The following is a 57,671-nucleotide window of genomic DNA, read 5'->3' as shown; positions in this document are numbered from 1 at the left end:
TCAAACGTTTTACCCGTCGCTGCTGAGTAAAGGCCCATTAGGTTAGAGATACCCGCTTTGTTTTCCCAATCGTGAGCAATACGTGGCGGTGTTTCTGCATCGGTTTGCGCTTTGTTGATCTTCTTGATGATCGACTTAGGCTCTTCTAGCAGAGTAATCACGTTCTTACGGTTGTCGTCTGACTTAGACATCTTCTTGGTCGCATCTTGTAGGCTCATTACACGTGCATTCACTGTTGGGATGTACGGTTCTGGCACTTCGAAGATTGGCTGTTCTGGCGAGTAGATGTTGTTGAAGCGAGTTGCGATATCACGCGCTAACTCTAGGTGTTGTTTCTGGTCGCTACCTACAGGTACTTGGTGAGCACCGTAAAGCAGGATATCCGCAGCCATCAATACAGGGTAATCAAACAGACCTACGTTTACGTCGTTTGAGTGACGCGCAGACTTGTCTTTAAACTGAGTCATACGGCTCAGTTCACCCATTTGTGTGTAACAGTTAAGAAGCCAACCAAGTTGAGCATGCTCTGGTACGTGAGACTGAACAAATAGCGTGCTCTTCTTTGGATCAACACCGACAGCAAGACAGATTGCTAGTGCGTCTAGAGTCGCTTCATGCAGTGCTTTCGGATCTTGACGAACCGTAATTGCGTGAAGGTCTACCACACAGTATTGGCAATCATAGTCATCTTGCATCTGTTGCCATTGACGTAGAGCACCCAAGTAGTTACCGATACTTAGTTCACCAGATGGTTGAACACCACTCAATACGATGGGCTTGCTCATGGTTTTAATTCCTTTGCTTATTCGCTAAGTCAATTGATGGCTTAGCTTCTTAACTTAAATATAGAAAAGCCGCACAGCTCTTTCTGCGCGGCTCATCCAGTGTACTCATTGATAAGTATTTTGCTAGTGGGTTAGCTAACTTTTGTCCGCTTTATGCAGAAACTAGAACGACATCGAGCAATTGCGCGACATTATCTGCCACGTAGTCAGGGTTTGATGCTGAAATAGGCTCACCGTGGTTGTAGCCGTAAGTCAGGCCAAACGAATGACAACCCGCATTCTTTGCCGCTTTAATGTCATTACTTGAATCGCCAACCATTAGCATCTCTTCTGCTTTCACATTGTGCTTTTCTAGCAACCAGTTTAGCGCTACTGGGTTCGGTTTTTTCTCTGGGAAAGAATCACCGCCAAGTACATCTACAAAGTACTTATCGATACCGTGTTGCGCTAGCACGTCTGGCACAAACTTCGATGGCTTGTTCGTTACCAATGCCATAGTAAAGCCCGCTTGGTGCAGCTCTGCCAAGGTCTCTTTTACTAATGGGTAAAGGTGGCTTAGCTTATGACCGCCCTGCTCGTAGAAGTCATCAAACAAGATACGTGCTTTCTTCAGAAGATCTGGATCTAAGTTTGGGTCAACGGTTAGGTTACGGCTTAGTGAACGACCGATAAGTACGTCAGCACCGTTACCTACGTAATCACGAACTTGTTCTTCACTCACTGAAGGGAAGCCTAGCTCCTGGCAAGCTTGGTCAGCAGCTACTGCCAAATCAGGCACGCTGTCTAACAAGGTTCCATCCAAATCAAAGGCGATCAGTTTTATTGAGCTTAATGACATCTTACTTTCCTATTAATTATATTCGTCTCATGTGTTGAGCAATAAGACGTAAAAAAGGGGCTAATCAGCCCCCTTAATCTAAATTTTTTGATTTTAGGTCAACTGACCCTAGTTCTACTTTTATGCGTTTACTTTTGCAAGCTCTGCACGCATCTCATCAATCACTTCTTTGTAATCTGGTTGATTGAAGATCGCTGAGCCAGCAACGAACATATCTGCACCCGCTTCTGCGATTTCACGAATGTTATCCACCTTTACACCACCGTCGATCTCTAGGCGAATATCACGACCGGATTCGTCAATCAACTTACGAACCGCACGTAGCTTATCTAAAGTGTGAGGAATGAAAGATTGACCGCCGAAACCTGGGTTCACAGACATCAATAGGATCATGTCTACTTTATCCATGATGTAATCTAGGCAAGATAGTGGTGTCGCTGGGTTAAGAACCACGCCCGCTTTACAGCCGTGCTCTTTGATCAGTTGTAGAGTGCGATCGATGTGCTCTGATGCTTCTACGTGGAAGGTAATCATCGATGCGCCAGCCTTTGCAAACTCAGGCACGATGTTGTCAACCGGCTTCACCATTAGGTGAACATCGATTGGAGCAGTAATACCGTAGTCACGTAGTGCTTTACAGATAGGCGCGCCAAAAGTCAGGTTAGGTACGTAGTGGTTATCCATCACATCAAAGTGCACAACATCGGCACCGGCTGCGAGTACTTTTTCAACGTCTTCACCAAGACGAGCAAAATCTGCAGACAAAATTGATGGAGCGATTAGAAAATCTTTCATACCAAACCTCTTAAGAGTAAGTAAATTGCGAGTTCACCGCCTTGGTGGCACCTCATACGCATACAAGATTCAACCCCAAGACTATTTGGTGTGCAATTCTACCTAAGCACCTAGGCAGATCCTAGCAGTTCGAAAGATTAGTTTAAGAAAGTACCTGTTGGTCACTCAATTTGAGGGGATCGAGGTTATTCTGCTGCAGCGTGTTGCTGGTTTTTATCTTGATGGAACAGCGCGAGTAGCTCATCCACTTTGTTACGACCAGCGCCATTACGGCTGATGGTGCGTTTCACCTTCACCACGTTCAACTCTGCACCATGATACAAGCGGCGCGTTAATGTCGTGTCGTGATTAGAAATCAAAACAGGGATGCCGCGTTCTGTCGCCGCTTTTTCAGCAACGTCAGCCAGTGCTGCTTGATCATCTAAGCTAAAGCCATTACCTGCGTAAGAGGTAAAGTTAGCGGTATTTGACAGCGGTGCGTACGGAGGATCGCAGTAAACCACGCAACCTTTACGGGCACGGCTAAAAGTCTCATGGTATCCCTCACACACGAAGGTAGCCTTTTTCGCTTTCTCAGCAAAAAACTCCAGCTCGGCTTCTGGGAAGTAAGGTTTTTTGTAAGAACCAAACGGAACGTTAAAACCGCCTTTCTTGTTGTAGCGACACAGGCCATTGAAGCCAAATCGGTTCATGTACAAGAAAGCAAGTGAGCGATACATAACATTGTCAGTATCGTTGAACTGAGCTCGGATATCTAAGAAGGCTTCTTTGCGATTGTTCTCAGGGCAGAACCAGCGTTTTGCTTCCGCAATGTAGGTCTCAGGGTCGGTTTTAAGTAGGTTGTACAGGTTGATAAGATCGGGATTGATATCAGCCAGCAGGTACTGTTCATAGTCCGTGTTCAAAAACACAGAACCAGCACCAACAAATGGTTCTACCAATTTACGAGCAGGTGGCAGGTGACGTTGGATGTCTTCAACTAGGCCATATTTACCACCAGCCCATTTTAGAAAGGCACGCTGCTTTTTCATTTACTGCTCTATCTATCAACACAAAAATACGGCTGCGGAATGTAACATATTTTGAGACTAAGCTCAGGGTTATTTCGCACGTTCTATCTCTCGATGCACCTGATTCATCGATTTTGCCCAAGGTTCTAACTGTTGAAGTGGTTTCGAGAGTGTACTTACCGCATCTCGTGCCACCTGAATCGTTGGGTAATCTTGGTAAGTGATGATAAACCACTTGGTATCGCTACGCAGAGTTGGGTAAATACGAACCTTGTTCTCTAGGTCGTATTCTTCAATGAAAGATTGCACATCCTCCAGTGAAGTCATCGCACTCAACTGTAAGGTGTACGCTCGCGGTGAGATAGCTTGTAGCTCCTCACGAGAAAACGAGAAGGTGATCTTCTTAGTCGGAGGCGTTGATTCAGTTAAGTCAGATTCTTCATCAGCTGGAGCAACCGCTTCAGCGTCAGCCTGTGAATTAGCCTCTACTTGAGTGTTCTCTTCAACCGCAGCATCAATGGCACTGGTATCAGCACTCTGAGCTTTATCATCCAGTAGAGCATCAACCACATCCGAAGTAATCACGACACGCTGTTGGTCTTGCTCAACCTCACCCACGCTAGCCGTCTCTTCCACCACAACCGGTGGCAAAGATGAACTGTCATCATCAGCGCCTTGATAACTGATATCAGTTGACGTTTCAGTGTCTACCACTCCCTCAACACCAGCTTGTTCTGAGCCACTGTCCACTTCAAACGTTGGAATAGCAGTCTGCTCGATTGGTGCGATCAGAGATTGCGCTTTGTCATCCGGGGTCGGTTGGCTGAACATCCACCAATAACCACCACCAATTAACAACAGCAACAGGGCTACCACAATCGCGATATTGATTGGTGAGCCAATGATTGAGCGAATAATAATCCTTTTTTCCACTTTCAATTCTCCTAAAGCCATTAACTCGCCAGGCAGAGGTTGCGCTTTGTTAAACGCACGTCGCACACGAGTTTCAGACTCATCATCCACATATCGAATCACCAGTGATTCAAAGAAATGTTCAGCTTCTGGTTGCGAAAGGTCATCGATCTCAAGATCGATAGGCTTGTGTTGTTGGCCGTAACTTAGACGTGTGAGTAAGGTGTCTAGGTGACCAATTTCTGAGAAAAGAACGACATTGATCGTCCATTGGGGATTAGCTTGAGCTTCCAGTACCAACATCCATAGTTCGGAGACCAATAGCTCAGAGAGTCGGTGGGCATCATCGACAACGATAACCACGCTGCACGGCTCACCATCCAGCAACCTTGCTAGGCTATCAGATAAGGAGTCATGTTGATTAAATAGCGGATCAGAAACAATTTGGCTAAGAATAAGCGCGCGGCGTTGTTGGTCGTCTTGGCTTGGATGACAAAGCAGTAAACACTGATTTTTTTCTGTCGCCCAAGCTTCGAGATAACGCTGTGCTAACCAAGAACGGCCAGAGCCAGGTTTACCAGCCACCGTTACTAGATTTGAACCAAAGTTAGTCAAAAGCTGTAAGCGCTCTAGCAGCTCAACTTGAGACTCTAACTCTAATACTCTTAATTCATGAGCCAAACTCATTGCGGATCCCTACTGATTAGATCGATCAGTAAAACGCTTCAGTTGCCTAGAATTTAACTAGGCAACCTCACAACCAAATTTAAAGAGTACGGCAGAAATCAATCGCTTGTTTAATGATGTCCTGAGGCACATCAGCAACCACTTCAGCAGTACCAATACTTGTTGGCAATACCAGACGTAATTGACCAGACAGCACTTTCTTATCACGCATCATGTGCGTCATAAAGTCTTCAAAACACATGCTTTCTGGCGTATGAACTGGCAGTTTCGCATTCTTGAGTATAGAAATAATTCGCTCAAGCTGCTGCTGAGTGATCAGTCCCTGCAACTGAGCAGTTTTCGCTGCCATTACAGTACCTGAAGACACAGCTTCACCATGTAGCCAATTACCATAGCCTAGTTCTGCTTCGATCGCATGACCAAATGTATGACCTAGGTTCAATAACGCTCTGATTCCTGACTCTTTTTCATCTAGAGCAACCACTTCAGCCTTAATTGCACAACAACGAGCAATTGCAGTAATCAGTGCTTGTTCATCAAGTTGATAAAGTTTCTCTAGATTCTGCTCCAACCAATCAAAGAAGGCTTCATCGTAAATGATGCCGTATTTGATGACTTCAGCAATGCCCGCTGCAAACTCACGCTCAGGAAGCGTTGATAAACAGTTGGTATCGATGATCACAGATTTTGGTTGGTAGAATGCACCGATCATATTCTTACCAAGAGGATGGTTTACTGCGGTTTTACCACCAACAGAAGAGTCCACTTGAGAAAGAAGCGTTGTCGGGATTTGAATGAAATCAATACCACGCTGGTAACAAGATGCAGCAAAGCCGACCAAGTCACCGATAACACCACCACCTAAAGCAATCACCACCACATCGCGGCTGTAATTTCCTTCAAGCATGTAGCTCATCACTGAATTGAACGTTTCAAGCGTTTTGTATTGCTCACCATCAGGTAACTCGAGAAGAGATGTCTGACAGCCAACTTGATCCAGTAAAGATAGAATTTTATCAGCGTAAAGAGGCGCTACTGTCACATTACTGATAACAACGACTTTCTGCTTGCCTGATAAAAAAGAAAGGTACGCCGGGTCGTCAAATAACCCGGCGCCAATAGAGATAGGGTAGCTACGCTCAGCTAGATTGACCGTAATCCGTTCCATGGGTTTGCTCTCCGAAAAAAATGAACTTAACGTTCTTCTAGCATTTTTACGATCTGGTTGGCTACCACTTTTGCACTTTGGTCGTCAGTACGAACTGTGTAGTCCGCCACTTCTTCGTATAGTGCGTTGCGAGATACAGCTAGATCTTCTAGCACATCACGCGGGTTGTCTGTTTGAAGTAGAGGGCGTTTCTTGTCGCGATTTGTGCGAGCAAGTTGCTTTTCAATTGTTGTCTCTAGGTATACAACAATGCCTCGTGCAGATAGACGGTTACGGTTTTCTTTGCTCATCACTGAACCACCGCCTGTCGCTAGAACAATACCTTGCTCTTCAGTCAGATCGTTGATTACAGATTCTTCGCGCTTACGGAAACCTTCTTCGCCCTCAACATCAAAAACCCATGCGATGTCTGCGCCAGTGCGCTCTTCAATCACAGTGTCAGAGTCTAGAAACTCCATATGAAGTTGGGAAGCTAGGTGTCTACCAATTGTACTTTTGCCGGCGCCCATTGGGCCAACAAGAAAAATATTGCGTTTCTCAGCCATGTTTTTAGCAGTAATTTACAACGTTAATTCAATGACATCGCCACAAGGTAGGTCAGTACAAGTACTGAAATTAAAAGGCCCGTGGCACCGATTCCTCACAGATAATTCGTGATAAGACCCGAAATTATCAAGGTTAGGTGCCACTAATGCAACTTTATTTTTAATCTAATTGTACGTTACTGAATCACAACTTTAGGTGTAACAAAGATAAGCAGTTCACTTTTACCCACATTTTCGTAGCTGCGACGGAACAATGCACCCAATAAAGGAAGGTCTCCCAACAGAGGAACTTTATCGACTGTACTTCTGACACTGTGTTGAAATATTCCACCAAGAACAACAGTTTCACCATTATTAACAAGCACTTGCGTACCTATTCTTTGGGTATCTATAGCAACCGCTTCCCCAGTTCCTGTTTTCACCACTTGTCCAGGCCTATCTTGAGTCACACTCAAATCCAGAACCAAGCGATTGTCTGGTGTGATTTGAGGGGTAACTTTCAAACTCAACACAGCTTTCTTAAATGCGACGGACGTTGCACCGCTCGAAGAGGACTCTAAGTAAGGAATTTCAGTACCTTGCTCAATATAAGCCGGCTTTTTATTGGTGGTGATTAAGCGTGGGCTAGAGATGATCTCCGCCTTAGACTCTTGTTGCAGTGCAGATAACTCAAGATCGAGCAGCGTATCTGAGCCAAGCTTGGCTACCTGAAACGCAATACTCGATGCATTTGGCGATGTTGCCGCCAAATTCACGTTAAGGTAGTCATCAATAACACTACTGCTGCTATCGTCATAAGGTGTAATGGCTGAGGGGTGGTTGCCTTCAATTGAACCACCAACAGTGAAGCTTCCGTTGGTCGATGAAACGCCCCAGCGCACGCCGAGTTCATCAAGGTTACCTTCGGTGACGGTAACAATACGCGCCTCTATCTGTACTTGCTTCACAGGGATATCTAACGACTCAATAATGCCGCGGATCACCGCAATGTTCTCTTCCAGCTCGCGAATCAGTAGAGAGTTCGTACGTTCATCTATGGTAATTGAACCGCGATCAGACAGCATACTCACCGCCCCTTCACCACCAATCATGTCAGCTATATCGGTGGCTTTAGCAAAGTTAATCTTGATGATTTCTGATTTAAGTTCCCCAAGCTCTTCTTCTAAACGGGACTTTTCGAGCGCTTGCTGTTCTCTCAGATCCAGTTCTGCTTTGGGAGCGACCAAGATAACGTTGCCATCGACGCGCTTATCCAAGCCCTTAACTTGCAAGATAATGTCGAGAACTTGCTGCCAAGGAACACCATCCAAACGTAACGTCAGGTTACCCGCGACCGAGTCTGATACCACCAAGTTGAACTCATTGTAGTCAGCAATCAACTGAAGGACATTTCGAACTGGGATATCTTGGAAGTTAATCGATATCAGCTTACCCTCTTTCTCAAGTACGCTTTTCTCTGTCGTCACTTCTTCAATCGTGGGCTTGCTGATCACCACCTCGATGAAGCGCCCCTTGAGGTCATATTCGTATTGGTAGTCACTGTTAATCGTTGCCAGCAAGCGAGTGCTTGGCGTCTCTTTGTATACCTCAATCCCCTCAACCAGAGTCGCGAAATCTTTAACGTCCAAAAGGTAGAGCTTGTCATCATCCACTTCTGTATTGATAAGTTCGATGCTCAAGCCTTCTTGTGCTCGCTGAACATCAACCACCGCGCTACTGGTTGCTAACTCAATGATAATGACAGCGTCTTTATCCTTGTTAACTCTAAAATCAATGTTCTCTAATTTATTAGACGAGCTCTCTGCGTAGCCGAAGGCGCTAAAAACCAACATCACAGACACAGCAAAACCTTGTAGAGCTTTGCTCACTAATCCACTTATTCCTTTATTCATATTTACATCTCATATCCACATCATGTGACATTGGTTTATTTCAGAGCCAGCCTAACGTTGCGCTTATGCCAACAACCTAAGCCATCTGGAAGAGTTTCATTAATCAGAACGTACTGGCTCGTTACCTTAGTAACTCGGCCGTTGTTTAAGCCGATAAGCTGGCCTTTTTTCACATTGACGACATTGCCCTTAGGCGTTTGTACAAGCCCAAACACACTCGTTCCACTGCCCATCACACCTTTCAAGCGCAATTTACTGAGTGGGTATTTCTCTAACTTGCCACTGCGAGCACGAGCGCTAGGTTGCCAGCAATCTTTCTTCAACAAGGGCTGGTTTTGCACGATCGCTTCTTTGGGTAGTTCAAAGGGAGGACGAAAAGCACGTCGTTGATAGGTAGCGGCTGAGAACTCAGTCGCAGGAACAAGCTGCTCAACTTCTTTTTTCGCTTTGAGCTCAACCTGCACCACGAAGTCTTCTAGTGAGTCTTGATTGGCTTTGCAGCCCGACAACATCAGCAGTAACAACGTTGAATAGAGCGCGCTATTGGGCCTCATCGTTGACCTCCGATTTAAACTGGTAGGTATAAGCTCGAACCCTGAAGTGAAGTGTGCTGCTTTCTTGGCTCACTCTCTGCCAATTCACATCATCAAAGCTGATGATTCGCGGGAGCTTGGCGATAGCTGCAGAGAAGTCGCCTATCTCGTGGTAATCACCAGTCAGTTCGATGTTAAGAGGCAAGCGGTATAGGAAGGCTTTGTTCTGTTTTTCACCCCAGTCAATTCGGGTAAAGGTTAGTGAGTTATCTAAACCGAGCTCATTGACTGATGCCAACATGCTCGCCAACTCTTTTTGCACGGGCAGCTGTTCTAACAGGTAATCATAGCGACTAGTCAGTTCATCCAGTTGGCCCTGAAGCTTAGGTAAAGCGGCAACCTTATTGGCTTTGATGCGCAGTGTTGCTTTCAAGGTCTGCTCTTGCTGCTTCATCTGTTGTAGCTCGTCATCCAAGGGCAAAATATAGAACCAGGTTCCCAGCCCTTGAATAAGCGCCACCAGCAATAGAATCACCAATAACTGAGGCAACAGTGGCCACTCGGTGATCTCATCGATATCAAGCTCTTGCAGGCTCATCATGTTTTGAAAGCTAGCCATGGTTCGCCCCCTTACCCTTTCGATGTGCAGTTGTACTCTCTAATGACACAGGGCTGAACACGAAAGACACCTTGAAGGTCTGAAACTCTTTATTGAAGCGCTTACGGTTATGGACAATAGAGTGCATCTCGACCCCTTTGAGGGATTCAGAGCGTTCTAAGTTATCCAGCATGGTGGCGAGACGAGCGGTACTGTCACTGATGCCGGCCATTTCAATCTCTTGGCCGTTCATCTTTATCTTGTCGACATACACGCCCTCAGGAATCAACTCCGGCATCAAGTTCATAAAGTCGGTGGTTTTATTGCGACCGAGCTGCAAAGATTCAACGACATCAAGTCGAGTCAAAATAGCTTTGTGCTCTTGCTCCGCGACTTTTAGTGACTGAATCTGCCGGTCGAGCCCTGCAATGTATTGGCTAAGATAATCTAGGCGAGCTTGCTGTTTGGCTTGTTGATCATGGAAGTAGCTTCCGACTGCCCATTGCCCTGCCCCAGCCACAATCACGCCAAGGATAACTAAATGAATAAAACGCTTTCGGTGTTGAGCACGAATCTCATCTCGCCAAGGTAGCAGGTTAATTTGATGCAACATGCTTCTCTCCCTGCCATTTAAGTCCGCTCATCGCCATGCCCGCAGCAATACCAAAATGTTGCCAATCCATTTGCAGGCGGCGTTTCCTCGCGACCTTATTCTCAAACAGGGATAAAGGATTCAATGATTCACAGCTCAACTGAAAATGTCGTTCAAGCTCTTCAGCCACCATTGGTGTGCTGGCGCCCTCGCCCATTAACCAGATGCCTGAGATAGGTTGGTGAACATTCACCGAGGAATAGAGCTGCAACTGACGTTTGAGCTTTTCAATTAAGTTAACGATAAATTGATGAGTATCCTGAGCACTGCCAAACGCAGCCTCGATATCATTGGGGTTTTCGATACTGCAAAGGTCTTGAGTGCCAAAGGCGATGTCTTTATAGAAAGGGGCTGCTCCCTGAGGAATGATGCCCAGCGAGGTTTGATCAACGCCAATGTCCACCAACAGCCAATTACTTTTCTCTGGGTATAAACGTGAGGCAAGCTGCCAAACATGAAGTAAACCATGCGCCTGCGTATCAACGACAACAGGTTTAAAGCCAGCCTTAGTTAATGCCTCTGCTCGGCTATCGACCACTTCTTTACGAGTAGCATAAACCTGATAACTGCTCGTCGAACCTTTACCAAATCGTTTGTCTTCCAGCTTCACAAAATCTAAACTCAGCTCCTCGATGGGAAAAGGAGATTGATGGGCGAAGGTTTGGTAGATCGAAAACTCTTTCTCTCTATCTTCGAGTTCACTCTCAATTTGCAGTACCTTGCTGATCACCGTGTTATCAGGTACCGAAATGGCGACGTTACGACAGCCGAAAGGCAGCCCTTTCCTAAGTTCTTTGAGTTTCTTAACAGTTTTCTGATACTCCAAAGTATGGTTAGCTGTAAAAATGTCGTCCGAAATCGGCAGCTCTTTGTATCCCACTAGGGCGTACAATTCCCCCACGGGTTTTAGCACCACAGCTTTGATGCTGTGGTGATTTATATCTATACCTGTAATTAATGATGAACCCATGTGACCTAGCTCCTGAAGTGCCAAGCATTTCGTTGATTATCTAGGGGTTGTGATTATTAGTTAAATAAGCGTTAATAAACGAAAGCTAGTTTTTTAGCCTAGAGTACAAGGGTTTGCTGCTTATCAGCCTTAACTAATCAGGGATTATCCGGTGAAGTTCATAAAGCGATTATTCATATTTACATTGATTTGCATGATTCTTGGAGTCAGTACAATTTTTGGGTTTTATTACTACGTAAAACCAGAGTTGCCTGATGTTGCCACTTTGCGCGACGTAGAACTCCAAACTCCAATGCAGATCTTCAGCCAAGACGGTAAGTTGATCTCCCAATTTGGTGAAAAACGTCGTATTCCAGTGACTTATGACGAGATCCCTCGCCACTTAGTTGAGGCTTTGATTGCTACCGAGGATAGCCGTTTCTACGAACACCCTGGTATTGACCCAATCGGCATTACTCGTGCAGCTATCGTAGTAGCGATGTCAGGTTCGGCAAAACAAGGTGCAAGTACCATTACTCAGCAGCTTGCGCGTAACTTCTTCTTATCCAATGAGAAAAAGATCATGCGTAAGATTAAAGAGATCTTCATTGCGATCCATATTGAGCAACTGCTTAGCAAAGAAGAGATCATGGAGCTTTACGTCAACAAGATCTTCCTTGGTCACCGTTCGTATGGTTTCGGCGCTGCAGCACGCGTTTACTTTGGTAAAGATCTTCCGGATCTAACCCTGAGTGAACTAGCGACCCTAGCAGGTATGCCAAAAGCACCTTCAACCATGAACCCTATCTACTCTATTGAACGCGCGACCAACCGTCGTAACGTTGTATTGCGTCGTATGCTCGACGAGAAATACATCACTCAAGCCGAGTTTGATGAAGCAAGCAATGAACAGCTTGTATCAAAGTACCACGGTGCAGAGATCGAACTGAGCGCACCATACGTGGCAGAAGTGGCACGTGCTTGGATGGTTGAACGCTACGGTGAAGACGCATACACCTCTGGTATGAAAGTCTACACAACCGTTGATTCGAAGCTGCAAAAAGCGGCAAACCAAGCTGCGATTAAGAACCTGCTTGGCTACGATGAGCGTCACGGCTACCGTGGTGCTGAAAAAGTCTTATGGCAAACCGCTCAATCGGCTTGGGACCACGACAAGATCGTGAAACACCTTAAGTCTCAACCAACCTACGGTGACCTAGTTCCTGCAGTAGTGACTGCTGTTGATTCAAAAAGCGCTCAAGTATGGGTGAAGAATCAAGGCGAAGGCACTATCGAATGGCAAGGTATGAACTGGGCTCGTAAGTTCCTAACAGACGACCGTCAAGGCCCAGCTCCATCTCAAGCAAAAGAGATTCTTGCGGTTGGTGAACAAGTTTGGGTTCGTCATGAAGCGATCACAGGTGACGAAGTCTCTGAGGAAGCAACAGAAGAGTCAGCAACTGCAGAATCTGATACTCCGGTAGTTTGGCGCCTAAGCCAAGTGCCGAATGCCAACACTGCATTCGTAGCAATGAATCCGAACAACGGCGCTGTGTTGTCGATGGTCGGTGGCTTTAACTTCGTACACAACAAATTCAACCGTGCGACGCAATCTATTCGTCAAGTGGGTTCTGGTATCAAGCCTTTCATTTACTCAGCAGCGATTGAGAAAGGTTTAACACTGGCTTCTCTTATCAACGATGCGCCAATCAACCAATGGGATAAGAGCCAAGGTACGGCATGGCGACCAAAGAACTCGCCACCAACTTACGTCGGCCCTACTCGTTTACGTATTGGCTTAGCTCAGTCGAAAAACGTAATGGCGGTACGTGTACTGCGTGAAGTAGGCTTAGATGACACACGTAACTACCTAACTCGCTTTGGTTTTGATATCGATGAAGTGCCTCGTTCTGAAACTATTGCGCTAGGTGCTGGTAGCTTAACGCCAATGAAAGTAGCGCAAGGTTACTCAGTATTCGCTAACGGTGGTTACTACGTTGAACCTTTCTACATCAGCCGCGTTGAGACTCCATTTGGCGAGACTGAGTTTGAAGCAACACCAAAAGTTGTCTGTAAAGAAGATTGCCAACAGACCATTACAACCGATCCAATGGCGGATGAGTTTGCCGAGCAAGATGTGGATGCGAAAGTTCAATACGCTCCTCAAGTTATCTCTGAGCAGAACGCATTCCTAGTTCGTGAAATGATGTACAGCAACATCTGGGGCGGCGGTGATTGGAGTGCGGGCACAGGTTGGAACGGTACAGGTTGGCGTGCTCAACCACTGAAACGTCGTGATATTGGCGGCAAAACCGGTACAACTAACGACTCGAAAGATACTTGGTACAGCGGCTATGGCCCAGGCATGGTTGCAACGGTATGGGTTGGTTTTGACAACCACAATCGTAACCTAGGTCGTACTAAAGCGAACTCTAACCTTGGTAAGAACCAGATTACAGGTGCGGAAGCTGGTGCTAAGACAGCAGAACCTGCATGGGTAGACTTCATGGGTACGGCATTGGCAGGCGTTCCAGCACAACGTAAAGAGATTCCAGAAAACATCGTTCGTGTTCGTATTGACCGTGATACAGGCTTACTGACCAACAAGTACGATAGCTCATCAATGTTTGAGTACTTCGAGAAAGGCACTGAGCCAACTGAGTACATCACTGAGCGTTTCAATGATGATATCTACTCCACCTCTTCAGGTGAAACGGTAGAAGAACTGTTCTAAGCAGTTCTTTAAACCTAGCAACATAAGCAAATAAAAAGGGTTGATATGAATTCATATCAACCCTTTTTTAATATCTGCTGTGCGAAGGTTAAGCTAAACGACCTTTTCCAATTGAGTGCGAATCGTCTCCGCCAGTTGCTCAAAGCGCCCTTTCAATGGAGAGCCCGGACGGTACGCAACCACAATGCGACGCGAAGGCGTTGGGTTTACCGCAGGTACGTAGCACACACCATCTTTCTGCTTTTCTTTTGGTACTGATAATTGAGGTAGCAAGGTAATCCCCGCGCCTGCCGCAACCATGTTACGCAGCGTCTCTAAGCTGGTCGCTTTAAAGCGCTCATCATCTTTTGCTCCCGCAGCAAAACAGAACCCTAGAGCTTGGTCTCTTAAACAGTGACCGTCACCAAGTGCTAAGACTGTCTGTCCATTGAGTTGAAGCATATCTACTGTGTCCTGCTGAGCCCATTCATGGTCACATGGAACCGCGACACTTAATGGCTCGTCATACACATCAATCTCTTTGAACACCGCCGTTTCATCAACCGCTGCCAGTACTAAGCAGTCCAGCTTGCCATCTTCCAATTGGCTCACTAATTGATGAGTTTGCGCTTCATGCAGGTACAGCTCTAACTCAGGAAAGCTCTCTTTAAGATGAGGGACAATCTTAGGCAGAATGTAAGGACCCACGGTTGGAATGAAGCCAATATGCATTGGTCCGGTCATCGCTTCACCGTGACCACTCGCCATATCCTTAAAAGTCTTCACTTCGTTGAGAATACGCTTGGCTTGTTCAACAAGTTGTAACCCTGATTCTGTAAATATGACCTTCCTTGGACTACGCTCGGTTAACTGAAGTCCGATTTCATCTTCTAGTTTGCGTATTTGACCGCTTAGTGTTGGCTGACTGACAAAGCACGCTTCTGCCGCTTTACGGAAGTGTTTGTGCTCTGCGAGCGCCACCAAGTATTCAAAGTCACGAATATTCATGATCAGTCTCTTACCTCAGGTTTAATAAGAACAAGGGTTTTCATAGCAACATTTAAAAGAAAAATGCTCTTGATAGAATTTACCTATCAAAACCATAACATCAAACGATTAGAGCTATCAAAGAATTTATCTAATAATGGGCTCAACAAAACGAAACAGAGCAGCGAAAAGCGTTAAGCTCTACTAGAACAAAATTAAAATATCATTTAAGGAAATCAATATGTTTGCATCTAAAGAAGGTCAATCAATCCCTCAAGTAACATTCCCAACTCGCCAAGGTGATGCATGGGTTAACGTAACGACTGAAGAGCTATTCAAAGACAAAACAGTTATCGTATTTAGCCTACCAGGCGCGTTTACGCCAACTTGTTCGTCAAGCCACCTTCCTCGCTACAACGAACTACATTCAGTGTTCAAAGAGAACGGTGTTGATGACATCCTTTGTGTTTCTGTAAACGATACGTTCGTAATGAACGCATGGAAAGCAGACCAAGAAGCAGAAAACATCACATTCATCCCAGATGGTAACGGTGATTTCACAGATGGCATGGGTATGCTAGTTGAGAAAAACGACATCGGCTTCGGCAAACGTTCATGGCGCTACAGCATGCTGGTTAAGAACGGCGTGGTAGAGAAAATGTTCATCGAAGAAGATGTACCAGGCGACCCGTTCAAGGTTTCTGATGCAGACACTATGCTGAACTACATTGCTCCAGAGCACAAAGAGCAAGAGTCAATCACAGTATTCACTAAGCCTGGCTGTCCTTTCTGTATGAAAGCGAAACAGAACCTAATCGACAAAGGTCTAAACTACGAAGAAGTAGTACTAGGTAAAGACGCTACTACTGTAAGCCTACGTGCAATCTCTGGTCGCACAACGGTTCCTCAAGTATTCATCGGTGGTAAACACATCGGTGGTAGCGAAGAGCTAGAAGCTTTCCTAGGCTAATCACTGCCAAAAGGCTAACCCACTCACTTGTGGGTTGGCTAACCCTATCGGGGTGAATCAAGCTTGTGGCTCGCATTAACCACGGTCACAAGCTAAACCTAATAAAACAGAACCACAAAACTGACCCGCTATCCTGACTCACTAAAAACATCACATGAGTTGGAGGGGTTCGTTTAAACTAAATTTAGCCATTGCGAGAAAATTATTATGAAACAAGTCAATGTAGATGTAGCAGTTATCGGGGGCGGTACGGCAGGTCTAGGATCATACCGCGCTGCAAAAGCACACACTGACAGTGTCGTGATGATTGAAGGCGGCCCTTACGGTACAACCTGTGCTCGTGTTGGTTGTATGCCATCTAAACTGCTTATTGCAGCTGCGGAGAGCGTACACCAAATCGAGAAAGCTCCGGCTTTTGGCGTTCACCCACAAGGCGATATCGTAATTAACGGTCGTGAAGTCATGGACCGAGTGAAGTTTGAACGTGACCGTTTTGTTGGTTTTGTTTTAGAAGGCGTCGATGAGATCCCAGAGCAAGATAAAATCTCTGGCTACGCAAAATTCTTAGACGACAACACACTTCAAGTTGATGACCACACGGTGATCACGGCAAAGCGTATTGTTATCGCAACCGGCTCTCGCCCTGCATACCCTGCTGTTTGGAATGAACTTGGCGACCGCCTAATCATTAACGATGACGTGTTCAGCTGGGATGATTTACCAGAATCAGTTGCCGTATTTGGCCCAGGTGTAATTGGTCTAGAGCTTGGTCAGTCGCTACACCGCTTAGGTGTGAAGACCAAACTGTTCGGTTTGGGTGGTCAAGTTGGCCCAGTAACTGACCCAGAGATAATGGCTTACGCAGATAAAGCCTTCAATGAAGAGTTCTACCTCGATGCCGACGTGAAAATCGAAAGCATGAAGCGTATTACCACTGAATCGGGTGAGCCGCGTGTCGAAATTCAGTTCATCAATAAGCAAGGTGAGCTAGAAACCAACATCGTTGAATACGTATTGGCAGCAACAGGTCGTCGTCCTAACACGGATAAACTTGGTTTAGAGAATACCTCTCTAGAGCTTGATGAGCGCGGTGTGCCAGTTGCAGACCTTTACACACTGCAAACATCGTTACCATCAATCTTTATTGCAGGTGACGCTAGCAACCAACTGCCCCTGCTACATGAAGCGGCAGACCAAGCGCGCATTGCCGGTGACAACGCAGGTCGCTTCCCTGAGATTCGTGCAGGCCTACGCCGCTCTAAAATCTCAGCGGTTTTCTCTGACCCGCAAATCGCGATGGTTGGTGAAACTTACAAAGAGATCACCACACGCTTAGGTACATGTGGTTGTTTCGCAACAGGTGAAGTGTCTTTCGAGAACCAAGGCCGCTCACGAGTAATGCTACGCAACAAAGGCATTCTGCACGTTTACGGCGAGCAAGGTACTGGTCGCTTCCTTGGTGCTGAAATGATGGGACCAAATGCAGAACACTTGGCGCACTTGTTAGCATGGGCACACCAAAACAAGATGACGGTTTCTGAAATGCTAGATATGCCGTTCTATCACCCAGTAATCGAAGAAGGTGTACGAACTGCGCTACGTGACCTCAACGCGAAACTGCACTTAGGTCCAGAGATGGTGAAACACTGTCTAGACTGTGGTCCAGGTTGTTAATCTCGGTCGATTGAGACAAAACGCATAGATTAAATACTAAAAAGGAAAGCCATTGGCTTTCCTTTTTGTTTTTTGGCAACGAGCAAATAACAGATTCCCGATTACGCTCCTTCGTCCCTATAGGGAATGACGTGGATTTAGTTAAGCAACTAAGCCAAAACTTAATACGTCATTCCAGAACTGAGGGACGAAGTATCTGGAATCTCTTGTCACACATAAATAGAAACTCCGACCACACTCCTTCGTCACTATGGGGAATGACGTTGATTTAATTAAGCAACTAAGCCTAAACTTAAACCGTCATTCCAGAACTGAGGGACGAAGTATCTGGAATCTCTAAAAACCTTTACTTATCGCTAAATGCGAGAAAATTACTTCTCAGCTGCAATCACAGAGATCTCAACAAGTAGTGCTTCACGAGCCATGTCGCCAGTCACACATGCGCGAGCAGGAGCGTGACCTTCTGGAACCCATGCATCCCATACTGCGTTCATTTCCTGGAAGTCTTTCATGTCTTTCAAGTAAATCGTTGCTGACAGCATGTGCTCTTTATCACTGCCAGCTTGCTCAAGTAACGCTTCTACTTTATCTAGCATCGTCTGTGTTTGTTCTGTAATGCCTTTTGTTGCATCCGCACAAACTTGGCCACATAGGTAGATAGTACCGTTGTGTTTAACAATACGGCTCATGCGTTGCTTGGTTTCTTGGCGCTCAATCATCGATCTTCTCTCTCTATGTCACCGTGATCCAATATCTTGTGACGTGTTATTATCAGGGCAATAAGCATAACGCGAATCAAGCCCAAGATGACATGTCTTCATTGCAATAAAAATGAAAAAATCTTCAACAAACTCGGTCGTTGCCAACGTTGTATGAATCAACTCACGGTGTTGTCGATATTGAGTTGGGGAGTATGGTGGCTGTTTTTCAGGGAAGACCCAAAAACCATCAACGCCATCGCTTTGATGATGGCAGCGTTCGCATTCAGTGGTTTATTGTCGCTGCATTGGATAATGAAGCTTTTGGTACTACCTTTGAGAAGCAAAAAACGTTAGCTAAGGTATTTGTAGGACAGGCGATCATCTCACTTATCGAGATATCACCTTTCGCCAAACGGCAGATAGAAAAAAGCCCCAAAACCAATCGGTTTTGGGGCTTTCTTAGAAAATTCTAAGAAAAAGCAGTGGTACTTTAATAGACCGGGCTTTTCTTAGTTTGTTCCCCAAAAAGATCAGATTTTTGATCTTTTTTTTAGGGCCCATAAAATCAAGGTGTTATGCAACATTAACCTTAGCAATTATCTGCTCGACTAAGTTCACTTCCAACGCGACTTCATCACATGCATGTTGGCGAGGACACTGGTCACAATCTTTCAGTACCTTCTCAGGCAGCAGAGATTTCGATGTTGGTAAGAAGTCATGCTTCATAAAGAACTCAGGTGTACGGGTCAGCACAAACACTTTCTTAATCGCCATTTGTCGTGCTTTCTCAACCAAGTGCTGAACAATCGCTGTGCCCTGACCTTGACCTTGCCAGCCAGCTTCGACACCCAGTGAACGAATTTCCGCTAAACCAGAGTCATAGACATAGAGTGATGCACAACCGGTCACTTCACCATGATGTTCTGCGACGGCGAATGAGCCAATATCACGCACCAGTTCATTACGAGAGCGAGGCAGGTTTTCACCCATATTCGCCCAGTAAGCGACCATGCCTTCCAACGCTTCAATATCAGTCAAACGAGCAGGACGAACCTTAACGATAGAGGTATCACGCTGCGCCAAACGCTTCTCAGCTTGGTCAACCGCGTAAGCCACTTGCTTCGGTGATACACCACCTAGCGCACTACGTTTCTCAAGACACGATTCAATGGTCAGGATGTCGTACACATCCTCTTCTATCACCTCAGAGAACTCTTTCATCTCTGCGATGGTTAATTCTTCTAGAGCGCAGCCTTTCGCAATCGCCGCGACGACGGTTACACCAACAATATGGTGAGCTTCACGGAAAGGAATGCCTTTCGCTACTAGGTAATCAGCCAGTTCCGTAGAGTTTGCATAACCTTGCTTCGCCGCTTCAAGTGTACGCTCACCGTTCACTTTGATGCCGTCAAAACACAGCGCCGCCATTTCCATACAGTCATTCCAAGTGTCTAAAGCGTCGAACAGACCTTCTTTATCTTCTTGCATGTCTTTGTTGTAAGCCAAAGGCAGTGCTTTTACTGTCATCATCATGCCAGCAAGTGAACCGTATACACGGCCTGTTTTACCACGGATAAGCTCTAGTGCATCTGGGTTTTTCTTTTGTGGCATCAGAGATGAACCTGATGTCACAGTATCCGCTAACTCGATGAAGTTTGATTCACCTGAGTTGTAGAAAATCATATCTTCCGCAAGACGCGAAAGGTGAAGCATAGAGATAGAAGCGATCGACATCAGCTCCATCACATGGTCACGGTCAGATACTGAATCTAGAGAGTTACGCGTTGCACGACGGAAACCTAAGTTGTGAGCTAACTCTTCACGGTCCATCGGGTAAGCGGTTCCCGCAAGGGCACCAGAACCCAGAGGACATGTATCTAGACGCTTAATCGCATCATTCAAACGCGAGTAATCACGCTCAAACATTTCAACGTAAGCCAAACACCAGTGAGCAAACGTTACTGGCTGAGCACGTTGTAAGTGAGTGTAGCCAGGAAGCACAGTACCTTGATGCTGAGAAGCAACATTAACCATCTGACTCTGCAGACGATCAAGCGCTAGCAGCAGTTGGTTACCTTGCTGACGACACCATAGTTTCAGGTCTGTCGCCACTTGGTCATTACGAGAACGGCCAGTGTGAAGCTTTTTACCCAAATCACCGACTTTGCCGATAAGTTGTTGCTCAACCCAGCTGTGAATGTCTTCTGCATCAGAACGTAGAATCTGTTCAGGATCTTCCATCACCTCAAGTTTTAGCTCATTCAGCGCTAACTCAAGCTTCTGTTGCTCTTCTTCGGTTAATACGTTGACCGACAGTAGAGCTTTAGACCAGGCAATTGAGCCCACAATGTCTTGTTCAGCCAATCGGTAATCAAAACGAAGAGAATCGTTAAAATCTTTAAACCGCGTGTCTGCTGCTTGGGTAAATCTACCGCCCCATAATGCCATTGTGTATCTCCTAATTGCACAGTGCTCACTGTTTTTGCAAATGATAATTCTGATTAAGATTCAGTATTTTTCTGATGGTTTAAACTTACGGCAATTCAAAATTAAAATAAAGTATTAATTCATTTTTTTCACATATTTATTCACCAAAGGATTCATCCATTGATTCTTTACAGCGTAGAGCGCGAATTATATGCCATCCCATAGTAAAAACCGAAGCTGATTTATTAGGCGATTAGAAAGTAAAAAGCCCACTCACTAATCAATAGTGAGTGGGCTTTGCATAATCATGTCTGTTTGCCGACCTACAATATTTCAGTGAAGGCTAGCTCACTAACTCATTGTTAACATTACTTTTGGCTATTCAGAGCACGGATACGGCTTGATAGCGAGTAAAGACGGATGAAGCCTTCAGCATGACTTTGGTCGTAAACTTCATCTTCACCAAAGGTTGCAAACTCTTCTGAGTATAGGCTGTTGTCAGAACGCTTCTGAGTTACCGTTGCGTGGCCTTTGTAAAGCTTAACAACTACCTCACCGTTAACGTCTTGCGCTAGCTCTTCTGTCGCAGCAAGAATTGACTTACATAGTGGAGTGAACCAACGACCATCGTATACAAGGTGAGAAGCTTTAACGCCTAGCTCTTCACGGAATTCAAATGCTGCTTTATCAAGAACCAATTGCTCTACTGCACGCAGTGCTTCCATCATGATGGTGCCACCCGGAGTTTCGTAACAACCACGCGACTTCATACCAACAAGACGGTTCTCTACGATATCGATACGACCAACACCGTGCTTAGCACCCTTCTCGTTCAGGTAAACCAGTGCGTTGTATGGTGTCATTGTTTCACCGTCAACGGCAACCACTTCGCCTTTTTCAACTTTAAGCGTCACTGTTTCAGATTCGTTTGGCGCTTGCTCTGGGTCTACAGTCCAAGCCCAGCAATCTTCGTTTGGCGCGTTCCATGTATCTTCAAGTACGCCACCTTCTGTTGAGATGTGCCATGCGTTTGCGTCACGAGAGTAGATCTTAGTCAGAGAAGCAGTACAAGGAATGTTACGCTCAGCTAGGTAATCCAGACATTCTTCACGGCTCACTAGATCCCACTCACGCCATGGTGCAATTACGTGTAGGTCTGGTGCTAGTGCAGCGAACGCACCTTCAAAACGAACTTGGTCATTACCTTTACCCGTACAACCGTGACACAGTGCATCTGCACCTACTTTACGCGCAACTTCAACCTGTGCTTTAGCAATGATTGGACGAGCCATTGAAGTACCTAGTAGGTATTTACCTTCGTAGTAAGCACCAGTTTTTAGCGTTGGGAAGATGTAATCAGCAACCATCTCTTCTTTAAGGTCAGCGATGTAACACTCAGAAGCACCTGAAGCTTTTGCTTTTTCTTCAATACCTTCTAGCTCTTCAGCACCTTGGCCAACATCCGCGACAAACGCCACTACTTCACAGTCATAGTTCTCTTTCAACCATGGAATGATTACTGATGTGTCTAGACCGCCAGAGTAGGCTACTACAACTTTCTTTACGTTAACTTTGCTCATTTTCTTTCTCCTAGTTTCCATACTGCACATGGCGGTCAGCGTTGGAAATGACTTCATAATTATATGTTTATTTAATTTGTCTAAATTCTTTAAGTAGTGACTCGCAGTGAGACCTACTGAGGTAAAAACTGTGTTCCTATGCTTTTACCTGAAAACAGTTGTGTTAGCTTTTCTGGGTATCGCCACGTCGCGACTTCGATTGGTCGACCAAGGTCGTTAGCAGCTTCTAGTGCGGCTTGAACCTTCACGATCATGCCATCAGTAATCACTTTCCCTTCGATAAGGTCATCAGCTTGCTGCTGGTTAAGGCTTGGAATTAGGTGACCCTTGCCATCTAGTACGCCACTTACATCAGAAAGCAGTACCAGCTCAGCATCAAGTGCACCAGCAACAGCAACCGCAGCTTGGTCAGCATTCACATTCATCAGTTGCCCTTGCTCAGTTAGACCAATTGAACTGATGATTGGCAGTGCGCCCGCATTCAGAATGGCTTGTAGAACGGTTGAATCACCTGGTTCAGCTTTGCCAACTGCGCCCAATTCAGGGTTCAATTCGCTCACTTTGCATAAACCACCATCAGCTAGGCTCAAACCAACAGCATTAATACCGTCTTTAATCGCCTGACCTTGCAGTAATTTGTTCGCCGTGCCCGCTAGCGCGCCAGCAATAACAGGAATCTGATCATAAGGAGTAACGCGCAGACCTTCTTTCTTAACAGTCTCAAGGTTCAACTTATTCATTAAATCATCGACAAGGTAACCACCGCCGTGAACAATCACGATTGGTCGTTGTGCTTGTTGTTGGTAAGCAGAGATCGCACCAAATAACTTGCTAAGTGTTTCACCACAAGATAGCGCAGCGCCACCTAGCTTTATGATTAATGGTTGATTATTAAGGCTCATATCTAGATTTCCTTACACTAACGCAGTTAATGGCGCAAAACCATAACGTAAATTTAAACACTGCATCGCTTGGCTAGATGCACCCTTTAATAAGTTATCAATCGCTGAAACAACGATGATGTGTTGACCTTGAACCTTCCAACCTAAATCGCAGAAAGGTGTCTGTTCTACATCTTGAATTCTTGGCAATGTCTCTTCGAGTAACCTTACGGCTGGCTTGCCTTGGTAAGCTTGTTCAAAGGCATCTTGTACCTGTTGTTCTGTCACGCCCTGAGCCAGCTTCATAGTAATGGTCGCTAAAATGCCGCGCTTAAAGTTGCCTAGGTGCGGAGTGAAAATCACATCACATCCTAAATGTGCTGCCATTTCAGGTTGATGACGGTGGTTAAATACACCATAAGCTTGCAGGCTCACTTCGCAGAAGCTGTTGACCATGGTCGCCTTGCGCCCTGCCCCACTAACGCCGCTGGTCGCGTTAATCACAGGCCATTGATTCTCGTCCAGTAACTTAGCTTCAACTAAAGGCTTAATCGCCAGTTGTGATGCCGTTGGGTAACAACCTGCGACTGCAACAAGCTGAGCTTCTTTAATCTCTTGCTCATTCCATTCCGCTAAACCGTAAGCCGCTTTATCTAGCCACTGTTCATGTTGGTGTTCAAAGCCGTAAAACTCTTGGTAGAAGTTTTCGCCTTTAACTCTAAAAGCACCTGATAGGTCGAATACTTGGCAATCATTCTCTAGAAAGATAGGAGCCAGGTCATGACTCACTTCATGTGCTGTCGCTAGGAAAATCACATCAGACTGCTTTGCCACTTCTTCTGGATTCGTTAATGGCTGTACTGGCATATCAATCAAGCCCGCTAACTTACCGTGCAGTGCTGCAATAGGTTTACCTGCGTCTACACTATTGGCTGAGACATACAAACCTGATAGCGTGAGCTCAGGGTGTCTGTTTATCATTAGAGCCAGTTCTGCTCCTGTGTAGCCGCTTGCGCCAATGATCGTGGTTTTCAACATCTCAACACATCCATTTCTGAGGTAAGTTACATTTCAAAATTTGACTATTCATACTTAGTTTTTGGCTTTATTTGATTTCTTATGCATTAAATATGATTTAATATGTGTTTTACCGACTTATAGTTTTCCTGTCAATAGTAGAAGTGAAGATATTATGCAATTACCGAGTTTCCTTGAGGTCTATAAAGGCCTAATTTCCACCGACTCTATTAGTTCTACGGATCCAAGCTGGGATCATGGCAACGAGAAAGTGATCGAAAAAATGGCTCAATGGTTTAAAGATCTGGGCTTTAGCGTAGAAGTCGTGGAAGTTGAGCCTGGCAAGCATAATATGATCGCAAAAATGGGCTCAGGCGAAGGCGGCTTATTGCTGGCTGGACATAGTGATACCGTGCCATTTGATGAAGGGCGTTGGAATTTCGACCCTCACGCACTGACAGAACACAACAATCGCTTCTACGGATTAGGTACTGCCGACATGAAAGGCTTTTTCGCCTTTATCTATGAAGCAGTAAGAAAGATGGATTGGAGTAAACAGGCGAAGCCACTTTATGTATTGGCAACCTGTGATGAAGAGACCACCATGCTAGGTGCGCGTCATTTCACTGAAAACGCACCGTTTAAACCGGATTACTGCATCATTGGTGAACCGACCAGCCTAGTACCGATTCGCGGGCACAAAGGTCACGTGGCGAATGCAGTGCGCGTAACCGGTAAATCAGGTCACTCTTCAGATCCAGCATTAGGCGTTAACGCTATCGAAATCATGCATGAAGTGCTGTTTGCTTTGATGCAGCTGCGCGACAAATTAATTAAAGAGTACCACCACCCAGGGTTCGCAATTCCAAGCCCGACACTAAACCTAGGTCATATTCATGGTGGTGACAGCGCTAACCGTATTTGTGGTTGTTGTGAACTGCACTACGACGTGCGCCCTTTACCAAGTATCAGCTTAGACGGTTTAGATAACATGCTGCGCAGCGCACTCAAAGAAGTGGAAGCGAAGTGGCCGGGCAGAATTGAGATTACGCCACTGCACGAACCTATCCCAGGTTACGAGTGTCAGCACGACCACCCATTTATCGGCGGCATGGAATCCGTTTGCGAAACTGAATCACAAACCGTGAATTACTGTACCGAGGCACCTTTCCTCCAAGAACTTTGCCCAACCTTAGTTCTGGGGCCGGGCTCAATCGACCAAGCTCACCAACCGGATGAATTCTTAAGCTTTGATTTTATCGACCCAACGATTGACGTACTGAGTAAATCTATTCGTAAATATTGTTTCTAGTTATTGCCACCCTTGCGATACTTTTTTATAAAAGCTGCCCTAAAAGGTGGCTTTTATTCTGTTATCCCTGCCAAAGCCTGATCTTGTAATTAAATTTCACTTTATTCCGAAGTCTTGGAAAATTTACTTCTCCCGCATTTCGAAAACTAATAATTGCAAACTTAGAATGCTTTATTTGACTAGATACAGCAGTTTTCGCTAGATTGTGTACTTAACAAGGAACAATGGATGTAATTTTTTTACGAGGCAGGATGACAATGAACGAGAAATACGCCGCTCTCAAGAGTAACGTAAGCATGCTGGGACGCTTGCTAGGTAACACAATCCAAGATGCACATGGTGACGTTATCTTAGAGAAAGTGGAAACTATCCGTAAACTTTCCAAATCCGCCCGCGCAGGCAACAAAGCTGACCGTGACAGCCTAGTTGAAGAAATCAAAAACCTGCCGAACGAACAACTCACTCCTGTTGCTCGTGCATTTAACCAATTTCTCAACCTCACCAACATGGCAGAGCAATACCACACCATCTCTCGCCACTGTGAGGAGCATGTTTGCGAACCAGACGTGCTGCAATCTCTATTTTCCAAATTAAACCAAAACGACATCAGCAAGCTAGATGCAGCTCAAGCTGTTCGCGACCTGAACATTGAGCTCGTTTTGACTGCACACCCAACAGAAATCACTCGTCGCACCATGATCAACAAGCTGGTGAAGATCAACGAATGTCTGTCTAAATTAGAATTAAGCGACCTATCACACAAAGAGCGCGTGAAAACCGAACGTCGCCTAGAGCAACTTATCGCTCAAGGTTGGCACTCTGATGTGATTCGTCAGCAACGCCCAACACCACTTGATGAAGCGAAATGGGGCTTTGCGGTTGTAGAAAACTCGCTATGGGAAGCTGTGCCTGATTTCCTGCGTGAAATGGATGGTCGACTAAAAGGCTACCTTGGTGAAGGCCTGCCGATTGATGCACGTCCAGTTCACTTCTCATCTTGGATGGGCGGTGACCGCGATGGTAACCCATTCGTAACGCACACTATTACCAAAGAGGTTCTGCGCCTATCTCGCTGGAAAGCCGCTGACCTTTACCTAGGTGACGTAAACGAGCTGATTACCGAACTGTCGATGACTAAGTGTAATGATGCGGTTCGTGAACTAGCCGGTGATGAGCATGAAGCTTACCGTGCAATCCTGAAGAACCTACGCACTCTACTGAACAACACACTAGAAGTACTAGATGCAAAACTGCATGACACTGAAGTTCCGAAGAAAGAAACACTACAGAACATCGACCAACTTTGGACTCCGCTTTACGCGTGTTACCAATCGCTGCACGAGTGTGGCATGGGCGTAATCGCAGACGGTTCTCTGCTTGATACCTTGCGCCGCCTAAAAGCGTTCGGTGTACATCTAGTTCGTCTCGATGTTCGTCAAGAAAGTACCCGTCACTCAGATGTACTGTCTGAACTGACTCGCTACTTAGGCATTGGTGATTACGACCAATGGAGCGAGCAAGACAAGATTGCTTTCTTAACCAATGAATTAAGCTCTAAGCGCCCGCTGCTTCCTCGCGATTGGGAGCCATCTGAACAGGTTAAAGAGGTTTTAGACACCTGTAAGGTCATTGCTGCTCAACCTCGTGAAGCCTTCGGTGCTTACGTGATTTCTATGGCGCGTACAGCATCAGATGTACTGGCTGTTCACTTGCTACTGCAAGAATGTGGCTGCCCATACCGCATGGACGTGTGTCCACTGTTCGAAACACTGGACGACTTGAACAACTCAGAAGCGGTAATGAAGCAGCTGATGAGTATCGACTTGTACCGTGGCTTCATCCAAAACCACCAAATGGTAATGATCGGCTACTCAGACTCAGCGAAAGATGCGGGCGTAATGTCTGCAGGTTGGGCTCAATACGATGCAATGGATAAGCTAGTTAAGGTTTGTGATGAAGAAGGCATTGAACTGACTCTATTCCACGGTCGTGGCGGTACGGTTGGTCGTGGTGGTGCGCCAGCGCACGCAGCTCTTCTTTCTCAGCCACCTAAGAGCTTGAAAGGCGGTTTACGTGTAACTGAGCAAGGCGAAATGATCCGCTTTAAGCTTGGCTTGCCAGATGTTGCTGTAAACAGCTTCAACCTTTACGCAAGTGCGATTCTAGAAGCGAACCTTCTGCCGCCACCAGAGCCAAAACAAGAGTGGCGCGACCTAATGGAAGTGCTGTCTCAAGTCTCTTGTGAGGCTTACCGTAACGTGGTTCGTGGTGAAGAGAAGTTTGTTCCGTACTTCCGTCAAGCAACACCAGAACTAGAGCTAGGTAAACTGCCTCTAGGTTCTCGCCCAGCTAAACGTAACCCGAACGGTGGTGTAGAAAGCCTACGTGCAATTCCATGGATCTTCTCTTGGAGCCAAAACCGCTTGGTACTTCCTGCATGGTTAGGTGCTGGTGAAGCGATTCAATACTCAGTTGACCAAGGGCATCAAGCGCTACTTGAAGAGATGTGTCGTGAATGGCCATTCTTCTCAACTCGTTTGGGTATGTTGGAAATGGTGTACTCGAAGTGCAACATGGAAATCGCTAAGTACTACGACCAACGTCTTGTTGACGAAGAGCTATTACCGTTAGGTGAATTGCTGCGTGAACAGCTACAAAAAGATATCAAAGCCGTACTAAATGTAGAGAACAACGAGAACCTAATGCAGAGCGACCCTTGGGGGCTTGAGTCGATTCGCCTACGTAACATCTACGTAGAGCCATTGAACATGCTTCAAGCTGAGCTGCTGTACCGTACTCGTAAGTGCGAAACACCACCAGCTGAGTTAGAAGAGGCGCTAATGGTGACTATTGCAGGCATTGCTGCAGGCATGCGAAATACCGGTTAATTAGTGATTTCTACTATAAGATAGACAAAAGGTCGCCTCGTGCGACCTTTTTATTTCAACAAAATGACCATGATGAGTTTTTTATCAGTTTTTTGGGTTATTTTATCCATGTATTCTACTTTATGCTTATTATTTAGATATACTACTGCTCCACTGCGGAAACACTCAATAATCATAATCTGCAGTACTTTGACCAATAAACTGGTCGACCTAGGTGATAAACGGCTTTGTAAGGTGACATAACCAACCCATGAGTTGGTACAACTTAAACATAACCAATATAACGTGCCACTAGAAGCACACTTGATGTTTAAGTATTTGTTTACTGTTTACCATTTGGATTTCAGACATGTCATTACCACACGTAATTTTAACCGTTCTAAGTACACGCGACGCTACTGGTTACGATATCACAAAAGAATTCTCTGCAAGCATCGGTTACTTCTGGAAAGCTAGCCATCAACAAGTTTACCGTGAGCTAAATAAAATGGCTCAGAACGAACAGGTAACTTGCGTGCTTGAACCTCAAGAAGGCAAACCTGATCGTAAAGTTTACTCTATCACCGATGCTGGCCGTAGTGCTCTGGGTGAATGGTTTGAACAGCCGACTGCACACCCAACGGTTCGTGACGAATTCTCAGCTAAGCTAATGGCTTGTGCTGTACAACCTTCTGACGCGTACCGTGTACAACTTTCTGAACTTGTAGAAGAATCTCGCAAATTGGTTTCTCATTACCGTGAAATCGAAGCGGCTTACTACGCAACACCAGCAACGCTAGACAAGCAAGCTCGTCTTGAGCGTCTAACGCTTCGTCGTAACCTACTTATCCGTGAAGCATGGATTGTATGGGCTGAAGAAGTATTGCTTGAACTTGGTGCTATCGCTTAAGCAGAAGCTAGAAGCTAGAAGCTAGAAGCTGATAGAAAAATAAAAGGCTTGAACTCTTAGAGTCCAAGCCTTTTTTGTATCTGTAGGATTTGAATTAAACAGCGATGCTTTACAGGAGCTTAAGCTTTACTTAAAGCGCAGCGACTTGCGGACGAACACCTAACGTGTGGCAAAGTGCGTAAGTCATTTCTGCACGGTTTAGCGTGTAGAAGTGGAAGTCTTTCACACCTTCACGGCTCAGTGTACGAACCATATCAATCGCTTGGCTAGCACCAACAAGCTGACGAGTCGTTGGATCATCGTCCAAGCCTTCAAATTGCTTCGCCATCCAGCCTGGTACTTTTACGTTATTCATCGCAGCAAAGCGAGACGCTTGCTTAAAGTTAGAAACTGGTAAGATACCCGGTACAATCTCAACATCAACGCCAGCCGCTACACAGCGGTCACGAAAACGTAGGTAGCTCTCTACATCAAAGAAGAACTGAGTGATGGCACGGTTTGCACCGGCATCCACTTTACGTTTTAGGTTGATAAGATCTGATTGAGCGCTTTTCGCTTCAGGGTGAACCTCTGGGAATGCCGCCACTGAAATATCAAAGTCGTGACGAGACTTGAGTAGCTCAACGAGGTCAGATGCGTACATCTCAGGCGCTCCGCCACCTGGTGGAATATCACCACGCAGCGCAACGATACTCTCAATGCCATTTGCCCAGTAATCGTCAGCAATTTGAATCAGCTCTTCGCGACTCGCATCAATACACGTTAGGTGCGGCGCAGCAACTAGACCTGTTTGGTTCTTGATTTCTTTAATGATTGAGTGGGTACGGTCACGCTCACCCGAGTTTGCACCGTAGGTCACTGATACAAATTTTGGTTGAAGCGTTTTAAGACGGTGAACAGAATTCCACAGGGTCTCTTCCATCTTTTCACTGCTTGGTGGAAAAAACTCAAATGACACATTGATGTTGTCAGAAAGCTCAGCGATATTCTGATTTAAAGCGTCGATATGACTAGCGTGTGTGTATCCCATCTTACTCTCCCTGTGGCAAAAGCAACCACTAAAATCTCAAATCCTCAAACGACGTTTAGACGTCTATATGTCCACAGGATGTATTGAATACGATTTAATGTCAACAGATCCATTATGAATTTTTTTCAAGTAGATCGTGAGTAAAACTCAAGTCGTTAGATGGGTCGCAAAGCAGAAATAAGGAAGAAAAAAGGCTGAGAAACACATCGTGCTTTCAGCCTTATTTATCTTAGTGAAGAGTATGCTATTTAAGTGCCATAGCAAATGATTTGAGTATTAGAACAGGCTCGACATTCGGTTCAAATCAGACTGAATTGCACCAGCCGTCACTTCACGTCCAGCACCTGGGCCACGAATAACCAATGGGTTATCTTTGTACCATTTACTCTCAATCGCAAAGATATTGTCGCAAGGCAGCAAGTTCGCCAGAGCGTGCTCTTTCGATAACGCTTCAACACCTACGGTTGCTTTGCCGTTCTTCTCTAAACGCGCGACGTAACGTAGTACCTTTTGCTGAGAATGCGCTTTCTCCAAACGCTCAGCCAACTCCTCACTCAGCACAGAAGCTTTGTCAAAGAAGTCATCCACCGATAGGTCTTGCAGCTCTTCAGGGACCAGTGATTCCACTTTTACGTTTTCAGGTTCGATATCTAAGCCCGACTCACGAGCCAGAATCACCAACTTACGCATCACATCTGAACCATCGAGGTCAGCACGAGGGTCTGGTTCTGTCAGGCCTTGTTGCCATGCTAAATCCACCAGCTCGCTGAACGGCACCGTGCCATCAAACTGCTGGAACAACCAAGACAAAGTGCCTGAGAAGATACCCGACAGCGCAATAATATCGTCGCCACTTTCACGTAGGTCACGTACCGTGTGGTTAATTGGTAAGCCCGCACCAACGGTCGCGTTGTACAACCAGTGACGGCTGATCTTAGCAAACGCATCTTGAACCTGATGGTAATACTCGCTTGATGCGGAGCCTGCCACCTTGTTCGCCGAGATCAAGTGAATGCCTTGCTGAGCAATCTGTAGATACTTTTCTGCAAGAGCTTGGCTGGCAGTAACATCCAAAACCACAGCTTCGTCGTAGCCCTGAATAGAGCCTAAACGCTCCAGCCAGTCGTTTCCATTGTTAGCAATCGCTTCGTCATCAAAGCGCTCACCGACAGAGGTTGCATCGATACCTTGGTCGTCGAACCAATAGGTTTGGCTATCAACCACAGCAACCAATTCAAAGTTCATTCCGCGACGCTTTTCGAGCTCAGCCTTTTGCTCAGCAAACAGACTTAACCAGCTTGAACCAATGTTACCCTTACCACACAAGGCAATCGCAACACGCTTCTGCGCTTGGAATAGTTGAGAGTGAATGCCCTTCACTAGGCTCGATGTTTCACTCTTACGAATCACTGCCACTAAACTCAGACCAGAGTTCGCTTCAGAGATAAACTCAACCGATGAACTCTTTAGCTGCTGATAAAAACCGTAGCAGTGGTTAGGGTTCTTCGTTACGCCCGCACCTACAGCAGCAATAAGAGAGAAGCCCTCTTTCAGCTTAATCTCAGCTTCAATCGCGTGATCTTGTAGGTACTCTAGAGCGCCACCAGCGATCTCTTCTGTATACGCGAGACGCAAGCAGTGTTGATCCGGTTCTAGCTCATAAGCCAGCGGCTCTAGTTGAGCACGCTTAAGCCCTTCAAGCACCTCACTTTCTAGACGGTCGAAATCGTGCCCGTGACCAAACGTCAGTTGCACAATCAGCACTTCATCCAGAGAGGTAATGATTTTTGCACCACGACCCGATGCCAATACACGCTCTATCTGTGTAGAGCCCGCCTCTGGCTGATAGCTGCAACGCAAGCTCAGATCCATCGCACTTTGCGCGACTGGCTGTAGTGTGCGGCTATGAAGCACAGGTGCGGCAAGACGAGCGAGTTCACTCGCTTCATCAAGACGAAGTAGAGGCAGTAAACACGCATCCGACACCAAGCGAGGGTCAGCACTGTATACGCCTGCTACATCACTCCAAATCGTTACGCGATCCACTTCAGCTAAAGCGCCAATCACGGTTGCTGAATAGTCTGAACCATTGCGACCAAGTAATACGGTTTCACCTTCAGTATTTTGCGCCATAAAGCCGGTAATCACCACACGACAATGGGCATGTTGCGCTAACGCTTCTTTAATCAGAGGATAAGAACGAGCACGCTCCACTTCAGGCTGAGCGCCCACTTCTGCACGTAAGAAAGCACGAGCATCTTGTGCGACAGCTTGTAAATCATGTTGGCACAACAAAGCAGCTAACAGACGTGAAGACCAAACTTCACCGTGACCTAGGACTTGCGCTTTTTGTGCTTCGCTTAGAGGAGCCGTTAGCTCGCCCAAAGCGGTAAATTCTTGTTGGATAGTCGCCGTAAGTTGCTCTGCAGGCTCACCTTCAAGCAGTGCTTCAATCAGTTCAAGCTGGAACTGACGAAGGGTTTGTAGGCACTCATGAGCAATACGCCCATCTTTATCAAGCGCTTCTACAAACTCAATCAAACGGTTAGTGGTTTTGCCTGCTGCCGAAACAACCACTAAGTCTGTTGCTGATGAATACTCTCTAAGAATGTTGACCACGCGTAAGTAACACTCAGGGTCTGCTAAACTGCTACCACCAAATTTATGTAGCTGGCGAAAGGCTGCCATTGTTACCCCTCCCCTTCAGCGATAAAGCCTTGTGTTTTTTCAAACGCTTGCTTGAGGTCATCAATCAAATCTTCAGCATCTTCAAGGCCAACAGAAAGACGCAGCAACTGTTGAGAAACGCCCGCTTCTGCCAGTGCTTCTTCACCCATCGCACGGTGCGTCATCGACGCAGGGTGACAAATCAAGCTTTCAACACCGCCCAGCGACTCCGCCAAAGAGAACAGCTCTAACTTATCGACAAAGAACTTAAGCGCCTCGAATGAGCCCGCAAACTCAAAACTCAGCATTGAACCAAAGCCAGACTGCTGCTTCTTCGCGATATCATGACCTGGGTGTTCAGGAAGGCTTGGGTGGTAAATTGTACCAACGAGATCTTGCTGCTGCAGAGACGCCAGAATTTCACGTGAACTCTCTTCGTGAACTCGCATACGAGCACCTAACGTACGAATGCCACGTAGCGTCATGTAGCTATCAAATGGTGTGCCGGTCGCACCAATACAGTTACCCCACCATGCTAGCTCTTCAGCGTGCTCTTCTGTTTTAGTGATCACCACACCACCAATCACATCTGAATGTCCGTTGATGTATTTAGTCGTTGAGTGGATAACAAAATCCGCACCCAGCTCTAAAGGCTTTTGGAACACTGGTGTCAAAAATGTATTGTCGACAGCAACCAGAGCACCAACCTCTTTCGCTTTACGGCAAGTTTCTGCAATATCAACTACACGAACTAAAGGATTCGATGGTGTTTCAATTAAGATCAACTTTGGCTTAAGCGCGATCGCCGCATCCAGTGCCGCTTGATCCGATTGATCAACAAACAGAACTTTGAAGTCACCTTTTAGTGAGCGAGTGTTAAACAAACGGTAAGTACCACCATAGCAGTCGTGTGGTGCGACAATCAGATCATCACTGCCTAAGAAAGCAGAAACCCATAAGTTAAGTGCAGAAGTACCGCAGTTAGTAACCACTGCACCTTTGCCCGATTCAAGCTCAAACAGTGCCGTTTCTAATAAACCGCGGTTTGGGTTACCTGAACGGGTGTAATCGTACTTTGGCACTTCACCAAAAGCGGGAAACCCATAGTTAGTCGAAAGATAAATAGGTGGGACAACGGCATGGTGTTGCGTGTCTGACTCGATACCAGTACGTACTGCGATTGTTGCTGGCTTCCGGCTGCTCATAGGTGCTTCCTTACAAGTTTGCGTCTGAGAGTCACAGCTGCTTGTCGGCATTTTGCGGCTGTGTTAGATATATGTTATCCACTTTACTTTCATAAACGTGAGACGTCAACACTTCTAGACGTCTATATGTCTTTGCTTATGGCGGTAAATCCCGCTAAAATCACCACTATTAATTTAATCTAACAACTAAAGTGATGAAGGTACGCAATGGCCGACTGGAATGGTGAATACATAAGCCCATATGCTGAGCATGGAAAGAAAAGCGAACAAGTAAAGAAGATTACAGTTTCTATCCCTTTAAAAGTGCTAAAGGTGCTTACTGACGAGCGTACTCGCCGCCAGATCAACAACCTGCGCCATGCAACAAACAGTGAGCTACTGTGTGAAGCTTTTCTACATGCGTACACAGGCCAACCACTGCCAACAGATGAAGACCTTCGTAAAGACCGCCCAGATGATATCCCTGCTGAAGTGAAAAAACTGATGACAGAAATGGGCATCGAGTTCGAAGCGTTTGACGAAGAATAACAATAACTCAGTCACTGCCTTCAATATTGATTCGCTTTAGCTGAATGTTCACATTACTGATTCGTCTTATCAGTGTTCTGTGAATAAGAGACATAAAAAAACCGACTCCAGATGAGTCGGTTTTTTATTATTTGTGCTCTATGGAGCAACCGCTATAACAAGCGACTACTCCATCCAGTCGCTATGCCATATGCTTCTATGCCATGTAGTTAGCAGGCATCTCGATACGCGCAACGCCAGATTCAACGGCCGCTTCTGCTACTGCTTTCGCTACGCGAGGAAGTAAACGTGGGTCCATTGGCTTAGGAATGATGTAACCCTTACCGAACTCAAGTGACGTCTCACCCGCTGCTTTTAATACTTCCGCTGGCACTTCTTCTTTCGCCAGTTCACGAATGGCTTTAACCGCTGCAAGCTTCATTTCGTCATTGATTTCGCTTGCACGCACATCAAGTGCACCACGGAAAATGAATGGGAAACAAAGTACGTTGTTTACTTGGTTAGGGTAATCACTGCGGCCTGTACCCATAATAAGGTCAGAACGAACTTCGTGAGCAAGCTCAGGCTTGATCTCTGGATCTGGGTTTGAACATGCAAACACAACTGGCTTATCAGCCATTAATGTTAGTGCTTCTGCCGGTAGTAGGTTAGGGCCTGATACGCCCAAGAATAGGTCAGCACCTTCGATAACATCTTCAAGCGTACGCTTATCTGTGTTGTTTGCGAATAGTTCTTTGTATTCGTTCAGATCATCACGACGAGTGTGGATCACACCCTTACGGTCAAGCATGTAGATCTTCTCACGCTGAGCGCCACACTTAATCAGTAGCTCCATACACGCAACCGCCGCTGCGCCAGCACCTAAACAAACGATCTTACACTCTTCTAGCTTCTTACCTTGAAGCTCGATCGCGTTCAGCATACCTGCTGCTGTTACGATCGCAGTACCGTGTTGGTCATCGTGGAATACTGGTACATCACAACGCTCAATCAGGCGACGTTCAATCTCAAAACAGTCTGGTGCTTTGATGTCTTCTAGGTTGATACCGCCGAATGTATCTGCGATGTTCGCAACTGTATCGACAAACTCATCGATTGTGCGGTGTTTTACTTCAATATCGATAGAATCTAAACCAGCGAAACGCTTAAACAGTAGCGCTTTACCTTCCATTACTGGTTTAGAAGCAATTGGACCAAGGTTACCTAGGCCAAGAATCGCAGTACCGTTAGAGATAACTGCAACCATGTTGCCTTTACCTGTGTACTTATAAACGTTATCAACGTTCTGTGCGATCTCACGAACAGGCTCAGCCACGCCTGGGCTGTATGCAAGTGCTAGGTCTTCTGCAGAGTTTGCAGGCTTCGTCAGCTCAATGGCAATTTTGCCTGGAATTGGGAACTCATGATAATCAAGAGCTTGCTGACGGAATTGTTCTTGAGGTGATAATTCTTGAGAGGATTGATCTTGGCGGCTGTCTTCAGACATAGGTGTAGGTTCCTAGGATATTATTATTAGGGGGATCTTGTTCATGTTAATGGATGTACTTCAAAGTTCCTAGGTGGTAAAGGCCTCTGTCTCATTAAAAAACGAGATTTCACTACTAATAAGACCAGTGAGCAGTTGAAATTACTATCGCTTGTTGAACTTTCGAGCGGATTTGCAGTGATGAGTAATAAGCGAAGAATTACCCTTCAATATAGAGGCAAGCTGCTTGGTGTAGGAGAGAATGAAAGCTTGAGGGGAAAGTCTGTATTTTCTCAAATTTCAGGCAACAAAAAAGGACACCGAAGTGTCCTTTTTATGTCTAAATAGCGAGAATTACTTCTTGCTAGAAAGAGCACCGAAACGCTTGTTGAAGCGATCAACACGGCCGCCTGTATCTACGATACGTTGCTTACCAGTGTAGAACGGGTGACATTTGTCACATACGTCTAGGTGGATTGATTCTTTTGCTAGCGTTGAGTTGAACTCAAAAGTGTTGCCGCAAGAACAAGTAGCAGTAACTGCTTTGTATTCTGGGTGGATTCCAGCTTTCATGGGATAACCTCAAGTAGGCCGTGTCGCTATACGATTCTAAGCCGCACACCACACGTAGTTTAAAAAAGAAATAAAGACACCGCTCATCACTAAAGCGCGACGAAGCCATACCTTTAAGGCGCAGTATAGTAATGAATCTGTGAAGTAGGATCAACTGATTTGATACATTTTTCGCCAATATTGATATTATTTTCTTCATCTATTGAAATTCTTTGGCGGCAGCGACTTTCAGGCACTCACTTCCCCTTGTCAGCCAAACTGTTTCTCGAATTTAACCGCCTTATCCTTTAGACTGTTCGCTCTCGTCAACTCAGATAAAGCCGTCCCTTTATGCGTCCAATGATTGCCCGTGTGGCGCTGCCTGTCCCACTCGACAAGCAGTTCGATTACAAGATTCCAAGCCACCTATTTCCGATTATTGGTGGTCGAGTCTCTGTGCCTTTTGGACGACAAACCTTAACTGGGATTGTCACGGCTCTGGTTAACGAATCAGAATTCGAACTAGACAAACTCAAACCGATTAAAGCGTTGCTAGATAACCAGCCGGTTTGGCCGGACTCTGTCTACTCACTATTAACGTGGTGCAGTCAGTTCTATCAATACCCACTTGGCGAAACCTTTGCCAATGCCCTACCCAGAGCTTTACGCAAAGGCAAAGCGGCAGACTTCGCAACTTTGGTTGAGTGGCAGCTAACGCCGTCAGGCAGAGATCAGTTAATGCAAGGCTTTGGTCGCGCGGTCAAGCAAGCTAAAGTCATGCACATGTTGGAGCACGGTGCCGTTCCTCATCAAGAGTTCATCGACCAAGAGGTAGGCAGCGCTGTTCTCAAAACACTGGGAGAAAAAGGTTGGATTGAATCGGTTGAGAAGAAGCCGAAACGACAGCCATGGCCAGCCGACCTCGAAAACGACCAGGACAAACCTAAGCTCAACGAAGAGCAAGCCATCGCAATTGCAACGGTAAATAGTCAAAACAGCTTTGGTTGCTTCCTGTTAGAAGGTGTCACGGGTTCAGGCAAGACGGAAGTCTACCTAAATATGATTAAGCCGATTCTCGACCAGGGTAAACAAGCGTTAGTGCTGGTACCAGAGATTGGCCTAACACCACAAACCATTAACCGCTTTAAGCGACGCTTTAATGTGCCTGTTGAGGTTGTCCACTCAGGTCTAAACGATTCAGAGCGCCTAAATGCGTGGTTATCGGCTCGCGATAAAATTGCCGGCATTGTGATAGGTACTCGCTCAGCTCTGTTCACGCCGTTTGCCGATTTGGGCATTATTATTGTCGATGAAGAACACGACGCCTCATATAAGCAGCAAGATAGCCTACGCTACCATGCTCGTGATGTGGCGATCATGCGTGCGCACAAAGCGCAGATTCCAGTGGTATTAGGCTCTGCAACCCCAGCTTTCGAAACACTGCACAACGCGCAAATCGGTAAGTACAGCCACCTGACTCTGACCTCACGTGCCGGTGTCGCACTACCCACCACCAATAAAGTGTTGGATGTGAAAGGTGAATACCTAGAAAGTGGCTTGTCTGCATCATTGATCGCCGAGATGCAACGACACCTGAAATCTGGCAACCAAGTGATGCTGTTCCTCAACCGCCGAGGGTTTTCTCCGGCATTGATGTGTCACGATTGTGGTTGGACAGCCGAGTGTAAGCGCTGTGATGCCTACTACACCTATCACCAATACAGCAACGAAATGCGCTGCCACCATTGTGGCTCGCAGCAACATATTGTGCATAACTGCCAAGGCTGTGGTTCAGCAAACTTGGTCACGGTCGGAGTGGGTACCGAACAGTTGGAAGCGCAACTTGGTCAGCTATTCCCAGAATACAAAACCATTCGTATTGACCGTGACAGCACTCGCCGTAAAGGCAGCCTAGAGAGCGCACTCGAATCGATTCGCAAAGGTGAATACCAGATCCTTATCGGCACCCAGATGTTAGCTAAAGGCCACCACTTCCCTGACGTGACACTCGTGGCGTTATTAGATGTCGATGGCTCTTTATACAGCAGTGACTTCCGAGCCTCTGAGCGTCTTGCTCAGTTGTTCATTCAAGTGGCAGGTCGCGCAGGTCGTGCGAGTAAGCCTGGTGAGGTGATCTTACAAACGCACCACCCAGAGCACGGATTACTGCAAGCATTGCTGCACAAAGACTATAACCACTTTGCTCAAACGGCCTTAGCAGAGCGTAAACAAGCGATGTTGCCACCTTACACCTTTATGACGCTATTTAGAGCAGAGGCGAACGACACACGCTTGGTGGAAGAGTTCCTACGTCAGGTTCGTCATACACTGGAATCACACCCACTGTTTGACCAATATTGCATGGTGTTAGGCCCAACCCCTGCGCCACTGGCGAAGCGAGCGGGTAAATCTCGCTGGCAGTTGATTTTGCAAACCCAAACTCGCTCACTTATGCAGAAGCTATTAATGAGTGCGAAGCCGGCAATTAATATGTTACCCGCCGCGAAAAAAGTTCGTTGGTCGCTCGATATAGAGCCGCAAGACTTGAGCTAAACCCCTTCGGGTTAAAACTAATGATAAGTTTGTTCACAAATATTTCATATTTCTCGTGAGCAAGTTCACACGAGTCATGTGATTTTTGTTAATCTAGCCGTAACTTTACGCAGATGAAACGAATAAAATATTGCAATAAAAAAAGTGTTAGCAACACTTTCATAATATCTATTCGATTACATTTATTATTCACGCCTTAGATACTTAGGCAGCAAAGGAACTTAAAAGAGGGTTTAATTTATGGCGACAATGAAGGATGTTGCCCAGCTAGCAGGCGTCTCAACGGCTACCGTATCACGAGCTTTGATGAATCCTGAGAAAGTCTCAGTTTCGACTCGCAAACGAGTGGAAACAGCCGTACTTGAAGCTGGATACTCACCCAATACATTAGCTAGAAATTTACGTCGCAACGAATCAAAAACCATCATTACTATCGTTCCTGATATCTGTGACCCGTATTTCGCAGAAATCATTCGTGGTATCGAAGATGCTGCTGTCGAAAATGATTACCTCGTTCTGCTGGGTGACAGCGGCCAACAGAAAAAACGCGAGTCTTCGTTTGTTAATCTCGTCTTCACCAAACAAGCAGATGGCATGCTACTACTAGGCACCGACCACCCGTTCGATGTCAGCAAGTCTGAGCAAAAGAACCTACCTCCTATGGTAATGGCGTGTGAGTTCGCACCAGAGCTAGAACTGCCTACGGTACACATCGATAACCTGACTTCTGCATTCGAAGCCGTGAACTACCTTGCTCAATTGGGTCATAAGCGTATCGCTCAAATCTCTGGCCCAATGTCAGCAACCCTATGTAAGTTCCGTCAGCAAGGTTACCAACAAGCGCTGCGTCGTGCTGGCGTGTCAATGAACCCAGCCTACAGCACCATCGGTGATTTTACCTTCGAAGCGGGTGCTCAAGCGGTTCGTCAACTGTTAGCGCTACCAGAGCAGCCGACCGCTATTTTCTGTCACAACGATGCGATGGCAATTGGTGCGATTCAAGAAGCCAAGAAACTCGGTTTACGAGTGCCTCAAGATTTATCTGTTGTTGGCTTTGATGATATTCAATTCGCTCAGTACTGCGATCCACCGCTAACCACCATTTCTCAACCTCGTTATGAGATTGGACGCCAAGCAATGTTGATGATGCTAGACCTACTAAAAGGCAACGATGTGCAAGCAGGTTCGCGTCTGCTAGAAGCCAGCCTAGTGGTTCGAGGCAGTACTGCACCACCTCGAATGTAAATCTTCGAAATACCCATATAAATCTGCGGCACATTTTGATGTGCCGCTTCCATTTCTACACTATTATCCTCGCGCAATCTGGATTACCATGAGAGCAGAATTACCAACTACTGAATTGTCTTGTGGCTAATAGAGATTATGTGAAGCGTGGTCGTGGCACGAAAAAACCGACCAAAAAACAAGCCCCTCGCCGTAAACCATGGCGTAGTGGTCTTTTGGCGATCCTCCTTGTTGGCGGGTTTGGTTACGGACTTTACCTATTGAGTAATGACCCAGAGCCACCAGCACCGGCTCCAGTAGTGAGTAAACCAACACCGAAGCCAAAACCAGCCAAAGTGATTCCACCACCTCCAGAAGAGAAATGGGACTACGTTGAAACGCTGCCAAGTCGCGAAATCGAAGTAAAAGCCAAAGAGCAAGAGATCTCTAAGATCCCTTACATCATGCAATGTGGCGCTTACAAAACGTCAGCACAGGCAGAAGCACGTAAGTTGGATATCGCCTTCCAAGGTATCTCGAGTGAAATCCGTAAGAAAGATGGCAGCAGCTGGTACCGCGTGGTACTAGGGCCATACAAGCTTAAGCGTGATGCAGAGCGAGACCGCCACAAGCTGCAGCGTGCTAAAATCGAGCCTTGCGCCATCTGGAAAGACACCGAATAGATCCAGTAAAGCAGTCGCAAAAAAGACAAATAACGAAAGCCTCCCATTGTGGAGGCTTTCTTTTTATTTATCGCTTTTTCTATCTTCTTTCAAACTTACACCGATAAGTTGCACGACATCACTCACGGTTCCTTGAATTATCCGAGCACCATCCTCATATACTTTTTATACCCAAAGATAAGAACATTAAGAGGCCCTACTCGTGACTACCATAGTATCTGTACGTCGTAATAATAAAGTCGTCATCGCGGGTGATGGACAAGTATCTCTAGGCAACACGGTAATGAAGGGCAATGCCCGTAAAGTGCGTCGCCTATACAATGATAAAGTACTGGCTGGTTTTGCTGGCGGTACCGCTGATGCTTTCACGCTATTCGAAAAATTTGAAAGCAAGCTGCAAATGCACCAAGGCCATCTGACCAAAGCTGCCGTTGAGCTAGCGAAGGATTGGCGTAGTGACCGTGCTCTACGTAAATTAGAAGCACTACTCGCGGTAGCTGACGAAACCGCTTCACTGATCATCACAGGTAACGGTGATGTTGTTCAACCAGAGAACGACCTAATCGCTATCGGTTCAGGCGGTAACTTCGCTCAAGCAGCGGCTACGGCACTATTAGAAAATACTGATTTAGATGCACGTGAAATCGCAGAAAAGTCGCTGAATATTGCAGGCGATATCTGTGTGTTCACCAACCATCACCACACTGTTGAAGAGCTAGAAAGCACTGTTGAACTGCCAAAGCCAGAATAACAAACGCTTCTACCCAAACTTGTATCAACAGTGATTAAAGAATTAAGGAAAAACCATGTCTGAGATGACTCCTCGCGAAATTGTTCACGAACTCAATCGCCACATTATCGGTCAAGACAACGCTAAGCGTTCAGTTGCTATCGCACTGCGTAACCGCTGGCGTCGTATGCAGCTTGAAGAGAGCCTGCGTGTTGAAGTATCACCAAAAAACATTCTAATGATCGGCCCTACGGGTGTTGGTAAAACAGAGATTGCTCGCCGCCTAGCGAAGCTAGCAAATGCACCGTTCATCAAAGTAGAAGCGACTAAGTTCACCGAAGTTGGCTACGTAGGTAAAGAAGTTGAGACCATCATCCGCGACCTAACGGACGTTGCGATCAAAATGACGCACCAGCAAGCGATGAAGAAAGTGCAATTCCGCGCTGAAGAGCAAGCGGAAGAGCGCATTCTTGATGCCCTACTACCACCAGCTCGTGATGCTTGGGGTCAGAATGAGCAATCAAGCGAAGACACAACCTCTTCAAACACTCGCCAAATTTTCCGCAAAAAATTGCGCGAAGGTAAGCTAGACGACAAAGAGATCGAAGTCGATGTAGCAGCACCACAAATGGGCGTTGAAATCATGTCACCTCCAGGCATGGAAGAGATGACTAACCAGCTACAAGGTATGTTCCAAAACCTAGCTGGCGACACCAAGAAAAAGCGTAAGATGAAAATCAAAGACGCATTCAAAGCCCTAACGGAAGAAGAAGCCGCTAAGCTTGTGAACCAGGAAGAGCTGAAAGAAAACGCGATCTTCAACGCTGAAAACAACGGTATCGTATTCATCGATGAGATCGATAAAATCTGTAAGCGTGGCGACAGCTCAGGTCCAGACGTATCTCGTGAAGGCGTTCAACGTGACCTACTGCCTCTTATCGAGGGCAGCACAGTATCAACTAAGCACGGTATGGTGAAAACGGACCACATCCTATTCATCACATCGGGTGCATTCCAAGTGGCTAAGCCATCAGACCTAATCCCTGAGCTACAAGGTCGTCTACCTATTCGTGTAGAACTTGAAGCGCTTTCAGCGAATGACTTCAAACGCATTCTAACTGAGCCAAAAGCATCTCTGACAGAGCAATACATTGCCCTAATGAAGACGGAAGATGTGAACATTGAGTTTACTGAAGACGGCATCAACCAGATCGCGGATGCAGCATGGCGCGTAAACGAAACCACTGAGAACATCGGTGCACGTCGTCTACACACTGTGATGGAGCGTTTGATGGATGAGATTTCATTCGATGCAACAGACAAAGCTGGTAGCACGCTAGTGATCGATGAAGCCTACGTGAACTCGAAGCTTGGTGAATTCGTTGAAGACGAAGACCTAAGCCGCTTCATCCTGTAGCACACGAAACTCCAACTTATTGCTCTATCTCAAAGAAATAGCAGCTAATAAGCGAATTCAAGGCCCACTTTCGAGTGGGCTTTTTATTACCTGAAAAATGGGCGTATACTCAAATCACCGCATGAAACCAATACTTACAATATAGGCGCCCTGCTAATCAAGGCGTCCTTACAACGAAATAGACTTACGATGAAACAATCTCTAATGATTTGGCTTGATGCCGCACGACCAAAAACTCTGCCTCTCGCACTCGTCTCTATTCTTACAGGAAGTAGTTTAGCGTTCGCCAACGATCAGTTCTCTTTATCGATCGCTCTGTTGGCCTTTTTAACCGCCACCCTATTACAGATTTTGTCGAACTTGGCGAATGACTACGGTGACGCAGTAAAAGGCACAGACAATGAAAACCGCTTAGGCCCAATGCGTGCCATGCAGTCGGGTGCGGTAACCGCCAAAACCATGAAGCAGGCGATCATCCTCAACATCGTGTTTACTGTGATTGCTGGTCTGATTCTGATTTTTCATGCCTTAACCTCGATTGAAAGCATTCTTTCTTTCATTGCGTTAGGTGTATTGGCCATTGTTGCCGCTATCGCTTACACCGTGGGTAATAAGCCTTATGGCTATATCGGCCTTGGCGACTTATCGGTATTTATCTTCTTTGGCTTATTAGGCGTTTCAGGTACTTACTTCCTACACACTGGCCATGTGGAACCAAGCCTCTTCCTTCCTGCGTTAGGCTGTGGATTGATGGCGGTTGCAGTACTTAATATCAACAACATGCGTGATATTGAAAACGACAGTGAATGTGGCAAACGCACAATGGCGGTTCGCCTAGGACAACGTAAAGCCAAGCATTACCACTTTACGCTACTTGGGTTAGCACTGGTCTCTTTTGCTATCTACCTACTGATTCAAGAGAAACCGGTCTGGATCAGCCTGCCATTTTTGTTGAGTATTGTGATTGTCTACAAGCACGGTAAGGCCGTTTGGGAAACCGAAAAACCCGCTCAAATAGCACCTATGATGCCTGTGATTGTGAAATGCTCGCTGGTTACTAACCTATTGTTTGCAGGGGTTGTCGTAGCTCAAACTCTATTGAGTTAATTGAGACTAATCATTGCAAAGGGATCAAGCACCGATATACTCAAAGTAAGCTCATTGTTCAAAAGGTATACTAATGGAATACAACACTTCAGCACTGTGCGACATATATTTAGATCAAGTTGATGTCGTGGAGCCAATGTTCAGCAACTTTGGTGGACGTGCCTCTTTCGCAGGACAGATCACGACATTAAAGTGCTTTGAAGACAACGCTTTGATTCGCTCGGTACTAGAGCAAGACGGTCTAGGGCGTGTGTTGTTAATCGATGGTGGCGGCTCACTGCGTAAAGCACTGATTGATGCCGAAATGGCCCTACTTGCCGAAGACAATGAGTGGGAAGGTATTGTGGTGTATGGCTGCGTTCGCGAAGTCGATGAGCTGGAAGACATGAACCTAGGTATTCAAGCGCTGGCTTCTATTCCTGTAGGAGCAAGCCAAGATGGTGTCGGTGAGCTAGATGTACCCGTTAACTTTGGCAGCGTAACCTTCTTACCGGAAGATTACCTCTACGCCGACAATACGGGCATTATTCTTTCAGCCGAACCTTTAGACGTTGAACTTGACCTCGATGCTGATGAAGAAGAAGTCGAGTAACCCTTGCTCCTCATAAGTCACTCACAATAACCAAGAACACAAACAGAAACGCCCGCTACTGAGTAGCGGGCGTTTTTTTAAATCTGAAGAGTGAATTACTCTACTTCATCCATTTTACCAAGAAGGTTACGGATGCGATCTTGCCATGCAGAGTGCTCTTCTTGCATCTGCTGAGTTTTTTGCTCTAGCTCTTGACGGCTTGCTTTCAGTTCACCAGCTTCTGTTGCTAGTGCTTGTTTCTCTTCTTTAAGCTCTTCCACTTCCATTTGAAGAAGTGCAATCGTATCTACTGCTGTTTGAATTTTTGCTTCTAGTTGCTCTAGTACTTCAAAAGACATTCTGGCCTACCTTTAAGTTATCCATTTGATGGTGAAGGTTCACTCCACTTATTTCCCCATTCTACTCAGCAGAGCAAGGATAAACACTCAATATATTCGATATTTTGCGCCATTCGATGAAAAAAACAGCGCTTTTTACCGAATATTGACGTTAATTCTTACAGCCACACTCGCAAACCAATTATTTTGATGAATATTAGCGGTTTTTCACTGCTCATTGATCAAAAGCAATCTGCAAAAAGCAAAAAGGCAAACGTTTCCTTTTGGATATGGTAAAATCCGCCGCGAAATTTCTATTCCCCCTTTGAAAATTTTGGAGTCCGCATGAAACGCGATTTAGCAATGTCATTCTCTCGTGTCACAGAAGGTGCAGCACTGGCTGGTTACAAGTGGCTTGGCCGTGGCGACAAAAACGCTGCAGATGGCGCTGCTGTAGAAGTCATGCGTAGCCTACTCAACAAAACCGAAATCAGCGGTGAGATTGTTATTGGTGAAGGTGAAATCGATGATGCACCTATGCTTTATATCGGCGAAAACGTAGGTGTAGGCGGCGACGCTGTCGACATCGCAGTTGACCCAATTGAAGGGACGCGCATGACAGCAATGGGCCAATCAAATGCATTGGCAGTATTGGCTGCAGGCGAGAAAGGTAGCTTCCTAAAAGCGCCTGATATGTACATGGAAAAATTAGTAGTTGGCCCTGGTGCTAAAGGCGCTATCGACTTAACTCTACCGTTAAAAGAAAACCTAGTAAACATTGCTAAGGCTTTGGGTAAAACACTCGATACACTGGTAGTAACCACACTAGCTAAACCACGTCACGATCAAGTGATTGCAGAGATGCAAGCGATGGGCGTTCGTGTATTCGCAGTGCCAGACGGTGATGTAGCTGCATCTATCCTAACCTGTATGCCAGACAGCGAAGTCGACGTAATGTACTGCATTGGCGGCGCACCTGAAGGTGTAGTTTCTGCCGCAGTAATTCGCGCGCTAGACGGTGACATGCACGGTCGTCTGCTGCCTCGTCACGAAGTGAAAGGCGATACAGAGGAGAACCGTAAACACGGTGAACTTGAGCTAGAGCGTTGTGCTGAAATGGGCGTAACCGCTGGTATCGTGTTGAAGATGGAAGACATGGCTCGCAGCGACAACGTGGTATTCTCAGCAACGGGCATCACTAAGGGTGACCTGCTAGAAGGTATTTCTCGTCAAGGCAATATCGCGACAACCGAAACCCTGCTTATCCGTGGCCGCTGCCGTACGATTCGCCGCATCAAATCAATCCACTACCTAGAGCGCAAAGACCCAGAAGTGGTTGGTCATATCCTGTAATCCTCATATCGAGTGAAACAGAATATTCAAAGGCTGATACCAAGTATCAGCCTTTTGTTTTATTGCCCTGTCAGGTTCTCACCATTGCGATTGATAGGTCAGTAACTGTCAAAATAGTAAATGGTTTGCTTTATAAACACCTTGCCTCATAATAGTAAGGTTCATGAGGTAGGGATAGTATGAAAACAAGCGACAAAATCTTACAGACCATTAAGCGTCAAGGCGCGGTAACGGCCAAACAGCTGTCAGAAGAGTTTGGCATGACGACAATGGGTGCAAGGCAACATCTGCAAAGCCTGGAAGATGATGGCATTCTCGCGTTTCATGACGTCAAAGTGAAAGTCGGTCGTCCGACTCGTCATTGGTCTCTTACTCAGCACGGTCATAGTCAGTTTTCAGACCGTCATGGTGAGCTTACGATTCAAGTCATCGATGCGGTAGAGAATCTATTCGGAAAAGAAGGCCTAGCTAAAGTCGCTGCCGAGCGTGAACAACACACCTTAAAACAGTATCAATCTGCCCTGTCTGATTGTGAAAATCTAATCAGTAAGTTGGAAAAGCTCACCCAACTTCGTGAAGAAGAAGGCTACATGGCAGAACTGAAAGAACACGACGATCACTACATCTTGATTGAAAACCACTGCCCTATTTGTAAGGCGGCGACTCGTTGCCCAAGCTTGTGTCAATCTGAGCTCAACGTGTTCACCGAGCTACTAAAAGATGAGTGCCATGTCAGCCGAACTGAGCATATTATTGCTGGCGAACGACGCTGTACCTACACCTTGGTACCTGTCGCTACCGCTTAACGCTAAGCTATTGATCTTGTCTCAATATTGAGAAATCAAAAGATCGGACAAAATTTATACAAAAATCTTTCTTAAGCTTAAAGCATATGAAACATGCTTAATGCTAAGGAAGGAATGATGGCACATCCACAACCAGAGCAGAAACTGCCCCCTTTTGATGAACTGGTTCAACTTGCTCAAAACGATCCTAAAGCATTCAACCAATTCAAACACCAGATGTGTGAGCAGATGATCTGCTCCGCTTCTGAAAGTATGCAAGGCAGACTTCGCGCTCAACAAAGCCATCTCGATTTAGTCGTCAGCCGTTGTAAAAACCCTCACCACGTCAATGTCGTGCTAATGCAAGAGCTGCGATGTCAGGTTTGCAAGTTCCAAGACGCACTCCAAGGGCGCTGTACCTTAGAAGAGCCTCAGCCAGAAAATGTGGTTCCATTTAGACCTAACACTGAACCCAAAATGTACTAGTTCAGACACCTCCAGAAAGCAAAAAGGGAGCCTAATGCTCCCTTTATGTTAACGGCTGAAAACTCTTATACTGGATCTTCGCCGTAATCGTTGCGGCCTTCTGTGCCTTTCAACAAACCACATTCAATCAAAATCCATAAACCACACACTAATGCTGCTACCGTTGCCACCATGTGCATTGGTGATACAGAATCCACCGTTGTTGCAGCAGCAGGCGAAGCCAAGCGCCCTAGTACCAACGGAACATTCAATAGTAGCCAGTAGTTAGACTTGTTACGGTCATGCCAACGCTTGGCCGTTACCGCTAAGTCTGGAATCACCAGGAGCAACAAGAAGATTGGTAGTAGGATATAAGAGTACGCTGGAAACAGTACCGAAATACCAGAGGCAAAACCGGTGATCGCAACATAGTAGAAAATGTTCCACATCCAGTAAGTCTTACGACCAATTCTCCCTTTGAAAGAGAGCAGTAAATCTTTCATCGACATCTAAAAATACCCAAAAAATTAATATGCTACCAAAAAGTTAGCAGCTAATAGCCCGTTTATCACTTTCTTAAGCGAATCAGTTAATCACTTTCTGAAAACAGCTTTTATCCATATCGCGAATATTAACCGTTAGGCTTCGAACATGGCTCGCCTGTTCTTGTAAGATTTGCATTAACGAGCGTGACAATTCCCGTTTCTGTTCTTCGGCACGCCCGGAAAGTAACTCAAAGCTAATATGAATAAAGTCCACACTGTCTTCTTCATCACCGACTAGCCAGTTATGACAACGCAGAGAACGTGATTTCACAGACGGAATATCAAACAAGCCACAGTTTAATGTAACTTGATGAAGATCTTCTAGTAAACCTTGGATATTCACTCGCTCGTCCACTGAATTTGAGTACTCTAGAACTAGATTCGGCATTATTACTTCCTATTGTTAACGCAAACGTTTGTCCTTTAATACCAACTAACGATGAAAAAACCGAGAAGTTAGCTATTATTCTGTCTGTCGGATCACTGATATAAGGTCAGTATCTACTCTGACCAATCGATAAGATCCCATAAAGACATGACCACAATCATGATCTAACGCGTTTTATCTGTTATATTCTTACGAAGATTTTTTACATTAATTGATTAAATACGGAGATATTCCTATGCGTCGTCCTGTAGTGATGGGTAACTGGAAACTTAACGGTAGCAAAGCAATGGTAACTGAGCTGCTAACTGGTCTTAACGCTGAACTTGAAGGCGTTGAAGGTGTAGACGTAGCAGTAGCTCCACCAGCACTTTACATCGATCTAGCTGAGCGTCTAATCGCTGAAGGCGGTAACAAAATCATCCTAGGTGCTCAAAACACTGACCTAAACAACAGCGGTGCTTTCACTGGCGACATGTCTCCAGAAATGCTGAAAGACTTCGGTGCGACTCACATCATCATCGGTCACTCTGAGCGTCGTGAATACCACAACGAATCAGACGAGTTCATCGCTAAGAAATTCAAATTCCTACAAGAAAACGGCCTGAAGCCTGTTTTCTGTATCGGTGAATCTGACGAGCAAAACGAAGCTGGCGAAACTGAAGCAGTATGTGCACGTCAAATCAACGCAGTTATCGACGCTTACGGTGTTGAAGCTCTAAACGGCGCAATCATCGCTTACGAACCAATCTGGGCTATCGGTACTGGTAAAGCAGCAACAGCTGAAGATGCACAACGCATCCACGCTTCTATCCGTGCAATGATCGCTGAAAAAGACGCAGCAGTAGCTGAGCAAGTAATCATCCAATACGGTGGTTCTGTTAAGCCTGAAAACGCTGAAGCTTACTTCGCACAACCAGACATCGACGGTGCTCTAGTTGGCGGCGCAGCTCTAAACGCAGCTGGCTTCGCAGCTATCGCTAAAGCAGCAGCTAAAGCAAAAGCTTAATTTAGACATCACTGTTTAAATTGAATGAAAGGTCAACTTAGGTTGACCTTTTTTGTTGCTTGCCACTTATGAATCTAAGCAAGCAGACACAAAAAAACCGCTGATAAATCAGCGGTTTTTAAATTCTATAAGCTTACACTCGGCGTGGCTTAGAACAACTCTTCAGCTACGCGGAACAGCTCAGAACGGTCTGGGTTCTGCATGTTCTCGATACAGTCGATGATGTCGTGGTGAACAAGCTCTTCTTTTTCGATACCAACACAACGACCACCGTGACCTTCTTGAAGAAGGTGAACAGCGTAGTTACCCATGCGAGAAGCAAGTACACGGTCAAACGCAGTAGGACGACCACCACGTTGGATGTGACCAAGAACCGTTGCACGAGTTTCACGACCCGTTGCTGCTTCGATCTCTTTAGCCAGCTCGTTCGCATCCATCATTAACTCAGTTAGAGCGATGATTGCGTGCTTCTTACCTTTAGCAATACCATCTTGGATGTTGCCGATTAGCTGCTCTTTATCTAGACCAGTTTCAGGAGTGATGATGTACTCACAACCACCTGCGATTGCTGACATAAGCGTAAGGTCACCACAGTGACGGCCCATGATTTCAACAATAGAAATACGTTGGTGAGAAGAAGACGTGTCACGTAGACGGTCGATAGAATCAATAACAGTGTTAAGCGCTGTTAGGTAACCGATTGTGTAGTCAGTACCAGCGATATCGTTATCAATTGTGCCTGGAAGACCGATACATGGGTAACCCATTTCAGTTAGCTTCTTAGCACCCATGTAAGAACCGTCACCACCGATAACAACAAGTGCTTCGATACCGTGCTCTTTTAGGTTCTCGATACCTTTCTCACGAACAGCAACGTCTTTGAACTCTGGGAAACGTGCAGAGCCTAAGAAAGTACCACCACGGTTGATCACATCAGACACGCTTGAACGGTCAAGCTTTACGATACGGTTCTCAACAAGGCCTTGGTAGCCATCGTAAATACCGTAAACTTCAATGCCAAGTGATAACGCGGTACGAACTACGCCACGAACTGCTGCGTTCATGCCCGGAGCGTCACCACCACTGGTCAAAACACCGATCTTCTTAATCATGCTCACCCTCGATTTTTGGGAATCTATTATTCAATTCTTGTTCTTGCTGATTGTATATCAACAAGATTTTAAATCTATATTTGTGCGTTATGTTACATTTCCTCAACAGGAATAGCACTTAAATCGCGAAAAATTATGTAACATTTCTACTTCTGTAAGAGTATTACAGTTTTACTCAGTAACTTTGTTGATTCACATCAGAATCAACATTAATTGTTACTAAGGTGGTTTTTGAATCACCAAAGAGTTCGCAATTTCTACTCACTCTAGTTCAAAAGCCACCCACTTACCATTTGCTGCCTAGTTTTCGTGCTCGTTACCACGAATGAAATTTTTGTTGCTTCTCAGGCCCAAACACCACCGAATAAGGGTCTTGATGAATTAATACATCAGCATCAGGGAACACTGAGATAAGCTTAGCCTCTACTTCGTCAGAAATGCGATGCGCTTCAATAAGTGGCATCTCATCTTCCAACTCTAAGTGCAATTGAATGAAACGAATCGGACCAGAACGACGGGTTCTTAGTTGATGCACGCCCAATACCCCTTCAACACTCAACGATGTCTCTTTTATCTGTTTTAGCTCTTCATCCGGCAACTTATGATCAAGCAGAGATTGGATCGCTTCTATCGCCATTTGGTAAGCGCTGTAAAGAATATAAATACCAATACCTACCGCAAATACTGAATCCGCCTGACCAATACCAAACCAACTCAACCCTAGGGCCAGCATGATGGCAGCATTCATATACAGGTCAGATTGATAATGCAGTGAATCCGCAGCAATAGCCTGGCTGCCGGTTTTCTGGACCACGTGTTTTTGGAATCGAACCAGACCAAACGTCATCACTATCGCGAACAAGCTGACGTAAATACCGATTTCTGGAGAGTTTAGATCATGAGGTCTAAAGAAGCGCTCCACACCATTAAGAATGAGGAAACAGGCAGAGCCCGAAATAAACATCGCCTGTGCTAATGCAGCGAGTGATTCCGCCTTACCGTGACCAAAGGTATGTTCTTTGTCGGCAGGCTGAAGAGAATATCGAACCACCAATAAGTTAACGACCGAAGCGGCAATATCTAACATGGAATCGACTACGGAAGCCAACAGGCTCACCGAACCGGTCACCCACCACGCCGCGACTTTCACTATTAACAAAATAGTGGCAATGGTGGTCGCAGCCCAAGCGGCCAGCGTAACTAAACGTGCGTATTCTTGTTTCATAACTTGGCTATAAAGTGACTGATAGCACAAAGTATAACCTGCAAACCATCAATTGAATATGACAGCTAGGATGTAAGACATTCATTTTTAGGGATCAAAAAAGCGGCTCTCGGCCGCTTCTTTTTAAACACTTTCATTCAAGCTTGCTTTACCCAGCTTTGAATTACTTGTCTCTGTTCATGTGCTTTTCCATCTTTTCAGCACATTTCGCCATGCGCTCCTGCTGGATTTCTTTCAGTTGAGTTTTTTGCTCAGCCGTTAGCACGCTCATCATTTCGTGTTGCTTCTTAAGCATTGCTACGCGACGCTCAGTTTGCTTCTCAACCATTTGGCTTGCCAGGTCGTTTGCTGCAGCTTCATCGAAGTTGTCAGCTAGTACCAACGCTTGAACTTTTTCGTGGTGCGCTTTCATTTGCGCCATTTTGTCTGACTTGTTGCCCGCGTGTTTTGCTTTCATCTCAGCACGGTTCGCTTCACGCATCTCTTTTAACTGTTCTTTTTGTGCGTCAGTTAGGTCTAGTTGACGCATTACTTTCTTGTCGAAGCCACCACATTTACCGTGCATGCCTTTGTGGTCGCCCTTGTCACCGCCGCCAAATGCATACGCACTTGCTGTACCTAACATAAGTGGAAGTGCCGCAGCTGCTAGTACAAGTTTCTTCGTCATTTTCATAATTGTTGCCTCAATTCGGTATAATAAGTCATGTATTGCGTCTGTATCTCAGCGCTTGAATATAGATTAGTCTTTCCCTCGTAAAGTGACGTTTAGAAAGCGTAAAGAATCGTAAAGAGTGAAAGCTGACGAATAATTAGCAGTATTATTAACCTATAAACTACCGATTAAGGCTTTCACATGGCGAACATTCTTCTTATTGATGACGACACCGAGCTAACGAGCTTACTTAAAGACATTCTTAGTTTTGAGGGCTTCACTGTGTCTGAAGCCAATGATGGCTACGCAGGGCTCGAAGCGATCAATGATGAGATTGATTTGATTCTTTTGGATGTGATGATGCCGCGTCTGAATGGCATGGAAACACTCAAAAAGCTAAGAGAACATTGGGAAACGCCTGTGCTAATGCTGACGGCGAAAGGGGAAGAGATCGACCGTGTGATCGGTCTGGAGCTTGGCGCGGATGACTACTTACCAAAGCCTTTTAGCGACCGAGAATTACTCGCACGTATTCGCGCCATCTTGCGCCGCACGCAAACCACGAGCACTCCAAAAGCCGCCAGCGATAGAATCCAATATCAAGACATTGAAGTATTCCCTGGCAAACAAGAGGCGTACTGCAATGGCGAGATCATCGACCTGACCACTACCGAGTTCGCTCTACTAAGCCACCTTATTCAAAATCCGGGACAAGTGATCACCAAGGAAGCGTTAAGCTTAGATGTACTTGGTAAAAGGCTTGTAGCATTTGACCGTGCGATAGACATGCACATATCTAACCTACGTAAAAAGATTCCAGAACGCAGCGATAGCAAATCACGCATCAAGACCTTGCGTGGTCGTGGCTACCTATTGGTAGAGGAGGATTAATGCGCATCCCTAAAATCACTAGCTTATATGGACGTATCTTTGCCATCTTTTGGTTCACGATGTTACTGGTTTTAATTGCCGTACTTTCCCTACCTCATCTTGATCCAAGAGTAGTTGGTGACATTCCACAGGAGCAATATCAGCGCATTCTCAAAGCTCGTGACAACATTGAAGAAAAATACAGTACAGCTGATGATCTAGATTGGGCTCTAGCAAATATTCAAAAAGAGCAACATCAACAGCATTACCCACCTCGCTTTCTCGTACTATCAGATCTTGAGAGAAATATCGTAAGCATTCCCAACCAAAAAGGTTTAAAACTTCGCGTACTTCACTTTATTACTAGCATTGAAGATCTATCTCAAGCCAAGCGAAAACTATACTCTCACTATATGATTGCAGGCCCTGTACCAATAAAGATAGCTCATTCAAAACTTTTGATGTTTGTCGGTGTAAAATGGAATAAACCACCACCTATCTTTATGCGTTTTTTCGATCACCCATCACAATTACTACTCGCGATGATGCTAGTAAGTACCCCATTATTACTGTGGTTAGCTTGGGCATTAAGCCAACCAGCAAGAAAATTAGAACGAGCAGCACAGCGTGTTAAAAATGGTCGGTTTGAAGTTGACCCTCAACTAGAAGTAGGGACTGCAGAGTTCAGAAAAACAGGCGAAAGCTTTAACCAAATGGTTGAGGCTGTAAACCAGATGATCTCAGGGCAACAGCGCTTGCTTTCTGATATCTCACACGAGCTGCGTTCACCTTTAACACGGCTTCGTATGGCCAATGCACTGGCGATTCGTAAGCAAGGAGAGAGCCCAGAACTCGAGCGTATTGATACAGAAGCGCAACGCTTGGAACAGATGATCAGTGAACTACTGACCCTCTCTCGCATGCAGGTTGATAGCCACATTACTCGTGAAGTTCAGCCGATATCGAGCTTATGGGAAGAGATCTTAAAAGACGCGCAGTTTGAAGCAGAACAGATGGGTAAAGAGCTGACATTCTCAGAAATCCCTGAGCGTTCAATTTCAGGTAATCCTAAGCTACTGATGAGTGCCTTAGACAACATTACGCGCAACGCCATTTACTACGGTAAAGACCAAGTCGATGTGCAATTCCATGTAGTGCAAGATCAGCTGACCATTTGCGTCAATGACAACGGTGATGGCGTGCCTGATGATGAGCTAGATTCTATCTTCAGACCTTTCTACCGTGTTTCTACCGCTCGTGACCGTAATTCTGGCGGCACAGGGCTTGGGCTGACCATTACCGAGAGTGCGATTCGTCAACATAGCGGAACAATTACCGCGAGCCGCAGTAAACTCGGTGGATTACAGATCGAAATTACTCTGCCTATCCTGCCACTGTAATACCCCCACAAAGATCACAGTTGATAATGATTGTTATTATCATTATGGTAAATCCTCTAATTAAGGAGGATTTACCATGTCTCACATTTTCCCTGAACTGCCCTACGCCTACGATGCTCTAGAACCCTACATCGATGCAAAAACGATGGAAGTGCACTACAGCAAGCATCATAGAACATACTATGACAAGTTTGTTGCTGAGGTGTCTGGTAGCGAGCTTGAACAGCAATCTCTCACTGAAATCTTCGCTAATATTTCTCAACACAGCCCCGCTGTGCGCAACAATGGTGGCGGCTACTACAACCATATCTTGTATTGGAACTGTATGTCGCAAGATGGCGGTGGCGAACCAACTGGCGAGCTTGGTGAGGCGATTAAAAGCACATTTGGAGATTTTTCAGCATTCCAAGATCAGTTCGCTCAAGCGGCAATCAATACCTTCGGCTCTGGCTTCGCTTGGTTGGTAGTAGAAGAAGGACAACTGAAGATCATCTCAACCTCAAACCAAGACAATCCTTGGATGGATACGGTGGCAAGCAACGGTGAACCGATACTTGCGTTAGATGTGTGGGAGCATGCCTACTACATCAGCTATCAAAACCGCCGACCTGACTACATCAACGCTTGGTGGAACGTGGTCAACTGGAGTGCAGTATCAGAAAACTACGCGCAGGCACTCAACAAGCAAGCCTAAGTCGATGGTGGCAAACTGTACTAACACAGCTTGCCACCTTATACTCTGGCTATCTTTGATTACTCTTGTGAACCCACATGTTTGATATCGCTCTATACGAACCAGAAATTGCACCCAATACGGGTAACATCATCCGCCTATGTGCTAACTGCGGCGCAAACCTGCACCTGATTGAGCCACTTGGCTTTGATTTTGAAGAGAAGAAAGTGCGTCGTGCTGGTTTGGATTATCACGACCTAGCGCGTGTGAAGCGTCACAAGAACCTAGAAGCTTTTATTCAGTATCTAGAGAACGAACGTGAAGGTGACTACCGTATTTTTGCGTGTACCACCAAGACCACAGGTCACCACGTCGATGCCAAGTTCCAACAAGGCGATGTGTTGATGTTTGGCCCTGAGACACGCGGCCTACCTGCAGAGTTCATCGAAAGCATGCCGATGGAACAACGTATTCGTATTCCAATGATGCCCGACGCACGCAGCCTAAACTTATCTAATGCTGTAGCAATCATCGCATTTGAAGCATGGCGACAAATGGGCTTCGAAGGCGCGGTATAATAGCCGAATACTCAAACACCTGTTATCTGTTATCTGTAATCGCTAATAGGCAATAAAAAAAGGTTCATCGCGGCTTTCCGGGGAAAGCCGCTTTTATCTTCAAGAAGAAGTAGTCTGTATCTCGATACCCATATCCCATTCGCTTGATTAGCTTTATCTTGTTGTTTATCCCTTCCAATGTGCAGGTGTTAAGCGGATAACTCGCAGATGCGATAATGCCGTGAAGATAAGGCCTTAGTTTTCGTGCGAACTCTTTCAATGGCTTAATTCCACTCTCTTGTACTTGTGCCCACCACGCCTCCCAGAGCCCTTTAGCATGTACTTCTGATTCACAATACCAAAGCTCTTTGAGTTGTGCTCCGAGTATATAAGTGGTCATTAAGTCCTTATTGATATTCAATATTTCGGTAAGATAGCTGTTTTGCTGTGTATTCAAATTACCCCTGTTTTTTAGCAACACCCAGCGTGAGCGCTTGATCCATTGCCTCGCTTTTTTATCTTGCTTGAGTTTGTTGGCTTGGTCGACTCTGACTCTATCCATCACCTCTCGACCGAACTTAGCAACAACATGGAATAAGTCGTAAACGATTTTTGCGTTCGGACAGTGTGCTTTAACTTCAAGATCAAAAGCCGTATTCATGTCCATTGCGACCGCTTCGATATTATTGCCATGCTTGCCTAGTTGCTCGAAGAACGGCCGTATGTCCTTACGGCTTCGGCCTAACCCTATCCAAATGACTTGGTGTGTCTTAGCGTCAGCGATGACCGTGGCATATCGATGTCCTTTAAAGATGGCGAACTCGTCCATGACGAGTTGCCTTAGCTCCTCCCATTTCACTGGCGGTACCACTTTTCTAAGTCGGGATTTATCTATCTCTTTAATGGTGTGCCAATGAACGTTCGTTAACCGGGAGATATGCTTAATAGGAAGAAGAGGCAGTAATTGTTCTATATAGCTTCTTAAGCGCTTCGTTATACGAGCATAAGGCTCCAACCAAGATAGAGATTCTGTTTTTATGCCACACTCACGGCACTTGATTCTTCGCGTTTGAACAGAAAGAACAACAGGAACACCGAGCAACATGGCTTCTTTTACATGACGCCATTGATACTCATGAATAGCCTCGGCCTCGAGACCACAAAGGC

Annotated in this window: 53 protein-coding genes (1 of these 53 running past the window's edge); 23 read left to right on the top strand and 30 right to left on the bottom strand. The window is 45.8% G+C overall.

Going from position 1 to position 57,671, the window contains the following annotated elements; genetic code table 11:
• The 12 genes from trpS to pilM form a co-directional block, all read right to left on the bottom strand.
• Positions 1-785 carry the 5' portion of a tryptophan--tRNA ligase gene (gene trpS / locus JC606_RS09830; protein ID WP_137406898.1) on the bottom strand. 232 nt of this gene lie to the left of the window's left edge, so the window shows 785 of its 1,017 coding nt (coding positions 1-785); the start codon lies at positions 783-785; the stop codon falls past the left edge of the window.
• A gap of 151 nt (positions 786-936) precedes the next feature.
• Complete coding sequence (locus JC606_RS09825; protein ID WP_102425602.1) at positions 937-1,623, bottom strand: phosphoglycolate phosphatase; 687 nt, start codon at positions 1,621-1,623, stop codon at positions 937-939.
• Between the two features lie 120 nt (positions 1,624-1,743).
• Positions 1,744-2,418: a ribulose-phosphate 3-epimerase gene (gene rpe, locus JC606_RS09820; protein WP_008222304.1), complete on the bottom strand. Its 675-nt coding sequence runs from the start codon at positions 2,416-2,418 to the stop codon at positions 1,744-1,746.
• Positions 2,419-2,603: 185 nt separating this feature from the next.
• Positions 2,604-3,449: a Dam family site-specific DNA-(adenine-N6)-methyltransferase gene (locus tag JC606_RS09815; RefSeq protein WP_004737168.1), complete on the bottom strand. Its 846-nt coding sequence runs from the start codon at positions 3,447-3,449 to the stop codon at positions 2,604-2,606.
• 69 nt (positions 3,450-3,518) lie between these two features.
• Positions 3,519-5,027 carry an SPOR domain-containing protein gene (locus JC606_RS09810; RefSeq protein WP_137406899.1) on the bottom strand — a complete coding sequence of 503 codons (1,509 nt, stop codon included), beginning with the start codon at positions 5,025-5,027 and terminating at the stop codon, positions 3,519-3,521.
• A gap of 79 nt (positions 5,028-5,106) precedes the next feature.
• Complete coding sequence (gene aroB / locus JC606_RS09805; protein WP_198778509.1) at positions 5,107-6,195, bottom strand: 3-dehydroquinate synthase; 1,089 nt, start codon at positions 6,193-6,195, stop codon at positions 5,107-5,109.
• A gap of 26 nt (positions 6,196-6,221) precedes the next feature.
• Positions 6,222-6,740: a shikimate kinase AroK gene (gene aroK / locus JC606_RS09800; protein ID WP_004737165.1), complete on the bottom strand. Its 519-nt coding sequence runs from the start codon at positions 6,738-6,740 to the stop codon at positions 6,222-6,224.
• 176 nt (positions 6,741-6,916) lie between these two features.
• On the bottom strand, positions 6,917-8,632 hold the full coding sequence (locus tag JC606_RS09795) for a type IV pilus secretin PilQ (RefSeq protein ID WP_198778508.1): 1,716 nt from the start codon (positions 8,630-8,632) through the stop codon (positions 6,917-6,919).
• 35 nt (positions 8,633-8,667) lie between these two features.
• Positions 8,668-9,186, bottom strand: coding sequence for a pilus assembly protein PilP (locus JC606_RS09790; RefSeq protein WP_198778507.1), 519 nt, complete (start codon positions 9,184-9,186; stop codon positions 8,668-8,670).
• Positions 9,173-9,784: a type 4a pilus biogenesis protein PilO gene (locus JC606_RS09785; RefSeq protein WP_137406902.1), complete on the bottom strand. Its 612-nt coding sequence runs from the start codon at positions 9,782-9,784 to the stop codon at positions 9,173-9,175. The genes JC606_RS09790 and JC606_RS09785 overlap by 14 nt, the downstream gene beginning before the upstream one ends.
• A complete protein-coding gene (locus JC606_RS09780) occupies positions 9,777-10,376 on the bottom strand; it encodes a PilN domain-containing protein (protein ID WP_137406903.1) in 600 nt (199 codons plus the stop codon). Before JC606_RS09780 ends, JC606_RS09785 begins: the two co-directional genes overlap by 8 nt.
• Positions 10,360-11,385 carry a type IV pilus assembly protein PilM gene (gene pilM, locus JC606_RS09775; protein WP_137406904.1) on the bottom strand — a complete coding sequence of 342 codons (1,026 nt, stop codon included), beginning with the start codon at positions 11,383-11,385 and terminating at the stop codon, positions 10,360-10,362. The genes JC606_RS09780 and pilM overlap by 17 nt, the downstream gene beginning before the upstream one ends.
• Before the next feature lie 151 nt (positions 11,386-11,536).
• On the opposite strand from pilM, the gene JC606_RS09770 reads away from it, so the two are divergent.
• Complete coding sequence (locus JC606_RS09770; protein WP_170222424.1) at positions 11,537-14,098, top strand: penicillin-binding protein 1A; 2,562 nt, start codon at positions 11,537-11,539, stop codon at positions 14,096-14,098.
• A 93-nt stretch (positions 14,099-14,191) separates the two neighbouring features.
• On the opposite strand, the gene oxyR is transcribed toward JC606_RS09770, so the two are convergent.
• The gene (gene oxyR, locus JC606_RS09765; protein WP_004737158.1) at positions 14,192-15,085 is read right to left on the bottom strand and encodes a DNA-binding transcriptional regulator OxyR; all 894 of its coding nucleotides are present in this window, start codon (positions 15,083-15,085) and stop codon (positions 14,192-14,194) included.
• 220 nt (positions 15,086-15,305) lie between these two features.
• On the opposite strand from oxyR, the gene JC606_RS09760 reads away from it, so the two are divergent.
• Both JC606_RS09760 and JC606_RS09755 read left to right on the top strand, forming a co-directional pair.
• The gene (locus JC606_RS09760; protein ID WP_004737157.1) at positions 15,306-16,034 is read left to right on the top strand and encodes a glutathione peroxidase; all 729 of its coding nucleotides are present in this window, start codon (positions 15,306-15,308) and stop codon (positions 16,032-16,034) included.
• Positions 16,035-16,241: 207 nt separating this feature from the next.
• Positions 16,242-17,708 carry a dihydrolipoyl dehydrogenase gene (locus JC606_RS09755; RefSeq protein WP_137406906.1) on the top strand — a complete coding sequence of 489 codons (1,467 nt, stop codon included), beginning with the start codon at positions 16,242-16,244 and terminating at the stop codon, positions 17,706-17,708.
• 371 nt (positions 17,709-18,079) lie between these two features.
• On the opposite strand, the gene JC606_RS09750 is transcribed toward JC606_RS09755, so the two are convergent.
• A complete protein-coding gene (locus JC606_RS09750; RefSeq protein WP_004737155.1) occupies positions 18,080-18,427 on the bottom strand; it encodes a RidA family protein in 348 nt (115 codons plus the stop codon).
• An 87-nt stretch (positions 18,428-18,514) separates the two neighbouring features.
• Here JC606_RS09750 and JC606_RS09745 point away from each other — a divergent pair, with 87 nt between their 5' ends.
• Complete coding sequence (locus JC606_RS09745) at positions 18,515-18,763, top strand: DUF3624 domain-containing protein (protein ID WP_004737154.1); 249 nt, start codon at positions 18,515-18,517, stop codon at positions 18,761-18,763.
• 219 nt (positions 18,764-18,982) lie between these two features.
• Here the strand turns inward: JC606_RS09745 and argH are convergent, their stop codons facing one another.
• From argH to argC, 4 genes are all read right to left on the bottom strand, one after another.
• Positions 18,983-20,857, bottom strand: a complete 1,875-nt coding sequence (gene argH, locus JC606_RS09740; protein WP_004737153.1) for an argininosuccinate lyase — start codon at positions 20,855-20,857, stop codon at positions 18,983-18,985.
• 347 nt (positions 20,858-21,204) lie between these two features.
• Positions 21,205-22,416: an argininosuccinate synthase gene (locus JC606_RS09735; protein WP_063522850.1), complete on the bottom strand. Its 1,212-nt coding sequence runs from the start codon at positions 22,414-22,416 to the stop codon at positions 21,205-21,207.
• A 113-nt stretch (positions 22,417-22,529) separates the two neighbouring features.
• Positions 22,530-23,318: an acetylglutamate kinase gene (gene argB, locus JC606_RS09730; protein WP_008219686.1), complete on the bottom strand. Its 789-nt coding sequence runs from the start codon at positions 23,316-23,318 to the stop codon at positions 22,530-22,532.
• 12 nt (positions 23,319-23,330) lie between these two features.
• Complete coding sequence (gene argC, locus JC606_RS09725) at positions 23,331-24,335, bottom strand: N-acetyl-gamma-glutamyl-phosphate reductase (protein ID WP_008219684.1); 1,005 nt, start codon at positions 24,333-24,335, stop codon at positions 23,331-23,333.
• 154 nt (positions 24,336-24,489) lie between these two features.
• Between argC and argE the strand changes: the two genes are divergently transcribed.
• The 3 genes from argE to JC606_RS09710 all read left to right on the top strand — a co-directional run bounded on the left by argE (position 24,490) and on the right by JC606_RS09710 (position 29,403).
• Entirely contained in the window at positions 24,490-25,626 is a 1,137-nt protein-coding gene (gene argE, locus JC606_RS09720; RefSeq protein ID WP_198778506.1) for an acetylornithine deacetylase, read from the top strand.
• Between the two features lie 251 nt (positions 25,627-25,877).
• On the top strand, positions 25,878-28,514 hold the full coding sequence (ppc, locus tag JC606_RS09715) for a phosphoenolpyruvate carboxylase (protein WP_171731011.1): 2,637 nt from the start codon (positions 25,878-25,880) through the stop codon (positions 28,512-28,514).
• Positions 28,515-28,863: 349 nt separating this feature from the next.
• Positions 28,864-29,403 (top strand): PadR family transcriptional regulator, encoded by a 540-nt coding sequence (locus JC606_RS09710; RefSeq protein ID WP_008219678.1) that lies wholly within the window; start codon positions 28,864-28,866, stop codon positions 29,401-29,403.
• A 130-nt stretch (positions 29,404-29,533) separates the two neighbouring features.
• Here the strand turns inward: JC606_RS09710 and metF are convergent, their stop codons facing one another.
• From metF to JC606_RS09695, 3 genes are all read right to left on the bottom strand, one after another.
• On the bottom strand, positions 29,534-30,433 hold the full coding sequence (metF, locus tag JC606_RS09705; RefSeq protein WP_004737146.1) for a methylenetetrahydrofolate reductase: 900 nt from the start codon (positions 30,431-30,433) through the stop codon (positions 29,534-29,536).
• 276 nt (positions 30,434-30,709) lie between these two features.
• Positions 30,710-33,121: a bifunctional aspartate kinase/homoserine dehydrogenase II gene (locus JC606_RS09700; RefSeq protein ID WP_137406908.1), complete on the bottom strand. Its 2,412-nt coding sequence runs from the start codon at positions 33,119-33,121 to the stop codon at positions 30,710-30,712.
• 2 nt (positions 33,122-33,123) lie between these two features.
• Complete coding sequence (locus JC606_RS09695; protein ID WP_137406909.1) at positions 33,124-34,305, bottom strand: O-succinylhomoserine (thiol)-lyase; 1,182 nt, start codon at positions 34,303-34,305, stop codon at positions 33,124-33,126.
• Between the two features lie 207 nt (positions 34,306-34,512).
• Between JC606_RS09695 and metJ the strand changes: the two genes are divergently transcribed.
• Complete coding sequence (gene metJ / locus JC606_RS09690) at positions 34,513-34,833, top strand: met regulon transcriptional regulator MetJ (RefSeq protein ID WP_004415993.1); 321 nt, start codon at positions 34,513-34,515, stop codon at positions 34,831-34,833.
• Positions 34,834-35,029: 196 nt separating this feature from the next.
• Here the strand turns inward: metJ and JC606_RS09685 are convergent, their stop codons facing one another.
• Positions 35,030-36,319: a malic enzyme-like NAD(P)-binding protein gene (locus tag JC606_RS09685; RefSeq protein WP_008219668.1), complete on the bottom strand. Its 1,290-nt coding sequence runs from the start codon at positions 36,317-36,319 to the stop codon at positions 35,030-35,032.
• Positions 36,320-36,652: 333 nt separating this feature from the next.
• A complete protein-coding gene (gene rpmE, locus JC606_RS09680; RefSeq protein ID WP_004737142.1) occupies positions 36,653-36,871 on the bottom strand; it encodes a 50S ribosomal protein L31 in 219 nt (72 codons plus the stop codon).
• Between the two features lie 330 nt (positions 36,872-37,201).
• Between rpmE and priA the strand changes: the two genes are divergently transcribed.
• The 7 genes from priA to rraA all read left to right on the top strand — a co-directional run bounded on the left by priA (position 37,202) and on the right by rraA (position 45,156).
• Positions 37,202-39,403, top strand: a complete 2,202-nt coding sequence (gene priA / locus JC606_RS09675) for a primosomal protein N' (RefSeq protein WP_137406911.1) — start codon at positions 37,202-37,204, stop codon at positions 39,401-39,403.
• Between the two features lie 240 nt (positions 39,404-39,643).
• A complete protein-coding gene (gene cytR, locus JC606_RS09670; protein WP_004737140.1) occupies positions 39,644-40,648 on the top strand; it encodes a DNA-binding transcriptional regulator CytR in 1,005 nt (334 codons plus the stop codon).
• 122 nt (positions 40,649-40,770) lie between these two features.
• A complete protein-coding gene (gene ftsN / locus JC606_RS09665) occupies positions 40,771-41,310 on the top strand; it encodes a cell division protein FtsN (RefSeq protein WP_032498450.1) in 540 nt (179 codons plus the stop codon).
• A 202-nt stretch (positions 41,311-41,512) separates the two neighbouring features.
• Positions 41,513-42,061: an ATP-dependent protease subunit HslV gene (gene hslV, locus JC606_RS09660; protein WP_004737138.1), complete on the top strand. Its 549-nt coding sequence runs from the start codon at positions 41,513-41,515 to the stop codon at positions 42,059-42,061.
• A 55-nt stretch (positions 42,062-42,116) separates the two neighbouring features.
• Positions 42,117-43,457, top strand: a complete 1,341-nt coding sequence (gene hslU / locus JC606_RS09655) for an HslU--HslV peptidase ATPase subunit (protein ID WP_137406913.1) — start codon at positions 42,117-42,119, stop codon at positions 43,455-43,457.
• A 189-nt stretch (positions 43,458-43,646) separates the two neighbouring features.
• The gene (locus tag JC606_RS09650) at positions 43,647-44,564 is read left to right on the top strand and encodes a 1,4-dihydroxy-2-naphthoate polyprenyltransferase (RefSeq protein ID WP_137406914.1); all 918 of its coding nucleotides are present in this window, start codon (positions 43,647-43,649) and stop codon (positions 44,562-44,564) included.
• A 73-nt stretch (positions 44,565-44,637) separates the two neighbouring features.
• Entirely contained in the window at positions 44,638-45,156 is a 519-nt protein-coding gene (rraA, locus tag JC606_RS09645; RefSeq protein ID WP_004737135.1) for a ribonuclease E activity regulator RraA, read from the top strand.
• Positions 45,157-45,251: 95 nt separating this feature from the next.
• Here rraA and zapB read toward each other — a convergent pair whose 3' ends face one another.
• Complete coding sequence (gene zapB, locus JC606_RS09640) at positions 45,252-45,494, bottom strand: cell division protein ZapB (protein ID WP_004737134.1); 243 nt, start codon at positions 45,492-45,494, stop codon at positions 45,252-45,254.
• 324 nt (positions 45,495-45,818) lie between these two features.
• Between zapB and glpX the strand changes: the two genes are divergently transcribed.
• The 3 genes from glpX (at position 45,819) to JC606_RS09625 (ending at position 48,097) form a co-directional block, all read left to right on the top strand.
• Positions 45,819-46,826: a class II fructose-bisphosphatase gene (gene glpX, locus JC606_RS09635; RefSeq protein ID WP_137406915.1), complete on the top strand. Its 1,008-nt coding sequence runs from the start codon at positions 45,819-45,821 to the stop codon at positions 46,824-46,826.
• A 179-nt stretch (positions 46,827-47,005) separates the two neighbouring features.
• Positions 47,006-47,632: a helix-turn-helix transcriptional regulator gene (locus JC606_RS09630; protein ID WP_061033608.1), complete on the top strand. Its 627-nt coding sequence runs from the start codon at positions 47,006-47,008 to the stop codon at positions 47,630-47,632.
• A 117-nt stretch (positions 47,633-47,749) separates the two neighbouring features.
• Complete coding sequence (locus JC606_RS09625) at positions 47,750-48,097, top strand: DUF3135 domain-containing protein (RefSeq protein ID WP_102424378.1); 348 nt, start codon at positions 47,750-47,752, stop codon at positions 48,095-48,097.
• Between the two features lie 65 nt (positions 48,098-48,162).
• On the opposite strand, the gene JC606_RS09620 is transcribed toward JC606_RS09625, so the two are convergent.
• Positions 48,163-48,585: a DUF805 domain-containing protein gene (locus tag JC606_RS09620; protein WP_102424380.1), complete on the bottom strand. Its 423-nt coding sequence runs from the start codon at positions 48,583-48,585 to the stop codon at positions 48,163-48,165.
• A 76-nt stretch (positions 48,586-48,661) separates the two neighbouring features.
• Positions 48,662-49,009, bottom strand: a complete 348-nt coding sequence (locus JC606_RS09615; protein ID WP_198778505.1) for a 5-carboxymethyl-2-hydroxymuconate Delta-isomerase — start codon at positions 49,007-49,009, stop codon at positions 48,662-48,664.
• Between the two features lie 235 nt (positions 49,010-49,244).
• Between JC606_RS09615 and tpiA the strand changes: the two genes are divergently transcribed.
• Positions 49,245-50,015 (top strand): triose-phosphate isomerase, encoded by a 771-nt coding sequence (tpiA, locus tag JC606_RS09610; protein ID WP_061033606.1) that lies wholly within the window; start codon positions 49,245-49,247, stop codon positions 50,013-50,015.
• Between the two features lie 149 nt (positions 50,016-50,164).
• On the opposite strand, the gene pfkA is transcribed toward tpiA, so the two are convergent.
• The 3 genes from pfkA to JC606_RS09595 all read right to left on the bottom strand — a co-directional run bounded on the left by pfkA (position 50,165) and on the right by JC606_RS09595 (position 53,025).
• Complete coding sequence (gene pfkA / locus JC606_RS09605) at positions 50,165-51,127, bottom strand: 6-phosphofructokinase (protein WP_063525232.1); 963 nt, start codon at positions 51,125-51,127, stop codon at positions 50,165-50,167.
• Between the two features lie 316 nt (positions 51,128-51,443).
• The gene (gene fieF, locus JC606_RS09600; RefSeq protein ID WP_102424382.1) at positions 51,444-52,352 is read right to left on the bottom strand and encodes a CDF family cation-efflux transporter FieF; all 909 of its coding nucleotides are present in this window, start codon (positions 52,350-52,352) and stop codon (positions 51,444-51,446) included.
• A 163-nt stretch (positions 52,353-52,515) separates the two neighbouring features.
• Positions 52,516-53,025: a CpxP family protein gene (locus JC606_RS09595; protein WP_102424384.1), complete on the bottom strand. Its 510-nt coding sequence runs from the start codon at positions 53,023-53,025 to the stop codon at positions 52,516-52,518.
• Between the two features lie 180 nt (positions 53,026-53,205).
• On the opposite strand from JC606_RS09595, the gene JC606_RS09590 reads away from it, so the two are divergent.
• The 4 genes from JC606_RS09590 to trmL all read left to right on the top strand — a co-directional run bounded on the left by JC606_RS09590 (position 53,206) and on the right by trmL (position 56,525).
• Positions 53,206-53,895, top strand: a complete 690-nt coding sequence (locus tag JC606_RS09590) for a response regulator (RefSeq protein WP_198778504.1) — start codon at positions 53,206-53,208, stop codon at positions 53,893-53,895.
• Positions 53,895-55,274, top strand: coding sequence for an envelope stress sensor histidine kinase CpxA (gene cpxA / locus JC606_RS09585; protein WP_137406917.1), 1,380 nt, complete (start codon positions 53,895-53,897; stop codon positions 55,272-55,274). Before JC606_RS09590 ends, cpxA begins: the two co-directional genes overlap by 1 nt.
• Before the next feature lie 76 nt (positions 55,275-55,350).
• A complete protein-coding gene (locus tag JC606_RS09580) occupies positions 55,351-55,968 on the top strand; it encodes a superoxide dismutase (RefSeq protein ID WP_198778503.1) in 618 nt (205 codons plus the stop codon).
• Between the two features lie 77 nt (positions 55,969-56,045).
• A complete protein-coding gene (trmL, locus tag JC606_RS09575; RefSeq protein ID WP_063525226.1) occupies positions 56,046-56,525 on the top strand; it encodes a tRNA (uridine(34)/cytosine(34)/5-carboxymethylaminomethyluridine(34)-2'-O)-methyltransferase TrmL in 480 nt (159 codons plus the stop codon).
• 64 nt (positions 56,526-56,589) lie between these two features.
• Here the strand turns inward: trmL and JC606_RS09570 are convergent.
• Positions 56,590-57,671, bottom strand: a 1,082-nt coding sequence (locus tag JC606_RS09570; protein ID WP_198778502.1) for an ISL3 family transposase, incomplete at its 5' end; no start/stop codon positions are given.

Origin of the sequence: Vibrio sp. IB15, assembly GCF_016406055.1 — a bacterium.
GTDB classification, from domain to species: Bacteria; Pseudomonadota; Gammaproteobacteria; order Enterobacterales; family Vibrionaceae; genus Vibrio; species Vibrio chagasii.
The sequence above is the reverse complement of the archived record's forward strand: the minus strand, read 5'-3'. Positions and strand labels throughout refer to the sequence as shown.

What these genes read in the sequence shown, in the direction of transcription:
- argH (WP_004737153.1), bottom strand. Translation starts at nt 20,857, where the DNA reads ATGGCATTATGGGGCGGTAGATTTACCCAAGCAGCAGACACGCGGTTT.
- metJ (WP_004415993.1), top strand. Translation starts at nt 34,513, where the DNA reads ATGGCCGACTGGAATGGTGAATACATAAGCCCATATGCTGAGCATGGA.
- JC606_RS09580 (WP_198778503.1), top strand. Translation starts at nt 55,351, where the DNA reads ATGTCTCACATTTTCCCTGAACTGCCCTACGCCTACGATGCTCTAGAA.
- JC606_RS09745 (WP_004737154.1), top strand. Translation starts at nt 18,515, where the DNA reads ATGACATGTCTTCATTGCAATAAAAATGAAAAAATCTTCAACAAACTC.
- JC606_RS09590 (WP_198778504.1), top strand. Translation starts at nt 53,206, where the DNA reads ATGGCGAACATTCTTCTTATTGATGACGACACCGAGCTAACGAGCTTA.
- glpX (WP_137406915.1), top strand. Translation starts at nt 45,819, where the DNA reads ATGAAACGCGATTTAGCAATGTCATTCTCTCGTGTCACAGAAGGTGCA.
- rraA (WP_004737135.1), top strand. Translation starts at nt 44,638, where the DNA reads ATGGAATACAACACTTCAGCACTGTGCGACATATATTTAGATCAAGTT.
- ppc (WP_171731011.1), top strand. Translation starts at nt 25,878, where the DNA reads ATGACAATGAACGAGAAATACGCCGCTCTCAAGAGTAACGTAAGCATG.
- pilM (WP_137406904.1), bottom strand. Translation starts at nt 11,385, where the DNA reads ATGGGTTCATCATTAATTACAGGTATAGATATAAATCACCACAGCATC.
- JC606_RS09760 (WP_004737157.1), top strand. Translation starts at nt 15,306, where the DNA reads ATGTTTGCATCTAAAGAAGGTCAATCAATCCCTCAAGTAACATTCCCA.
- JC606_RS09700 (WP_137406908.1), bottom strand. Translation starts at nt 33,121, where the DNA reads ATGGCAGCCTTTCGCCAGCTACATAAATTTGGTGGTAGCAGTTTAGCA.
- JC606_RS09620 (WP_102424380.1), bottom strand. Translation starts at nt 48,585, where the DNA reads ATGTCGATGAAAGATTTACTGCTCTCTTTCAAAGGGAGAATTGGTCGT.
- rpmE (WP_004737142.1), bottom strand. Translation starts at nt 36,871, where the DNA reads ATGAAAGCTGGAATCCACCCAGAATACAAAGCAGTTACTGCTACTTGT.
- aroB (WP_198778509.1), bottom strand. Translation starts at nt 6,195, where the DNA reads ATGGAACGGATTACGGTCAATCTAGCTGAGCGTAGCTACCCTATCTCT.
- JC606_RS09695 (WP_137406909.1), bottom strand. Translation starts at nt 34,305, where the DNA reads ATGAGCAGCCGGAAGCCAGCAACAATCGCAGTACGTACTGGTATCGAG.
- fieF (WP_102424382.1), bottom strand. Translation starts at nt 52,352, where the DNA reads ATGAAACAAGAATACGCACGTTTAGTTACGCTGGCCGCTTGGGCTGCG.
- argE (WP_198778506.1), top strand. Translation starts at nt 24,490, where the DNA reads ATGCAATTACCGAGTTTCCTTGAGGTCTATAAAGGCCTAATTTCCACC.
- cytR (WP_004737140.1), top strand. Translation starts at nt 39,644, where the DNA reads ATGGCGACAATGAAGGATGTTGCCCAGCTAGCAGGCGTCTCAACGGCT.
- JC606_RS09750 (WP_004737155.1), bottom strand. Translation starts at nt 18,427, where the DNA reads ATGATTGAGCGCCAAGAAACCAAGCAACGCATGAGCCGTATTGTTAAA.
- JC606_RS09650 (WP_137406914.1), top strand. Translation starts at nt 43,647, where the DNA reads ATGAAACAATCTCTAATGATTTGGCTTGATGCCGCACGACCAAAAACT.
- rpe (WP_008222304.1), bottom strand. Translation starts at nt 2,418, where the DNA reads ATGAAAGATTTTCTAATCGCTCCATCAATTTTGTCTGCAGATTTTGCT.
- oxyR (WP_004737158.1), bottom strand. Translation starts at nt 15,085, where the DNA reads ATGAATATTCGTGACTTTGAATACTTGGTGGCGCTCGCAGAGCACAAA.
- hslU (WP_137406913.1), top strand. Translation starts at nt 42,117, where the DNA reads ATGTCTGAGATGACTCCTCGCGAAATTGTTCACGAACTCAATCGCCAC.
- JC606_RS09710 (WP_008219678.1), top strand. Translation starts at nt 28,864, where the DNA reads ATGTCATTACCACACGTAATTTTAACCGTTCTAAGTACACGCGACGCT.
- JC606_RS09755 (WP_137406906.1), top strand. Translation starts at nt 16,242, where the DNA reads ATGAAACAAGTCAATGTAGATGTAGCAGTTATCGGGGGCGGTACGGCA.
- JC606_RS09790 (WP_198778507.1), bottom strand. Translation starts at nt 9,186, where the DNA reads ATGAGGCCCAATAGCGCGCTCTATTCAACGTTGTTACTGCTGATGTTG.
- JC606_RS09630 (WP_061033608.1), top strand. Translation starts at nt 47,006, where the DNA reads ATGAAAACAAGCGACAAAATCTTACAGACCATTAAGCGTCAAGGCGCG.
- JC606_RS09685 (WP_008219668.1), bottom strand. Translation starts at nt 36,319, where the DNA reads ATGTCTGAAGACAGCCGCCAAGATCAATCCTCTCAAGAATTATCACCT.
- JC606_RS09595 (WP_102424384.1), bottom strand. Translation starts at nt 53,025, where the DNA reads ATGAAAATGACGAAGAAACTTGTACTAGCAGCTGCGGCACTTCCACTT.
- JC606_RS09795 (WP_198778508.1), bottom strand. Translation starts at nt 8,632, where the DNA reads ATGAATAAAGGAATAAGTGGATTAGTGAGCAAAGCTCTACAAGGTTTT.
- zapB (WP_004737134.1), bottom strand. Translation starts at nt 45,494, where the DNA reads ATGTCTTTTGAAGTACTAGAGCAACTAGAAGCAAAAATTCAAACAGCA.
- argC (WP_008219684.1), bottom strand. Translation starts at nt 24,335, where the DNA reads ATGTTGAAAACCACGATCATTGGCGCAAGCGGCTACACAGGAGCAGAA.
- JC606_RS09785 (WP_137406902.1), bottom strand. Translation starts at nt 9,784, where the DNA reads ATGGCTAGCTTTCAAAACATGATGAGCCTGCAAGAGCTTGATATCGAT.
- aroK (WP_004737165.1), bottom strand. Translation starts at nt 6,740, where the DNA reads ATGGCTGAGAAACGCAATATTTTTCTTGTTGGCCCAATGGGCGCCGGC.
- JC606_RS09815 (WP_004737168.1), bottom strand. Translation starts at nt 3,449, where the DNA reads ATGAAAAAGCAGCGTGCCTTTCTAAAATGGGCTGGTGGTAAATATGGC.
- priA (WP_137406911.1), top strand. Translation starts at nt 37,202, where the DNA reads ATGCGTCCAATGATTGCCCGTGTGGCGCTGCCTGTCCCACTCGACAAG.
- cpxA (WP_137406917.1), top strand. Translation starts at nt 53,895, where the DNA reads ATGCGCATCCCTAAAATCACTAGCTTATATGGACGTATCTTTGCCATC.
- pfkA (WP_063525232.1), bottom strand. Translation starts at nt 51,127, where the DNA reads ATGATTAAGAAGATCGGTGTTTTGACCAGTGGTGGTGACGCTCCGGGC.
- JC606_RS09735 (WP_063522850.1), bottom strand. Translation starts at nt 22,416, where the DNA reads ATGAGCAAAGTTAACGTAAAGAAAGTTGTAGTAGCCTACTCTGGCGGT.
- argB (WP_008219686.1), bottom strand. Translation starts at nt 23,318, where the DNA reads ATGAGCCTTAATAATCAACCATTAATCATAAAGCTAGGTGGCGCTGCG.
- tpiA (WP_061033606.1), top strand. Translation starts at nt 49,245, where the DNA reads ATGCGTCGTCCTGTAGTGATGGGTAACTGGAAACTTAACGGTAGCAAA.
- metF (WP_004737146.1), bottom strand. Translation starts at nt 30,433, where the DNA reads ATGGGATACACACACGCTAGTCATATCGACGCTTTAAATCAGAATATC.
- JC606_RS09615 (WP_198778505.1), bottom strand. Translation starts at nt 49,009, where the DNA reads ATGCCGAATCTAGTTCTAGAGTACTCAAATTCAGTGGACGAGCGAGTG.
- JC606_RS09780 (WP_137406903.1), bottom strand. Translation starts at nt 10,376, where the DNA reads ATGTTGCATCAAATTAACCTGCTACCTTGGCGAGATGAGATTCGTGCT.
- trmL (WP_063525226.1), top strand. Translation starts at nt 56,046, where the DNA reads ATGTTTGATATCGCTCTATACGAACCAGAAATTGCACCCAATACGGGT.
- JC606_RS09625 (WP_102424378.1), top strand. Translation starts at nt 47,750, where the DNA reads ATGGCACATCCACAACCAGAGCAGAAACTGCCCCCTTTTGATGAACTG.
- JC606_RS09825 (WP_102425602.1), bottom strand. Translation starts at nt 1,623, where the DNA reads ATGTCATTAAGCTCAATAAAACTGATCGCCTTTGATTTGGATGGAACC.
- JC606_RS09810 (WP_137406899.1), bottom strand. Translation starts at nt 5,027, where the DNA reads ATGAGTTTGGCTCATGAATTAAGAGTATTAGAGTTAGAGTCTCAAGTT.